Consider the following 53,286-nt stretch of genomic DNA (forward strand, 5'->3'; position numbering starts at 1 on the left):
GCCGCTGAGTTCCTGCTGCATGCACAGCATCAGGCCTTCGAGCGCGTGCTTGGAGGCCGCATAGGCGCCGCGAAAACGCACCGGCGCCAGCCCAAGGATGGAGGAGCAGTGGACGAGACGGCCATGGCCCTGGCGGCGCATCACCGGCACGAGGCGCTGGGTCAGGTCGTGCCAGCCGAAGAAATTGGCCTCGAACTGCTCCCGCAATGCCGCAACCGGCAGGTCTTCGACGGCGCCCGGCTGTGCATGGGCGCCATTGTTGAACAGGGCGTCGAGGCGCCCGCCTGTTCGTTCCAGCACCGATGCCACAAGGGCGGCGATCGACTCCGGCTCGCGGTAGTCGAGGTAAAAGGCCTCGATGCCGTCGGCCTCGAGCGCGGCGATGTCTTCAGGCTTCCGCGCCGTCGCGAACACCCGCCAGCCATCCGCCTTCAGCGCCCGGGCGCAATAAGCGCCTATTCCGGAAGAGGCACCGGTGACAATGATGGTGCGCAATTCTTTGATGGTGCGCAATTCTTTCGCCGGCGGGATCGTGGTTTGAGCAAGGGTTGCCATTTGCCACAATCCCTTCCCATATTCGCGGCGTCGAGACAATCGAAGGGAACGCGGCTCTTGATGCGGAATATCGTCGTGCTGCGCCGCGTGCTCTATGACGCGCTTGGCCATTTCAACACCGACGACGGCTGGGCGATGGCCAGCCATCTGGCGATCACTTCGCTGATGGCGCTGTTTCCGTTCCTGATCTTTGCCACCACGCTGGCGAGTTTCCTGGGCGCGCAGGCGTTCGCCGATACCGCCGTGCATCTGGTGTTCGATACCTGGCCCGAGCAGATTGCCAAGCCGATCGCGCGCGAGGTGCTCAACGTGCTGACCGTGCGGCGCACCGATCTTTTGACCTATGGCGTGCTCCTTGCCGCCTATTTCGCCTCCAACGGTATCGAGGCACTGCGCACCTCGCTAAACCGCGCCTACCGCGTCGCCGAAACACGCGGCATCATCTACCGCCGGGTGCAGAGCATCATCTTCGTGCTGATCGCCACGGCCGGCTTCCTCGCGATCAGCGTGCTTCTGGTGTTCGCGCCGCTGCTCGCGCGGCTGGCAGAAGCGCATATCGAATGGATCAAGCCCTATATGGGCACGATCACGCTGTGGCGTTTCATCATCGCCTCGACCGTCATTGTCGGCGGGCTGTTTGCCGTGCATTTCTGGCTGCCAGCGGGCAAGCGCCGCCTCGTCTCGATCGTACCGGGCATCCTGTTCACGCTTGCCGCATGGCTTGTCGGCTCAACCGTCTTTGCCACCTATCTCGATCACTTCTCGTCCTATGTCACGACCTATGCCGGGCTCGCCTCGATCATGATCGCGGTGGTTTTCCTGTACATGTTATCGGCGATCTTCATCCTCGGCGGCGAACTCAACGCCGCGATCAGCCGCTATCTTGAAGCGAGGGCGCGGGTCGGATGAGAGGAATTGAAGGACTGGAGAATTGAGGAATTGAGGAATTGACGAAGTGAGGAAGTGAGGAATTGAGGAATTGAGGAATTGAGGAATTGAGGAAAAAGGGGCCATATCTGGCGCCGTGTGCTTTTTTTCTCCAATTCTCCAATTCTCCAATTCTCCAATTCTCCAATTCTCCAATTCCTCAATTCCTCAGTTCCTCAGTTCCTCAATTCCCCAGTTTTTCCGTTGGCCGGCCGGGCCGTGGCCAGCCCAACGCCCAATGTCGCGATCGCCATGCCGACAATCTGCACGAGGCTGAGCTGTTCGCCGAACAGCGCCCAGGCAATGACAGCGGTGACGGCCGGCACCAGGTAGAACAGCGACGCGACCTTCGACATCTCGCCGTCGCGGATCATCACCATCAACAGGAAAATGGCGCCGATCGACAGCACCAGCACCAGCCAGGCCATGGCAAAGATCAGTTCGCCGTTAATGATGACCGTATGCGTCTCGAAGGTCAGCGAAGCCAGGATCATCAGCGCGCCGCCGCCGATATATTGCCACATCGTCGCCGCCACCAGGTCGCCGCCCGACGCATAGCGTTTCTGCCAGATGGTGCCGGCGCTCATGCCCAGCACCGAGACGAGCGAAGCGACCAGCGTTTCCGGCGTGACGCCGCCACCGAGCGCGCCGAGCTTCGGCCACAGCACGATGACGACACCTATGAGGCCAACCGCAAGGCCGGCCCAGTGGCGCGGCAGGATGGCCTCGCAAGCACCGCCGTGATCAGCGGCTGCAGGCCGACGATCAGCGCCGAAAGCCCGGCCGGCATGCCTCGGTGGATCGCCCAGAACACCGCGCCGAGATAGACGCCATGCATGAGGATGCCGGCGACGGTGGCGTGAAGCGCTTCGGCCCTTGTGGCGCGCTTCGAGCCAAGCACGAGCATCAGGCCGGCGAGCAGCAAGGCGGCAATGACAAAGCGGGCCGCCAGGAAGGTGAAGGGTTCCGCCCATGGCATGGCATAACGCGCACCGATGAAGCCGGTCGCCCACAGGACGACGAAGGAGGCGGGGATGAACCGCTTGAGACTGTGCATTTTTGGGGGGAAGCCGTTTTCGGTGGAGGCCGATTGAGTGAAGAGACAAATACGGCAATTGCTCTAATGCGGTTCAATCCGGCAAGCAAAGCGAAACAATTGATACATAAGCTCGATCTGATGTAGGGGTGGCCGAATTCAAAAGGCGGCGTCGGACAATCGACTTCTGTCGATCGATCCGGCGACATGGCGTTTCGGCTTCCACAGGGAGCGCGCATGCTGTTGCATCTCGACACAAGCTGGCTGCTGATGACGGTTGCCAGCGTGGCTGTGTTCGGCTTCTTCTTCGGCTCGGCGCTCGACGCCATCATGCAGGAGGATGGTTTCGGGTCGACCGGCAACACGCTGCTGTTCACGCTTGGCTTTTTCGTTGCGATCATGGTCGCGAACGAGCATGGCATCGTCCTTAGAGATCTGAAGCTCGCGGTTGCCTGGGGACTGGGCGGCGCCTTCGCGTTTATCGCCGCGTTGGCGCTGCTCAAGGCGGCGTTGGCTCGCCTGTAGCTAGAGTCCGACCAGCCGCCGGACATCGTCCGGTGAAGCGCCTGCCTGCCTGAGTGCGGCAAGGCCGGTATCGCCAAAACTCTTCGACAATTTGCGCCCATCCGGTCCAAGCACGAGACGGTGGTGGAAATAGTCCGGCTGGCCGAGGCCGAGCAGTTCCTGCAGCAGGCGCTGGATGCCGGTCGCGGAATAGAGGTCGCGGCCGCGCACGACATGGCTGACGCCTTGCAGCGCGTCGTCGACGACGACGGCCAGGTGATAGCTGGTCGGGATGTCGCGGCGCGCCAGGATGACGTCGCCCCAATCCTGCGGCCGGGCCTCGACAGCTCTTGTCGCCGACAGCGTCTCGTCGGTGAATTCGCGCCAGGACAAATCCGTGCCGAGGCGTGCCCGTGCCGCTTCGACGTCGAGGCGCCAGGCGAAGGGTGCATTGTCGGCGATCCGGCGGTTGCGTTCGCTGATCGGCAGCGCCTTGTCGGCGGCGGGATAGAGCGGCACGCCGTCGGGGTCGCGCGGCCAGTCGCGGCCGCGCTTTTCGCGGTCGGCGATGAAGGCCCTGATCTCGCCACGGCTCATGAAGGCGGGGTAGACGAGTTCTTCGCGGATCAGCCGGTCGAGTATGGCCTGATAGTCGGCGAAATGTGCGGCCTGGCGCCGCACCGGTCGTTGCCATTCGAGGCCGAGCCATGCGAGGTCGCGAAAAATGCCGGCCTCGAATTCCGGCGTGCAGCGCGTCGTGTCGATGTCCTCGATGCGCAGCAGCAGGCGGCCGCCGGCAGCGCGCGCCAGTTGCTGGTTGAGCAGCGCCGAATAGGCATGGCCGAGATGCAGTTCGCCATTCGGGCTCGGCGCGAAGCGAAATGTCAGGAGCGTCATGTCTAAGGCGGCTTGTCGGTTGTGCTGCGGTTTTGCCAATTGCTACTTTGCTGCTCATCGGCGGACAAGGATACCATGCAACGCATCGCGACACTGGACGACATAACGCGGGGGCTGGATGCGCTTTGCACTATCGATCCGCGGCTGGAAAAGGTGCGAGGCATGGCTGGCGAGGTGCCGTTGCGGCTGTCGGAGCCGGGGTTTCGTAGCCTCGCCTCGATCATCGTCTCGCAGCAGGTCTCTCGCGCGAGCGCCGATGCCATTTTCGGCCGGCTGGTGAAACTGGTCGATCCGCTGACGCCGCAGGCGATCCTTGCTTCCGGCGAGGACATGTGTCGCGAGGCCGGGCTGTCGCGGCCGAAGCAGCGCGGTCTGATCGCGATTGCCCAGGCCGTGGCCGACGGGCTCGACCTGCACCACCTCTGTTCGCTCGATGCCGAGGAGGCGATCGCGGCGATGACAGCGGTGCCGGGCATCGGCCCGTGGACGGCGGAGGTCTATCTTCTGTTCGCCGCCGGCCACCCCGATATTTTCCCCGCGCGCGATGTCGCGCTGCAGAGCGCGGTCGGCCATGCGCTCGGCATAAATCCACGTCCGCCGGAGAAAACACTCATCGCGCTGGCCGAATCATGGAGCCCGTGGCGAGGTGTCGCATCGCGGCTTTTCTGGTCCTATTATCGTGAAACCAGGGGCAGGGACGCCGCGCCACCGGCCTGAAACCGCAAAAAAGCATGAAAATCCTGCATTTTTGCCCCTTTCGGCGAGCGACAATCCGCTTCACATCCCTGTCATGTCGGGCTTACAGTATCCGCGCCGATCGGTTCTAGAACGAGGAGGTCAACAAGGTGACGGTTGCCGTGTCTCCGGATGGGCTTCCCGCGCTGGTGCTGAATGCGGATTACCGTCCGCTCAGCTATTACCCCTTGTCGCTCTGGTCCTGGCAGGACGCCATCAAGGCGGTGTTCCTCGACCGGGTCAACATCGTCGCCGAATACGAGCATGCGGTGTCTTCGCCGACCTTCTCGATGAAGCTGCCCAGCGTCGTCAGCCTGAAGGCCTATGTGAAGCCGTCCAGGCACCCGGCGTTCACCCGCTTCAACGTCTTCCTGCGCGACCGCTTCCAGTGCCAGTATTGCGGCACGCCCGAGGATTTGACCTTCGACCATGTCATCCCGCGCCATCGCGGCGGGGCGACAACATGGGAAAATGTCGTTGCCGCCTGCTCGCCCTGCAATCTCAGGAAGGGCGGCATGATGCCGGCGCACGCCAAGATGTGGCCGCTGCAAAAGCCCTATCAGCCGACCGTGCACGATCTGCACAACAATGGCCGGCTGTTCCCGCCCAACCATCTGCATGAAAGCTGGATGGATTATCTGTACTGGGATGTCGAACTGGAACCATAGAGTTCGGCACAAATCCGCCATGCTGGCCGCCTGACGCAGCTTTCTGCGCTTCCGGAGCTCACGTACTTAAGTACGCTCCGGTCCGGTTCTCGAAAGCCGCGCCATTCGACTCAGCCTGCCGAATTTCTGGACGAACTCTGCGTCGCGCTGAATTAATCGCGAACCATTGCGCCGCGGAAGGCGACGGCGGCGAGGATGAAGCTGGCGATGGCGTTCCAGCCGGCCAGCGACAGGCCGAGGATGCGAAGTGCCGCCTTGTCGCAGGACGGCGGCACGAATTTGTCAAGCGCGTCGAGCACGCCCTTGCCGCCGGTGTCGACCGGGCCGGCGCCGGCCGTGCAATCGGCCGGACCCTGCCACCAAGCCCATTCGACGCCCGAGTGATAGACGCCGAGATAGAGCCCGTAGAGCATCAGCATGCCGCCGATGGCGAGCAGGCCGCGCGTCAGCCAGGCCGGCGCGCTGAGCATCGAGGCGATCACCGCCAAAACCATCAGTGGCGCGCCGATGTAATAGGGCGTGCGCTGCTCCAGGCAGAGGTGGCAGGGGATGTAGCCGCCTATGTGCTGGAAGGCGAGCGCGGAGCCGACCGTGGCGGCCATGGCGACGGCGAGAAACAAAGCCGTGCGCGTCCGCTGGCGTTCGGTGTCGGCATTCATGGTCGCTGTCATGGGTCTTCGTCCGTTGAATTCGCCGTCCGCCGGCATAGTTCCTGGAACCACCGCCCGCCGTGGGCGGTCAGAAGGCGTATTTGACCACGATATAGAGCGAAATCAGGGCGGCGGCGCCGGCGCCGACGATCAATCCCAAACGCTTCTCGATGAATTCCTTGATCTCCTCGCCATAGCGGCGCAGCAGCCAGGCGAGAAGCAAGAAGCGAGCGCCGCGCGCCAGGATGGCCGAGACGATGAAGACGACGAGATTGACGTGAAGCGCCCCGGCCAGAATGGTGACCACCTTCATCGGCGGCAAGTGGGCGGCGCCGGATGTGACGAGCAGCACCAGCATCAGCCCGGTGCCCGACGACTGCCACCTCTCGAACGTGTCGAGGCCGCCGAAGTGCTCCAACATCGGCCGTGCTATCGTGTCGTAGGCATAGTAACCGATGAGCCAGCCGGCAATGCCGCCCAGAACGGACGCAACTGTGGCGGTCAGCGCGTAGCGATAGGCGCGTTCGGGCCGCGCCAATGCCATGGGCAGGTACAAGACGTCGGCAGGTATGAAAAACACCGAGCTTTCGACGAAGGCGATGAAGGCCAGCCACCATTCGGCGGATTTGCGGGCCGCCAGCGACAAGGTCCAGTCGTAAAGTCCGCGAAGCATCGGCTCTCCTGATGCAGGTCGCCCAAACTGCGCAGCGGCTTCGGGACAACGGCATGCACAAACAATGATCGAAGCGCGCCACGTCGATCTCTCAGGCCGGGGCGCGCTTTCACTCGCGGCCTGTCTAGAAAGATTTTCCGCGCCGCACAATGGCAGGAGCTACACGAAACCGAAAGGCGGGCTTTTGCCGCAAGCAGGGCAGGGCGGCGCATTTGGCCAGTTGACGAACAGGCCTCCAACCGTATAGTCCGCGCCAATCCAGGCTCTCAGGCCTGAGCCCCTATGGCGGAATTGGTAGACGCGCTCGACTCAAAATCGAGTTCCGCAAGGAGTGCTGGTTCGATTCCGGCTAGGGGCACCAAATCTCTCCAGGATGCTTTATTTCCAGTAGGATAAAGGAACACGGTGGATTTTGATCCGCCCAAAATCCACCTTGGAATGCCTCGTTGGCACCCTCTATGAGGGGTCGCGTCCAGCCTGTGCCTTGGCCGACAAGGCGAAGGCATCAGTCATCAGATTGACCAGTCCGGCTTGCCCCACTCGCCGACATCATCGCCTCCAAGCGCGAACGTCTGGTGTGATGTCCGATACAAAAGCACCGTCACGGTGGCGTCAACCGGTTACACAGGGCAGGAAATATCTCCGGCCTTCGGGGAGTGGCGTGTCAGCGTCCCCCGAGGCTGTGTGGGCGTGTCGTCGGTCGGCTGTTAGCGCGGCGACTAGAACGCTCCACGCCTCGCAAGCGGGATAGCGAAGTATTGTGAGGGCAAGGTCAGGCTGCGTTCTCCGTCCTGTATCGGCGACCGGCGGAGACTGGGAGAGATGGATACCATGCAGGTGAGGCGTCTGGAAGTTGGCCGGACATGGACGCGGGGCGGCCCGCGTGCAGTCGCTTTGCCGAGCGGTGCGATGACCACACAGCGTCACCTCGCAGCGATCATGGCTTGCGACGTGGTCGGTTATTCGCGACTGACGGAGCGCGACGAGCGCGGCACGCTCGAGCGGCTGAAGATCTACCGCAAGGACCTCCTCGAGCCGCTGGTCTCCGAGCACCAGGGTCGGATCGTCAAGCTTACCGGCGACGGCATGCTGTGCGAGTTCGCGAGCGTCGTTAACGCGGTGACCTCGGCGATGGCGATCCAGCAGGCCCTGGCAGAGCACGAGGCGGAGACGCCCGAGGAAGAGCGGATTCGCTTCCGCATCGGCGTCAATCTCGGCGACGTGGTCTGCGAGGAGGACGGCGACCTCTACGGCGACGGGGTCAACATCGCCGCCCGCCTCGAAAGCATCGCCGATCCCGGCACCGTGGTCGTCTCGGGCACCGCCTACGACCACCTTCAGGGCAAGCTCGACTGCGGCTTCACGCTGCTCGGCGACCTGCGCCTCAAGAACATCGAGCGGCCTGTGCGCGCCTATCGCGTCGAGACCGACGCCAGCGCCTCGGTGGCTGCGCCGCCTCCCCTGCCCGAGAAACCCTCGATCGCGGTTCTGCCTTTCACCAACATGAGCGGAGACCCCGACCAGGAATACTTCGCCGACGGGCTGGTGGAGGACATCATCACGGGATTGAGCCGGGTGAACTCCTTCTTCGTGATCGCCCGAAACTCGTCCTTCACCTACAAGGGCCGGGCGGTGGACCTGCGCCAGGTTGGGCGCGAGCTGGGCGTCCGCTACGTGCTCGAAGGCAGCATCCGCAGAGCAGGATCGCGGGTGCGCATCAGTGGGCAGCTGGTGGATGCGATCAGCGGACACCATGTCTGGGCCGACCGCTTCGAGGGCGACGTGGGCGACATCTTCGACCTGCAGGACAAGGTGACCGAGAGCGTCGTCGGCGCTGTCGAGCCGAGCATCCGGCTGGAGCAGATCAAGCAGGCGCGCATGAAGCCAACGGACTACATCAGCGCCTACGACCTCTATCTTCGCGCGCTGCCGCGCTTCTACAGCATGACGCGCGAAGGCTTTGCCGACGTGCGCCGGCTCACCAACGAGGCGCTCAGCATCGACCCTGGCTTCAACCTGGCAAAGGGGCTCGGCGCCTATATCCGCAGCGTATCCGTGAGCCAGTGCTGGCACGAGCCCGACGATGTCCGGGTCGCCGTGCGCATGGCGCGCGAGGTACTGACGGAAGCGCGCGACGACCCCACCAGCCTACGCTTCGCCGCGCAGGTGCTCGCCTACAGCGCGAAGGACTACGAGATGGCGTTGGGCACGATCGAACGATCCCTGTTGCTCAACCCCAATTCGGCGCAGGGCCATACGAGCAGCGGCTGGGTGAACGCACATTCCAGCCGCCCGCTCGTCGCAATCGAGCACTTTCACAGGGCAATGCGGCTGAGCCCGGTCGACCCAGAGAAGGGCATCGCGCTCTCCGGCATCGGGATGAGCTACCTGATGCTCGAGCGCTATGAGGAAGCGCTGGCATGGGGAGCACGCGCGCTACAGGAGATGCCGAACTACGGCACCTCCCACCGGGTGGTGATCATGGCGCTGGTCAAACTCAACCGGCTGGACGAGGCGCAGGCGGCGGCTCGGCGGCTGATGGAGGCGTTCCCGACCTTCACGCTCACCCTGCAGAGACAGATCAACCCGTGGCGGGACAAGGTGTTCGCCGAGCGTTACGTCGAGGCGCTGGGCATCGCCGGGGTGCCGGAGTGATCGTCGCGGTTGCAATGATGCCCCCTCCTGCGCGTCACTTGTTCCACTTTTTGTAGGTGCTCGATTTCATGTGTTTCTGGCTAAGAGCACTATTTTCCCCGTAGACGCACCCTACCGCATATTGCCCGTATGACCCTGCGAATACCGTCCCGGCTGCGGCCAGACCGTCAGCCCGTGCGGCTCTACGCCGACCCGAAACTTGGTCACGGCGCCTGATGTCGTGTCGATCATATAGGCGGCGCTGTCGAAGCGGCCGGAGAGCCATAGCTGTCTGCCGTCGGCGCTGACATTGCCCATGTCGGGGCTGCCGCCGTCGGGGATCGGCCATTGCGCGACAACCGCGCGGGTGGCGAAGTCGATCACGGTCACGCTGCCCGGTCCCTTTGCCTTGCCCTGCTCCATTTTGTGCGAGCCGCGATTCGAGACGTAGAGCCGCTTGCCGTCGCGGCTGACGACGAAGCCGTGAGCCCCGATGCCCGTCGGGATGAAGCCGATTTCCTTGAAACTGTCGCCGTCGACCAGGAAGACGCCGTCATTCATCATGTCGGCGACGTAAAACACCTTGCCGTCGGGCGATTCCTGCGGCATGCCCATTTTCGAGAAGTCGAGATGGCCGAGCACCTTCTGGTTCTTCAGGTCGATCTTGGTCACTCCGCCATTGCCGTATTCGCAGGTGAAGATCGCATAGGAGCCATCGACCGAGAAATCGGCGTGGTTGATACCGGAGCAGTTGGGCGTGGGCAGGGTCGACTTTAGCGCCATGGTGTGGGGATCGCGGAAATCGAGTTGCTCCAGGGCTTCGTCGACGACGATGGCAGCACGACCGTCCGGCATGAAATACAAATTGTAGGGATCGTCCACGGCAATCTGCGGGCCGGGCTTGCCGGTCATCGGGTCGATCGGCGTCAGGCTGCCATTCTTGCCGGTGACATTGTTGGCGACCCAGAGCGTCTTCATATCCCAGGATGGCACGACGTGTTGCGGTTTGCTGCCGACCGGAAATCTGTCGACTTCCTTCAGCGTCATGGTGTCGATCACCGTGACGCTGTTGGACGAGCGGTTCGGCACATAGACGCGCGGCAGTGCACCCAGCGTGGCCGGGCTGAGATGGCCGGCGCCGGTGTGGCTGTAGATGTTGACGGGCGGCGCAGGCTCGCTGCAATCCTCGGGACAGCTATCGGCCCAGGCGCGAACGGGCAGCAGCGCAAGCAGCAGGAAGGCCGCACGGGTACTGGCGTGACGCAAAAAGATTCTGATCATCAGGATGGCTTGTCGTGAAGGCCGGCCGAAATTGCCGACGCGACCCGTAGCTTGGGTTTTTGTCGTTGATCCAGTGGCTTTTCTCAAGGCTCCCGCAGGCACACGGCTCAGCGCCGTCCCAGCAAACTCTTCACGCGGTTGCGCAGCAGGCGGGCCATGTTGCGGGTCTCGCGGTAGAGGTGCAGCTGCGAGGCGGCCTGGCGGGCGAGGCGGTCGGCATCCGGCGTCAGCCCGATCACCAGCGAGCCCATCGGCTTGCGCTCGCTCCACAGCCGGCTCATCACCGGATGGTCGGGCACGGCGCAGGAATCGGTCATCATGACGTTGGGGTCGTCGAGATGCTGCTTGGTCACCTCGATCATCAACAGCGTGCCCGGCGAATAGGTCGCCAGCGTCTCGTCATAGGCGGTCTTCCAGGTATAGGCGACGCCGGCTTCGACGAAGACGACCAGGCAGGCGATGGTGCGGCCGCCCAGCGTCAGCGAATGGATGCGGCACATATCGTGTTCGGCCAGCCGGTGCACGGCCTCGCGGGCGAAGGCGGCGCGGTAACGGTCGATGGCCATGGCGGTGCGCTCGCGGCCCTTCCAGCCGGCGGCTTCCAGCGTCAGGAAGCTTTCGATGGCGTGGCGGATTTCGTCCGGGCCGCGCGCCACGATGTGTTCCAGTTTGCCGAGATCGCCCAGGCGCCGCTTCAGGCGGCGGAATTCGCGATGGTGATGCGCGCGCAGCGACGTCTTCAGATAGGCCTCGCCGTCGAGCGTACTTTCGAGCACCGGCCGGTCTGCCTTGCCGGTGGTGACCATTGTCAGGCCGCGTGTCTCGGCAACGGTGGCAAGCACGCTGGCCAACGGGCCGTCGAGCCGCATGTCGGGCAGCACGAAGACCTTCGGCAGCTTCAGGTGCGGCCGCGACAGCATGCCGAAGAAATCCTCGACGACGCCGATGGGGTCGTCGTGGTCGACCAGCGGCGTGCCGATCGGGCCGAACGGGCTCGACCAGGTGCGCATCACCGGAACGCCGAGCGGCACGGCCGGCCGCTCGACCGAGAACGGCACCAGCAGGCGCAGGCGGTTGCGGTATTCGTCGCCGTCGCGGATCACCGCCAGCTTGACCTCGCGATCCTCCAGCCGGGGCATGGCCGGCGCCAGGAAGCGTGGATTGAAGAAGACGTTGGGCTCGATCGTGCGGGTGCACAGATAATCGAGTTCCTCGACCAGTTCGAAACCGGCCGAGGCCGGATAGATCGCCAGCTTGCGCTGCGGCCGGTTGTTGGCGAGTATCTCGAGATGGGCCGGGTCGGCGTCGCGCGCCAGGCCGGCAAGACCCGACACCATGGCGCCGGCCGGACCGCCACTGGTTTCCTCGATCAACGGGGTGGCGGCCATCAGGCGGCTCCCCTGGCTGCGGGCATGAAGATCAGCATGACGATACCAAGCTTGCGCCAGACGGTGAAGGACAGCGCGCTCGCCTCGAAGACCATGGCAAGGCTGGTGGCGATTGCGGCCCCCCACAGGCCGAAGAGCGGGATCAGCACTATGTTGAGGCCGATGTTGAAGGCAAGCGTCATGGCGTAGACGGCGGCGCAGATGTTCTGGTTGCCGCTCATCGTCAAAAGGCTTTCGCAGGGGCCGACAGCGGCGCGCGCCACGACGCCGAACACCAGCAGGAACAGCAGCGGATAGCCGGCGGTGAATTCCGGGCCGAACAGCACCAGTATGGGCTCGCCGAGCAGCAGCACCAGCAGCGCCATCAACAGCGAGGGCCAGAAGGTCCACGATACGGTCTCGCGGGCAAAGGCGGCGAGCTTTTCCGGTTCGCCATGGGTGAACTGCGCATAGCGCTGGGCGACGCCGGCCTTGACGGAGAAATAGACGAAATGCACCAGCGCCAGCGTCTTGACGGTGGCGAAATAGACGGCGACGTCGTTGGGCTGGAGATAGGCGCCAACCATCAGCACATCGGCGTTGGTGAGCAGGAAGAAGAAGCTTTCGACCAGGAAGATCGGCAGCGAGACGATGAACCACTCGGAAAAATGCACCTTCATCGGCCCGGTCGGGATGTTCTTGCCCATGCGCGAGGTGACGCCGATGAGCTGGGCGAGCGTGGTGGCGTAGGTGGCGGCGATCGAGGCGAAGATCGCGGTCCTGGCGTCGGGCGCATAGCCCATCGCCAGCATCAGCGCCATCAGCGCCAGGATCAGCACCGGCCGCACCAGATAGGTCGGCGACAGCGCAAACAGCGCCCAGGAATTGGCGCGCGACTGGCCTTGCAGCAGGTCGCCCATGGCAATCATCGGCAGGCAGAACAGGCCGAGGATGAAGGGGATGACATAGTAGCTTTCGATCCAGTCCGCGCACAGCCAGACGCCCAGTGCGCCAAGTCCGGCGATCGCGGTTGAGGCAATCAGCACGAACAGGCGGCTGGCGACGACTATGCCGCGCAGCTCGGCCAGCATGTTGCGTTCGCGGTATTCGGGGATGAAGCGGATGACCGAGGTGTGGAAGCCGAGGCAGGCAAGGTTGCCGACGATCACCATCGTCACCCAGACAAGGACGAAGATGCCGTATTCGAACGAGCCCATCCAGCGCGCCATCAGCACCTGGCTGATGAAGGCGATGACGGCGCTGACGATGCGAATGGCAAAGGCGATCAGCGACATGCGCCCGGCTTCGCCGCGCTCGTCGGCGGTGAACAGCGCCGCATCGATGCGGCCAAGCAGCGGCCCCATGCGCAGCGCCAAGCGCTGCGGCAAGAACCGCCCGGCCGTCGTCGCCGCGGAAAAGCGCACCCCGATATCTCTCCGTTTTCCGCCTCTTTTCAAGGCTTCGGGTGTATCCGAAACACCTTAAGAAAGGGTGGGCAGGTGCGGGTGCACCGAGCGGCCGAGGACAGCCGCGTGTGCAAGGTACGTCAATCGTATGCCAGTCGCAGAACGAAAAGGCGAGCGAACGCCGGGGAAGCTTGGGGAGCCGGGTCGGCGTTGCGCTCGCCCCTCCCCCCGCCAAGGGGGAAGGCCAGGCACCGGGGTGTGTCCGGTGCCCGAGGTGTCACATGGGGAGGGTTACATTCCCTTCATTGCGTCGCACGACACGTTCGGGTTCATGTCGGCGAAGGCGCCGGTCGGGTTCTGCTTCCAGGCCCAGACATGCAGTTCGTAGAACGGCCCAAGGCCGTAGCGGTTGGGGGCGCTGTTGAAATTGAACAGCTGGCCCTCGAGCGAGGCCGGGCCCTTCGAGGTAATGTATTCGACCGCTATCAGCTTCAGGCTGCCGTCGGCCGTCGGCTCGTACATCACCGCCTCGGGCTTGGCGAGATCGACGGCATCGTCCTTGAGATAGGCGCCGTTGACATAATGGATGCCCATGGCGCCGCCGGTGATGCCGCTGGCGCAAGGGATCGGGGCGTAGCCCTCGGCTGTGGCGGCTGCCACATTCTCGAAGCGGCTGTTGGCGGCGCGCACCTTTTCGGCCAGCGGATTGGCGTCATGGGCCTGGGCGGCAGCACCGGCCGCGATCGAGATGGCGGCCAGGGCGGCGAAGCGTGTCGTCCAAAGAGTTGTGGTCATGATCTTCCGTCCGTTTGTTGACGCTCAAGGCGACGGCGGCCGATCAGGCCTGCCGAAACGCCAGGGGCGTTGGTTCAAGGATTTGGGGGAACGAGCTTGTCCGTCCCGGTTCATGTGATGGTTATGCAGCTCCGGTAGCCGAGCTTCCGGCCGCCGCTAAAACCCGTGCAAAATCAACGATCCCAAAAGTAGTATTGCCAATATTCCTGCGGAACTTCCCGCTCCGAGAGCCCGATGTCGCGCCTCAGATAGTCGCCTTCCGGAGGCAGGCGCCGCCTTTCAGACAGATACGCAGGCAGCTTCGTCGCGAACAGCCATAGACGGCCGAACAGGGAGGTTGGCCGGCCGGTCTTTCCCAGGACAGGCTCGGTTCCACCGACCGGCAGGCCATCAGGCAGTTCGCCATGGCCGCGAAGGGCAGTTTGATGCTCATCATTGTAGCGACCGAATGCAGGATCAGAGATAAAAGTAAGGGTCAAGAACCCGCACCTCCGTGATCTTGTCGACCGGCAGCGAATTTTTCTGGGCAGTGCTGCGGATCGCTTCGGGCGACGGCGCTTCGTAGATGCAGAAGCTGCGCTTCTTGTCGGGTGTGACGAAGGACTGGATCCAGGTGACGCCCTTTTCGGCATTGCGCATGACGACGCCGCCCACTGCCGTGGCGCCAATGTCGGTCATCGGTATGTTGAGGCCGTCCGGAAAAGTGCGTTCAATCAGATAGCGAGGCATGGAAGGCTTCCTTTTCCATTGAGTCACGCTCGATCGGAGCGCGGCTGGACGTTGACCACGCCGGCCCGGCCCGCGCATCGGAACGATTCCCCATATTTGGCGGGACGATTCCCTATATTGGCGTCGTTCTTTGTGGAAAGAGGCACGGGAATGTGTGCGAAGTCACATTGCCGCGCTCTCTTCACGGGCTATCGTGAGCGGCCCGCCATGGTGGGAAAACTCCGATCATATGAGACGACAATGATGCTTCTGGAACGGCAGACGCAGCTGCAGCAGCTGGAGACCTTGCTTGGCGATGCAATCAACGGCCATGGCCGTGTCGCGGTGCTGGTGGGCGAGGCAGGCGCCGGCAAGACGGCGCTCGTCGAGGCGTTGGTGGCCCGTGTCGGGCAGAGCGCGGCGACGTTGCGCAGCGCTTGCGAGGATCTGTCGATCCCCGATCCGCTGGGGCCGCTCTACGATCTGGCCCGTGAGGCGCAATGGGCGTTGCCGCGCGCGATCGACGCCCGGCATGGGCAGAGATTGCCGCTGTTTTCCGATGCGCTCGACGCATTTGCGGCGAAGGGACCGAGCCTGCTGGTGATCGAAGACCTGCACTGGGCCGACGATGCGACGCTCGACTTCGTGCGCTTCCTTGGCCGGCGTATCGCCAACACCCACATCCTGCTGTTGCTCACGGCGCGCACCGACCGCAGCGAAGGACAGATACGCGTGCGGCGCGCGCTGGGCGAAATCCCGGCAGGCAGCGTGGCGCGCATCGACGTGCCGCTGCTCAGCGAGGCGGCCGTGCTGTCGCTTGCCGATGCGGCCGGCCGCGACGGCGACGCCATCTACCGGGCGACCGCCGGCAATGCCTTCTTCGTCACCGAATTGCTGTCAGCCGAAAATGAAACGGCGCTGCCGGCAAGCGTGCGCGACGCCGTGCTGGCGCGGGCCGAGCGGCTCTCGGTTGGCGCCCGGGCGATGCTCGATGCGGTGTCGGTGTTTCCGCGGCGGGCCGACGCCTGGGCCTTGCAGGGCCTGTGTGGCGTTGCCAGCGCCGGCCAGCTTGCCGAGTGCGTCGCCAATGGCGTGCTCGATGATCTGGGCGATGGCTACGCCTTTCGCCACGACATTGCGCGGCGCGCCATCGAAATGATGCTGACGACATCACACAGGCGGCAATTCAACCAGCGTGCCCTGGCTGCGCTGCTCGAGAATGGCGACGTCTCCAGCGGTCGCCTGGTGCATCATGCGGTCGAGGCCCACAATCTGGCGGCGGTGCGCGAACTTGCGCCGATCGCCGCGCGCGAGGCGTCGCGCGTCGGCGCCCATCGCGATGCCGCCGGCTACTACGAGATCGCCTTGCAGCAGGCCGACAGCCTGCCGGCCACGGAACGTGCGGAACTCTACGAGAGACATGCCTTCGAATGCCACCTCATCGGCAAGATCGCCGACGCGCTCGCGTCGCAGGGACAGGCACGACGACTGCATCAGGCCAACGGCAACAGGCTGAAGGAAGGCGATAGCCTGAGATGGCTTTCCCGACTGAGCGAAATGGGCGACGACCGCGAGGCGGCGGCCGCTTTCGGGGCCGAGGCAGTGGCGATGCTGGAAGCTGCTCCCGCCGGTCCGGAACTCGCCATGGCCTATTCGAACCTTTCCCATCTGGCGATGCTGTCGGAAAGGGTGGAGGACACGCTGTTCTATGGCGAGAAGGCGGCGGCGCTGGCCGGGCGCATGAACCGGCCCGACATAGCCTCGCATGCCCTCAACAATGTCGGCTGCGTCGAGCAGTGGCTGGATCCGGCTGCTGGGCGCCAGCGCCTCGACCAAAGCCTTGAAATCGCGCTGCAGGGCAATTTCCAGGAGCACGCCGCGCGCGCCTTCACCAATCGCGCCTGCTTCGAGATCACCCAGATGAGCTACGACGCGGCGCGGCCGATGCTTGAGAGCGGCATCCACTATTGCACCGAAAACGACCTCGGCACATGGCGCGACTATCTCAGGGGCATGCTGGCCGATGTACAGCTGCGCCAGGGCCAATGGGACGAGGCCGCCACAACGGCGACCGACGTCATCGACAATGAGCGGACAACGACGGTGGGCCGGTTTCCGGCGCTGCTGGCGTTGGCGAAACTGCGCCTGAGGCGCGGTGATCCGTCGGCCGAGCCCTTGTTTGCCGAAATGGCGCGGTTCGTCGGAAGTGGTGCGGACCTGCAGATGCTGAGTTCATACGCAGCGCTGATGGCGGAGCAGGCATGGCTGGGGCTGACCGACAAAGAGGAGGCGCTGGCGCTGATCGCGCGCGCCGAAACGCCGGTGCGCTCGCGCGCCCATGTCGGCGAGCTGGCGCTGTGGCGAACATTGCTCGCTCCGGACATGCCGGCCGGCGATACTGCCGATATGGCCAAGCCATACCGACTGCTTTTGACCGGCGACTGGCGTTCGGCTTCGGCATTGTGGGCCGAATTGAATGCGCCGTACGAACGCGCTCTGGCGCTCATCCTTGGCGATGAAGAGGGGCAGCGGCTGGCGTTGGACATCTTTGATGGCCTGGGGGCAAGGCCGGCTGCCCAGCGCCTGCGCGATATCATGCGCAAGAACGGCATTGGCGGCATCGCCCGCGGCCCGCGCCGGTCGACACGCGCCAACGTGGCCGGCCTCACCTTGCGCCAGATGCAGGTGCTGCAGCTGATCGAACGCGGCTTGTCCAACAAGCGGATCGCCGAGCAGTTGACGATTTCGCCGAAGACGGTCGATCACCACGTCTCGGCGGTGCTGGGCAAGCTGGATGCGGTGTCGCGCGGCGAAGCGACCGCCGCGGCGCGCGATTCCGGGTTGTTGTGAGATCCCAACAGGTTTCGTTGTTTTAGCGAGGGGGACAAAGGCCAGCGCTGGCGCTGCCCCTCATCCGGCCCTGCGGGCCACCTTCTCCCCGTGGAACGGGGAGAAGGAAGACGACGTTACGCAAACGCGCCGTGGCAGTGCTTGTATTTCTTGCCGGAGCCGCAGGGGCAGGCTTCGTTGCGGCCGACCTTGCCCCAGGTCGCCTGGTTGTTCGGATCACGATCCTCGGGAGCGACGATGGCGTTGCTCTCCTGGCGGACCAGAAGTGCGGTCTCGCCGCCCTGGAAGTCGTCCTCGCCAGTGGTGCCGTCAATGTGGCTGCCGAACATGTCGGGCGCTTCGGGCGGCGGCGCTTCGGCGGCCTGGCGAACCAGTTCGACGCGCATCAATTGCGCGGTGACTGCCTGGCGCAGATTGCCGAGCAGTGCCTGGAACAGCTCAAACGCCTCGCCCTTGTATTCCTGCAGCGGATCGCGCTGGGCGTAGCCGCGGAAGCCAACGACCGAACGCAGATGGTCGAGATTGACGATATGCTCGCGCCACAGGTGGTCGAGCGTCTGCAGCACCACCGAACGTTCGACATAGCTCATCACGTCGGGGCCGAAGCGCTCGGCGCGCTCCTTGGCGGCGGCGTCGGCGGCCTCGGTCAGGCGCTCGCGGATGTCGTCCTCGGCAATGCCTTCTTCCTTGACCCAGTCCTCGACCGGCAGATCGAGATTGAGGAATTCGGCGACTTCGGCCTTGAGGCCGGCGACGTTCCACTGCTCGGCATAGGCATTTTCGGGGATGTTCTTGGTGACGATCTCCTCGATGACGCCTTCGCGCATCTCGGCGATCGTCTCGGACAGGCCTTCGCCGTCCATCAATTCGATGCGCTGCTCGAACACCACCTTGCGCTGGTCGTTCGACACGTCGTCGTATTTCAACAGGTTCTTGCGGATGTCGAAGTTGCGCGCCTCGACCTTCTTCTGCGCCTTTTCGAGCGCCTTGTTGATCCACGGATGGATGATGGCCTCATCTTCCTTGAGGCCGAGCTTCTGCAGCATGCCATCCATGCGCTCGGAACCGAAGATGCGCATCAGATCGTCCTGCAGCGACAGGAAGAATTTCGAACGGCCGGGGTCGCCCTGGCGGCCGGAACGGCCGCGAAGCTGGTTGTCGATGCGGCGCGATTCATGGCGCTCGGTGGCCAGCACGTAGAGGCCGCCGGCGGCCAGCGCCTTGTCCTTCAGGCGCTCGACATCGGCAATGATTTCCTTTTCGCGCGCCTCGCGCTCGGGGCCCGCAGGCATGTCGCCCAGTTCGTCCTCGATGCGCATCTCGGCGTTGCCGCCGAGCTTGATGTCGGTGCCGCGTCCCGCCATGTTGGTGGCGATGGTGATGGCACCGGGCTTGCCGGCCTGGGCGACGATGGCCGCCTCGCGCTCGTGATGGCGGGCGTTCAGCACCTCGAAATCCTTGAACCCTTCCTTGCGCAGGCGCTCGGCCAGCTGCTCGGATTTTTCAATGGAGGTGGTGCCGACCAGCGTCGGCTGGCCCTTGGCGCGCGCTTCCTTGATTTCCTTGACGATCGCCTTGTACTTCTCCTCGACCGTCCGGTAGACCTCGTCGTCCTCATCCTTGCGGATAACCGGCAGATTGGTCGGGATCTCGGTGACTTCGAGGCCGTAGATGTTGCCGAACTCCTCGGCCTCGGTCAGCGCCGTGCCGGTCATGCCGGACAGCTTCTTGTACAGGCGGAAATAGTTCTGGAAGGTGACGGAGGCCAGCGTCTGGTTTTCCGGCTGGATCGCCACATGCTCCTTGGCTTCGAGCGCCTGGTGCAGGCCTTCCGAATATCGGCGTCCCGGCATCATGCGGCCGGTGAACTCGTCGATGATGACGATCTCGCCGTTGCGGACGATGTAGTCCTTGTCCTTCTGGAACAGCCGGTGCGCCTTCAGCGCGTTGTTGACGTGGTGAACGATGGCGACGTTCTCGACGTCATAGAGCGACTCGCCCTTCAGCAGGCCGGCCGCGCGCAGCAGGTTTTCCAGCTTCTCGGTGCCTTCCTCGGTGAAGGTCGAGGTCTTCTGCTTCTCGTCGATCTCGTAGTCTGCCGGGTCGAGCTGCAGCATGAAGGCGTCGATGGTGTTGTACATTTCCGAACGGTCCTCGAGCGGACCGGAAATGATCAGCGGCGTGCGCGCCTCATCGACCAGGATGGAATCGACTTCGTCGACGATCGCGTAATTGTGGCCGCGCTGCACCATCTGGGCGCGCTCGTACTTCATGTTGTCGCGCAGATAGTCGAAACCGAGCTCGTTGTTGGTGGCGTAGGTAACATCGGCGGCGTAGGCGACGCGGCGCTCCTCATCGGAGAGACCATGGACGATGACGCCGACCGAAAGGCCGAGGAATTTGTAGACGCGGCCCATCCATTCGGAGTCGCGCGTGGCGAGGTAGTCGTTGACGGTGACGACGTGGACGCCCTTGCCGGCCAGCGCGTTGAGATAGACGGGTAGGGTGGCGACCAGCGTCTTGCCCTCGCCGGTGCGCATTTCGGCGATGCCGCCATTGTGCAGCACCATGCCGCCGATCAGCTGCACATCGAAGGGGCGCATGCCGAGCACGCGGCGCGCCGCCTCGCGGGCGGTGGCGAAGGCCGGTATCAGCAGGTCATCTAGGGTGGCGCCGTTGGCGATATCTTGGCGGAATTTTTCCGTGCGCGCCTGAAGTTCGGCGTCGGTCAACGCCCGCATCTCGTTTTCCATGGCGTTGATCGCCTCGACACGCGGCCGGGTCGCCTTGACGCGGCGATCATTTGAGGAGCCGAAAACCTTACGGGCGAGACCGCCGAGACTGACCATCCAATGGTCCTTTCGATAGAATTCTCAATCTTGAGATGAGCGCCGGCGGCCCCATCAATTCCGCGTGAAACGCAGACAAACGCAAAAAGCGCCCGGAAAACGGTTCTGGACGCAAAGTCGTTGGACAGATAAGAGGGGGCTCAACTGATGTCAACGCCGCGTTAGCCCTATGGGCAGCGCCAAATTCCGCCACAATCCGGCTGATCTGCAAGCCCGACCAATCCCCCTTGGAGTTAATCTTGATGTCCTTACTGTTTCGCCGTGCGTCGCTCGCCAGCCTTGGCCTGGTCTTCGGCCTGTCGGCTCTTTCGCTGTCGCCTGTCATGGCCCAGGAAGCCGCTCCCGCACCGGCCGATGCTGCAGCGCCCGCCGCCGCACCCGTCGATCCCAACGCGGTCGTCGCCACTGTCAATGGCGAGAAGCTGACCGAGGCGGACCTTGGGCTTGCCGAGGGTGAGCTGTCGCAGCAGTTCGCGCAGTTGCCGCCCGAGCAGCGCCGCGCCGCCGCCCTTTCCGCGGCCATCGAGATTCGCGTCATGGCCGCCCAGGCAGTCACCACCGGGCTCGACAAGGATCCCGAATTCCAGCGCCGCATGGCGTTCCTGCAGCAGCGCGCGCTGCATGGCGAGATGGTCGAAAAGGGCGTCGTCGACAAGGTTACCGACGCCGAGGTGCGTGCCCGCTACGACCAGGAAATCGCCAGCACGCCGCCGGTCAATGAGGTTCATGCCCGTCACATCCTCGTGAAGACGAAGGAAGAAGCCGAGGCGATCATCAAGCAGCTCGACGGCGGCGCCGATTTCCAGAAGCTCGCCAACGAGCACACCAGCGATCCCTCGGGTAAGACCAATGGCGGCGATCTCGGCTGGTTCGGCCCGGGCCAGATGGTGCCGGAATTCGACAAGGCGGCATTCGCGCTCGACGTCGGCAAATACACCAAGGAGCCGGTGCAGTCGCAGTTCGGCTGGCACGTCATCAAGCTCGAGGACAAGCGCACCAAACAGCCGCCGGCGTTCGACGACGTCAAGGACCAGGCCAAGCAGGCGGTCATCCGCGACAAGTATTTTGCGCTGGTCAAGCAGCTGCGCGGCGCCGCCAAGGTCGAAATCCCGGACGCCAATTTGAAGAAGGCCGTCGACACGATGGAAGCCGGCAAGTAGGCCAGCGTCGAAAAGCATACAAAAGGGCGCCGTTTGGCGCCCTTTTCGTTTCGATCCCTAGCTGGCGAAAGTCAGCGATAGTGGGTGGAGGCCTTGAACGCCGCCGGATCGCCTGCGGCAAGGGCACCGGTGAATTCGGGGATGCGCACCAGAAGCATCATCGCCCAGAACAGCGGCCAGTCCGTCCAGCGGCAAAACGACGTGCCGACGGCCTGCGCCGTCTGCCGGTTTTCCTTGAAGGATGTTTTCACCGCCCGCCAGGCGAGGCCCAGCCTCGAACGTCGGCCCTTCGTCAGCAGATCCATGCGCGCGTATTGGTAGCCCTTGTTGCGCCTGACATCCCAGATGAAGCCCAGGCCCTCATAGGCGTGGATCGAGACCGCCTCGGTGGCCACCTCCATGGCCACGCCATCCCTCAGCATCGCGTGCTGCCGCAGATGCGAGGAGACGAAAGGTCCGTGGTCGGCTTCGAAGCGATAGCGTTCGAGAACCGGCCGTCGGTACAGAGCGCCATTGTTGCTGACATGGATGATCTGGCCGTTGCGGTTGCGGCGCTCAATGAAGCCGCGGTCGAGCAGCGACATCACCCGCATCATCATGGTGTCCTTGCCGTAAGTGGTGCGGCCGGAAATCGCATCGATCTTCGGGTTTTTCACGACAGCTTCGTAAAGGATCGCCAGCCATCCGGGCCGCGTCAGGCAGTCGGCCTCGACGACGGCGACGAGGTCATGGCGGCAATAGGCGAGTGCTGCGTCCTTCAGTTGCGAGGACTCGTCGCTGTCATGCGTCGCGACGATCACCGAAGGGCGGGAAAAGGCCGGTTTCCCGTCGAACTCGGCTGCAATCTCGGCAGTATGGCCCTCGGGCAGCATGAGGATGATTTCAGCCGGAACGCCGCGTGCATCCTGCGCATAGGCGCGCACTGCCCGGCGCAGTTCCTCGTCGCCATCCGGCGTCAGATAGTCGGAAACGATGATCAGGCTGACGAGCAGCACAGGCGATGTAATTTCGGTCAAGTCGCCCCCCGGCGATTGTCAGGGATTGCGAGAGATCCCTCTCAGGACATAACCGACCGTGGTGTGTATTGCCATCTCATCTTCGTCAAGCCGGTTGGTCAGCAAATGCTTCCAGGCATAGGAAGCCACGAGGTCGGCGACCAGCGCCGCATCGATATCGGCGGCAACCTCGCCTCGCGCCTTGGCGCGCTCGATAATCCGGGCGGTGTGGGACCGACGTCCATCGGCATAGCCGTTCAGGGCCACGGCCGCTGCTTCATCGGACTGCGCTTCGGCCACCAAGGACCGAAATACGCTGCCCGAGGATGTGTCGCGCCAATGCGCGAAGAGATTCCTCAGGAACCCGACGAGATCGTCCTCGAGATCGCCGGTATCGGGGACGGCGACGCGCTTTTGCCGCTTGTAGACCTCCAGCAGCAAGGCGGCCTTGCTCGGCCACCAGCGATAGATCGTGGGTTTGCCGGCGCGTGCACGCCGCGCGACGGCTTCGATGGAAAAGCCGGCATAGCCGGCCTCGACCAGCACCGCTTCCGCGGCCTCGAGAATGGCCTCGGCACTGTCGGGATTGCGCCGCGCCCCGATCGATCTGCGCGCCGGATCCTCGCCCATGTCTGTCCTCGCCAACACTTTCGCCGGCAATATAGGTGAGCCGGCAGTCAAACGAAACGGCCCGTTTCAAGCGATATTGTCGAAGTCGGGAATCGCAGTGCAGCAGATATGCTTGGGGGCAGGGCGGCGCATGCCTGAAGCTCGCCCGCGGCGGCGATCAGTTCATCGCTTGCGAGGTTTCCGAGGCAATCCGCCATTGGCCGTCGCTCTTCACCAGCCCAAGGGTGACTCGTGCCTTGCCGGTCATACGCGCCACCGATTTGTCCTTCGGCTGATAGTCATAGCTCATCGCGAACACGGCTTCGGCGCGGTTCTCGCCCTGCGGCGTCACGTCGAGGCTGCCGGGCTCGAGACTGAACGACCAGGATGCAAATTGCGCGAACCAGCCGGTCTTGAGCTTGATGACGGCGTCGCTGTCGTAGCGCGTGCCGAAGATGGTGGCGGAAGGGGCATAGAGCCGCTTGACGGTCTCGCGGATCGCCGCCGCATCGGGCGCCAGATAATCGTCACGCAGGAATTTCTCGATGGCGGTCTTGTCGTCGCCGACGGAGCGTTCGAGTGCCGCGACCTTTGTCTCGGGCGCCGGAGCGGCGGCGGGCTTCGGCTGCGCGACCGTTTCACCGCCAGGCACGAACTCAAACCGCTCGAGCAGCGAACCCTGTTCCCAGGGGCGCTGTCCCTCGCGGGTTTCGGAAACCACGTCGCGGCGGACCGCGATCATCATGTCGTTGATGCCCTGGCCGGGTTCGGCCATGTGCCGCAGCAATGCGGCGGCAAACGGCGAATTGCGCCCCGTTCCGTCCATGGCGACAGCACCCGGCGCCGTCGAAAAGGCGATGAAGGAGCCGCGCGTCGAATCGAACTGCGCCAGGCCGGCAAGCGCCGTCGCCGAGCGGGTGGTGGCAGTGCGGCTCAGACTGCGGGCAAAGGGATTGTTGCGGCAGGCATCGAGGAACACCAGGCTGACCTTGGTCTGCTGTTCCATGATGTCGAGGACTTCGTCGATCGGCACGGCTTCGAGCTGCAGTTTGACCGGCATGTCGAGCCGGGCGTCGACCGGCACGATATAGTTGCGCCCTTCGACCTGCAGGCCATGGCCGGCATAATAGAACAGCCCGACGCCCGCACCTTGCAGCGCATCGGAAAATTCGCCGATCTTGCGCTCGAGCTCACGCTTGCCGAGATCGTTGCCCTCGATGACGTCGAAGCCGATCGAGCGCAGCTTGCCGGCAATGTCGAGCGCATCGTTGACCGGATTGGTGAGGGTGCCGGCCTCGGCATAGGTGCCGTTGCCGATGACCAGCGCCACGCGCCGTTCCGGCTGCGCATCGGCGCTCAGGAGCAAAAGCTCCATAAACGCCACCGCCAAGATAACCAGCCTGCCCATGGCCGATATCATAACGCCAGAGTCCCCGGCGGCGCCAACGGATTTGAAATGCAAGCTTAATCCAAGGTGGCTTGCCGGCGCCGACGGCCAAGAAAACGCCCTTGCGCCGGGCCGTGGTATCGGGCAAACCGGCCTTCCCCAGCGTTTTCCCGTCGCCCGAGGTCTCCAATGTCCGCAACGATTTCGCCGCTCGCGCCGAAGAAATATCCCAAAATGCCTGCCATTGAGGGCGTGCGCATCGCCACCGCCGAGGCCGGGATCAAATACAAGAACCGCACCGATTTGCTGGCCATGGTCTTCGATGCCGGCACCGCTGTCGCCGGCGTGTTCACGAAATCGAAATGCCCCTCGGCACCGGTCGATTTCTGCCGGCAGAACCTTGGCGCCGGCAAGGCGCGGGTGCTGGTCGTCAACTCCGGCAACGCCAACGCCTTCACCGGCAAGAAGGGCCGCGCCTCTACCCAACTGACCGGCGAGGCGGCGGCCAAGGCTGCAGGCTGCACCCCAGGCGAAGTGTTCCTCGCCTCCACCGGCGTCATCGGCGAGCCGCTCGACACCAGCAAATTCAGCCATCTGCTGGCCGGGCTGGTCAAGGACGGCAAGCCGGACCTTTGGACCGAAGCGGCCAAGGCCATCATGACCACCGACACCTATCCGAAAGTGGCGACCGCGACGGTCAAGCTCGGCGACGCCGACGTCATCATCAACGGCATTTCCAAGGGCGCCGGCATGATCGCGCCCGACATGGCGACGATGCTGTCCTTCATCGCCACCGACGCACCGATCGCCGCCCCCGTGCTGCAGGATTTATTGTCGCGCGGCACGGCCAAGACCTTCAATGCGGTCACCGTCGACAGCGACACCTCGACCAGCGACACGCTGCTGTTGTTCGCCACCGGTGCCGCCGCCAAGCGCGGCGCGCCCGCCATCAGCGATCCCAAGGATGCGCGCCTCGGCGCCTTCCGCCGTGCGCTTGGCAAGGTGCTGAAATCGCTGGCGCTGCAAGTGGTGCGCGACGGCGAGGGCGCCCGCAAGCAGGTCGAAGTCACCGTTACTGGCGCGAAATCGGCGCGCTCGGCCAAGCGCATCGCGCTGTCGATCGCCAATTCGCCACTGGTCAAGACGGCGGTTGCCGGCGAGGACGCCAATTGGGGGCGCGTCGTCATGGCCGTCGGCAAGGCCGGCGAACCGGCCGACCGCGACCTTCTGTCGATCTGGTTCGGCGACAACCGGCTGGCGCATGAAGGCGAACGCGATCCAGGCTACTCCGAGGAAGCGACCTCGGCCTATATGAAGCGCGACGACATCCGCATCCGCGCCGATATCGGTATCGGCCGTGGCAAGGCGACGGTGTGGACCTGCGACCTCACCAAGGAATATGTCGCCATCAATGGCGATTACCGGAGCTGATGGAATTGGCTTCCAGGCATCCGGCAAGCATGCTCGCCATCGTGCGCCGCTACGAGGCGGCGGGTTTTCGCGCCTGGCCGGCGGCGGCGGTCCACTATGACGGTACCTGGGTGGTGCGGCTGACGGCCGGCCATCCGGCCAAGCGGCTGAACTCGGTCAACCCGCTCGATCCCGGCGATACCCAGCACATTGCCGAGCGCATCGGCCGCGCCAGTCGGCGCTTCGATGCCTATGGCAGGCCGCTGACCTTCCGCATCTCGCCGCTGTCAGGGCCGGACCTGGCCAGGCATCTCGACGATGAGGGCTGGAGCACATTCGACGAATCGCTGGTGATGCGGCTGCCGCTGGCGGATGCGCAGCTGGCGCTGGCCATGGACCAGATACCGCTGAAGGATATCAGCCGCTTTCTTGGTGCGTCGCTCAAGGTCAGTGGCTCGGATCCATCGCTGCGGCCGGGGCTTTCGGAAATCATCGGCGCGATTCAACCCGAGGTCGGGCTGTTTGCACTTGAGGAAGGGGCCGACCCGCTGGCGGTGCTGATCTGCGTCCATGACGGCGATCTTGCCGGCCTGTTCGAGGTCGCTACCGACAAATCGGCGCGCAACAAGGGTCACGGCCGCAACCTGATCCTGTCGGCGCTGAAGTGGGCCAGGCTGCGCGGGGCGCGGGAAGCCTGGCTGCAGGTCGAGGCCGGCAATGCGCCGGCGCTGGCGCTCTATCGGTCGCTCGGCTTCGAGGAAGTCTATCGCTACCACTATCGCCGGCCGCCCGGCGCATGAGCGAGGTTGCTAAAGGTAAACGCCTGCTCCTGGTCGCCGCCTGCGCGCTGGTCGATACCGATGGCCGCGTGCTACTGGCGCAGCGGCCAGAAGGCAAGCAGCTTGCCGGCCTGTGGGAGTTCCCGGGCGGCAAGGTCGAGCCCGGCGAGACGCCGGAACAATGCCTGATCCGCGAACTGCAGGAAGAGATCGGCATCGAGACCGACATACCGTGCCTGGCGCCGCTGACCTTCGCCAGCCATTCCTACGATGATTTCCATCTCTTGATGCCGCTCTTCGTCTGCCGTCGTTTTCGCGGCATCGCGCAACCGAAAGAGGGGCAGGTGCTGAAATGGGTGCGGCCGAAGCAAATGCGGGACTATCCGATGCCGCCTGCCGACGCACCGCTGATCCAGTTCCTCATCGATCTGTTGTGAGCAGAAGCCATTTCGCCGGCCTGATTTAACCAGCGTTAATGGAAGATTTATCTCGTCGTGAAAAGTTGCGGCAAAGCGGATTCGCCGGGAGCGATTGCATGAGCCTCGACAGGGAATGGGACTCGATCCGGCCGGATCGCAGCTTTCGCGCCGCCAATGCCGGTATGAGCATATTGCGCATCACGCTGCTGTTCGGCTCGGCTGCGGTGGCGCTGGCCCTGATTGCGGTCCCCGTCCTCGACAAACAGACGCGATCGTCCAGCCGCGATCCCCTTACAAGCGGCCTGGACACGATGAACACCGGCTCGGTCGGCGCGCGCGCCACCTATACGCTGCGCAGAAGCGTGCTGCAGCCCTCACCCAGTTCGGTCTGCATCATCCGCGCCGACGGCCAGCGCAGCGGCGACTGCTGACGAAGAAGGTCAACAAAAGCTTATTGATTTCCTTAACGCGGGCCCCGTTTCATCGCCTGTTAAGCTTGTGCCGTTAACCTTTCTTAACAGGTCGGCGGTATGGTCGTGACAAGAGGGATCGACGATCATGAAGACATTGTTGCAACGATTTTTGGAGGACGAAACAGGCGCCACGGCCATTGAATATGGCCTGATCGTCGCCGTGCTGTCGCTTGCCATCGTCGGTGGCGTCGGCAAGGTCAGCAATGCGATCCAGTTTCTGTTCAGCGACACCAACAGCAAGCTTGCCAACGCCTTCGCCGAGCACTGATCCGGAGCAGCGTCAACGCCCGCCGGGATTTTCCAGTATGGTCTTCAGCGAGACCTTCGCCGAGCCCGGTTTCAAGGGCTTTTGCTGCGAGGCATCGGGTGCCCAGCCCGACATCCAGACAACAGAGAAACTTGCCCTGATCCGGCCATCGGCGTCTGAAAAGCGTTCGGCATAGATTTCGGCAGCACGGGCAAACAGCTTTCGCGCACCCGGCCGCCGGCTGCGATCGGTCAGCGCGCTGGTTTCGCCCATCGCCCTGAGATCGGCGGTGAGGTCGAAAAGAGTATCGTAGCGCACAGTCACTGTTTCGACGTCGGCCACCGGCAGCGCAAGGCCAGCGCGCTGCAGCAGTGCGCCGGCGTCGCGGACATCGGTGAAGGGGATGACACGCGGGCTAGCGCCGCCATAAAGCTCGGTCTCGGCGGCGAGCAGGCTTTCGCGAAGTTCGGAAAGTGTGCCGGCGCCGGCGAAGGCGCCAAGGAAAAGCCCGTCGGGCCGCAAAGCACGGCGGATCTGCACCAGCATGCCGGGAATGTCGTTCATCGCCTGCAAAGACAGAAGCGAGACGGCGAGGTCGAGGCTTTCGGGCTGGAACGGCACGGTCTCCAGGGGTGCCACCAGCCCTGGCCGACCGTCCAGAAACGCTGCGTCCGCTTCGACGCGCACAATTTCTGCTGCCTTGCCGCTTGCAGCAACCACATCCGCCGCGGCCGGCGTCTGGCAAAACAACACGGCGGCCTTGCCGAACCGGCGTTCGACCGCGCCGAGCCGGTCAGCGAGATCTTCCGCTGCCCGCCGCATCAGAAAATCGGCGCCGGCCACAGGATGGCACAATGCCCGGCGCTTGTGTGCCAGCCAGAGCTCTGTATCGATGATGGGCTGCAAGGCAAACAATCCCTGTCTGTCCGCCTTGTGATATCGTGGCGCGGACGACAAACCACGTGGCCGATCCGGTGATGGAGATCAAGAGCCTCGCTCAAACGATGTTGGACTGGCCAGCACGGGTGCTGTTCCCGCCGGTCTGCGCCGGCTGCCGCAGGCATGTCTCTCAGCCTGGCGTTTTATGTGGCGCCTGCTGGCCCAAGCTCAGGCTCCTGGAGCGGCCATGGTGCGCGGTGATGGGCACGCCATTCACCCACGACATGGGCGAGGGGTTCCTGTCGGCCGAAGCGATCGCCGATCCGCCGCCTTTCGAGCGGGCGCGGGCGGCCGTGGCCTATTCGGGGGTTGCCCGCCAGATGGTGCAAGGGCTGAAATACCAGGACCGCACTGATCTTGCGCCATGGATGGCGCGCTGGATGCTGCGCGCCGGCGCCGAACTGATCGCGGATGCCGATGTCGTCGTGCCGGTGCCGCTGCACTGGCGGCGCTTTTTCAGGCGACAGTTCAACCAGTCGGCGGAACTGGCGAGGGCTGTTTCGCAGCTCAGCGGGGTGTCTTTCTCGCCCTCGGCGATCCGGCGCGTCAAGCTCACGCGCCAGCAGGTCGGGCTGGAGCGGCAGGAGCGCGAGGACAATGTGCGCGCCGCCTTCCGTGTGCCCACGGAAGCAGAAATCGAGATCGCCGGCCGCCGCGTGCTTCTGGTCGACGATGTCTACACCACTGGCGCCACCGTGCGCTCGGTCGCCAAGGCATTGAAAAAGGGCGGCGCCGGAGCGGTCGACGTGCTGACCTTCGCGCGTGTCCTGCCGGGGGACTTTCGGGCAGACGAGTCCGCGACTATATAAGATCAAGGAAAGACAGGATTGCAGACTGATGCTCGATGTGACGATCTATACCCGCATGATGTGCGGCTATTGCGCGGCGGCCAAGCGGCTGCTCGACCGCAAGGGTGTCGCCTACACCGAGCATGACGCATCCTTCTCGCCGGAATTGCGCCAGGAAATGATTTCGCGGGCGCACGGGCGAGCCACCTTTCCGCAGATTTTCATTGGCGACACGCATGTCGGCGGCTCCGACGAACTCCACGAACTGGAGGCGCGGGGACAGCTGGACAGGTTGCTTGCCGACGGCTCGACGACACAGAGGGCATGACGATGGGTGTTTTCAAGGCGGCGGCGATCCAGATGCGTTCGGGCGAAAGCCCCGAGCGCAACGCGGTCGATCTGGAGCGGCTGGTGCGTGAGGCGGCAAGCCTGGGTGCTACCTACATCCAGACCCCGGAAATGACCGGCGCGCTGATCCGCGACAAGGAAGCCAGGTCCGCCTCCTTCACTTCGGAAGATAAGGACGTCATCGTTTCGACCGCGCGCAAGCTCGCCCGTGAACTCGGCGTCTTCCTGCATATTGGCTCGACCGCCATCCTGCGTGCCGACGGCAAGCTCGCCAACCGTGCGTTGCTGTTTGGACCGGACGGCGCCACGCTTGCCACCTACGACAAGATCCACATGTTCGATGTCGACCTCGACAATGGCGAGAGCTGGCGCGAATCCGCTGCCTATGAGCCGGGCACCGAGGCCGTCGTCACCGAGATCGATGGCGCGAGGCTCGGCTTTGCCGTCTGCTACGATCTGCGCTTTCCGCAGTTGTTCCGCGCCGAGGCGCTGGCCGGCGCCGATCTTTTGTCTGTTCCCGCCGCCTTCACCCGCCAGACCGGCGAGGCCCACTGGCACGTGCTGCTGCGGGCCCGCGCCATCGAGAACGGCGCTTATGTCGTTGCCGCGGCCCAGGGCGGATTGCATGAGGACGGCCGTGAGACGTTCGGCCATTCGCTGATCGTCGATCCGTGGGGCCGCATCATTGCCGAGGCGGCGCATGCCGAGCCTGGCGTGATCGTCGCCGAGATCGACACCGCGCAGTCGTCGGCCGCGCGCAAAAAAATCCCCAACCTCAAGAACGCGCGCGACTTTGCCGTCAATGCCGGCACGGCCGAGGCGCCCCGGCTCAGAGGCGCAGCTTCGTGATCCGCTTTGCCCTGATCTGCGAGCATGAGCACGAGTTCGAGGGCTGGTTTCGCAGCAATGACGATTTCGACACGCAGAAGAAGCGTGGCTTCGTCGACTGCCCGAGCTGCGGTTCGCACAAGGTGCAAAAGGCGCTGATGGCGCCGGCCGTCTCCACCGCCCGCAAGCAGGAAACAATCGCGCTGGCCATGGGCGAAGCGCAGAAGCAGGCGTTGGCGCAGCTGAAGGCGATGGCCGAGAAGGTGCGCGAGAATGCCGACTATGTCGGCGACAAATTCGCCGAGGAGGCGCGCAAGATCCATTTCGGCGAGAGCGACCCGCGCGGCATCTATGGCGAAGCGACGCTGGACGAAGCCAAGAGCCTGGCCGAGGACGGCATCGAGTTCATGCCGATCCCGAGTTTTCCCGACGAACGGAACTGAGTTCCATGACCAGGCCGCAACGGCTCCGGAAGGCTGAGCGGCGGTCTGGACGGAACGATGCCAAAGGGGCTTCCGGCCAGCCGAATTGACTGTTCCTTTCCCGGCTGCTGCCGATCTCCGCTTGGCTCGGCTGTTCAGCCTGCATTCGCTATCAATTTCTCGAGCAACTGAGCCAGCGTCTCCCGCTCGGCGCTGCTGAGGCCGGCGAGGATTTCGTGTTCGTTGGCGACGTGAGCGGTGAGGGCCTCGTCGATCAACGCGAGACCCTTTTCAGTCAGTTGCACGACAATGCCGCGCCGGTCGTTGGGGTGGGGGCCGCGCAGGATCAATCCTGCCTTTTCCAGCCGGTCGAGCCGGTTGGTCATGGCCCCCGATGTCACCATCGTCGCCTCGTAGAGCGCGGTCGGCGTCAGCGCATAGGGCTGGCCGGACCGGCGCAACGTCGCCAGCACGTCGAATTCGCCGGCTTGCAGACCGAAGCGGGCAAACAGCGGCGCGAGGCGTTCGCGGGCAATCAGCGACGAGGCTTCGTTCAATCGGCCGAGTACCAGCATCGGCGTAACATCCAGGTCCGGCCGCTCCCGCGCCCACTGCTCGACCGCCTTTGCCGCGCGATCCATTTGTCTTACCATTAAATATCTTGATGTTAAGAATCTTTGCGTTATGCTACCTCAAGATACAGGACCGGCGGACTGCCGCAAGTGCCAATTTCGCAAGTGAGTGGACGGGACCATCCGATGAAATTTCTCTGGGAATCGGCACCCGGCTTGCTGGTGGTCACCGGCGGCTTGCTCGGCCTGACCCTGCCGTTCGGCAAGCTGGCGACGGCTGCCGACGTTCCGGCCATGGTCTGGGCCTTCGTCATCTCGTTCGGCGCAGGCGGTGTCCTGCTGTGCGCGCTGCTCGCCAGCGGCCAGCGCATGCAGCTCACCCCGCACAGGCTCCGCTATTTCTTCATCACCGCGGCCGTGTCCTATGCCGGGCCAAATCTCTTGATGTTCTCGGCCATGCCGCATCTCGGCGCCGGCTACACCGGCATCATGTTCACGCTGTCGCCGGTCATCACGCTGGTGTTTTCGATCCTGCTCGGCGTCAGGCGGCCCAACATGCTCGGCGTCGCAGGCATTGCCGTCGGCTTCATCGGCGCAGTTATGGTGGCGGTGACGCGCGGCGAGGCGGGCCAGCCGGCCGACTTCTTCTGGGTGCTGGTCGGGCTCATGATCCCGGTCAGCCTTGCTGCCGGCAACATCTATCGCACCGTCGACTGGCCCGAAGGCACAGGTCCGATCGAGCTTGCCGTCGGCAGCCATCTGGCCTCGGCAACGCTGCTGTTGGTCGGGATTCTCGCGCTGTTCGGCGTCGGCGCATTCGCCCCGCTCGGCGCTGTGCCGCTGGTCGTTGTGGCGCAGGTTGCGTCAGCTTCGGCGATGTTTGCCTTCTTCTTCCGGCTGCAGGCGGTGGGCGGCCCGGTCTATCTCAGCCAGATCGGCTATGTCGCGGCGGCCGTCGGCCTGTTCGCCGGCACGATCTTCCTCGGCGAGCACTACCAACTGCTGACCTGGGCCGGAGCAGTCATCATCACCATCGGCGTGATCATCACCACCAAGGCCCAGAATCAGAAGGTGTGAGGGGTCAGACCGACCCCTTCTCGGCCAGCACCATGTAGTTGACGTCCATGTCCTTGGAGCGCTGCCAGCGGTCGGCGAGCGGGTGGTAGATGACGCCGGTGCGGTCGATGACGGTCATGGCGGCGTTGCCCAGCGCCTTTTCCAGCTCTTCGGGCCGCACCAGCTTGCCGAACTGGTGGGTGCCGCGCGGCAGCCAGCGCAGCACGTATTCGGCGCCGATGATGGCCAGACCGAGAGCCTTCAGCGTTCGGTTGATGGTGGCCACGAACATGATGCCGCCAGGCTTCACCATCTCGCCGCACTTGCCGATGAACAGGTCGATGTCGGCGACATGCTCGACCACTTCCATGTTGAGGATGACGTCGAATTTCTCGCCGGAATCGGCAAGGTCTTCCGCGGTCGTTGCGCGGTAATCCACCGTCACCCCGCCTTCGGCCGCGTGCAGCTTCGCCACCTCGATGTTGGTTGCCGATGCGTCGGCGCCGACCACTTCGGCGCCAAGCCTGGCCATCGGCTCGCACAACAGCCCGCCGCCGCAGCCTATGTCGAGGAAGCGCAGGCCTTCGAACGGCCGCGCCGCCCGCGGGTCACGACCGAAACGCGCCGCCACCTGGTCGCGGATATAGGCAAGCCGAACCGGGTTGAACTTGTGCAGCGGACGGAATTTGCCGTTCGGGTTCCACCATTCGGCGGCAAGGGCTGAGAAGCGTTCGACTTCTCCGGCATCGATCGTCGATCGACGGGGCTCTGGCATGGGGCGGGTCTCCTAGAGCTCTTTTATTCGGGCGCAATTTCGGACGGAAAACCGGTTCCCACTTTTCCTGGAATTGCTTGGGAGCGATAGGAAGTCGGGTGTGAGGCCGGGAATGTCAAGGCAACAATTTTCCGTGCTGACACGGCGGCACGCTCTGTCAGGGGCATGTCAGCTGCCGAACGCCGCGATGAAACACGGTTGGCCTTGCGGGCGAAAGAGGAGCATCGTTTTTGAATTCGAACTCGACGGAGTGGATTCCATGACATTAACGCCAGCGTCGATTCTCTGGCGTCGGCTGGATGTGGAGGGCCACGATTCCTGCCTGCTTTCACAGGTCAAGGACGGCTACTGCCTTAGGGGGCAGGCCATTTTCGTCCAGGACGACAAGCCCTGCTGCCTTGCCTATGAGGTGGTCTGCGATGCTGGCTGGCAGACAAGGGCGGCACGGGTCGATGGCTTTCTCGGCATGCGCGAGCTGCTCTATGCGATTGAGCGCGGCACCGACGGTCAGTGGACGCTGAACGGCGAAATCCAGCCGGACGTCGCCGGCCTGGTCGACGTCGATCTCGGTTTCACGCCGGCATCGAACCTTCTGGCGATCCGCCGGTTCGACCTCGGCGTCGGCCAGGCAAGGCCCGCGCCGGCCGCCTATCTGGCCTTCCCCGAGCTCAGGCTGACGCGTCTTGAGCAGAGCTACCAGCGGCTGGATGAAGGCCGCTATGCCTATGCCGCGCCGATGTTCGGTTACGACGATATCCTCGTCGTCTCACCGGCCGGCTTCGTCGTCAGTTATCCTGGCCTGTGGACAAGCACGGCTGCGTCGGCCTGAAGGCAGCCGAATCGCCCGCCTATTTCGCGTCCAGCACGTCGCGCAGTTTCGTTGCCAGTTGCTCGATGGTGAAGGGCTTGGCCAGGAAATGCACGTCGTGGTCGAGCACGCCGTTGTGGACCACGGCGTTCTTGGTGAAGCCGGTGGTGAAGATCACCTTCAACTGCGGCAGGCGCGCCAGCGCTTCCTCCGCGAGCTTGCGGCCGTTCATCACCGGCATCACGATGTCGGTGAACATAAGTGCCACGCCCGGATTGTCCGCCAGTTTCTGCAAGGCTTCCTGGCCGCTGCCGGCATGGATGACCGTGTAGCCGAGTTCGCGCAAGGCGTCCGTGGTTGATGCACGCACGCGGGCGTCGTCCTCGACAACGAGGACGGTCTCGGTGACTTCAGCGGGATTGTCGCCTCGGCCAGTGGGCAGGACAGCCTCTTCCGCACCGAAGAAACGCGGCAGATAGATCTTGATCGTCGTGCCTTCGCCCGGTTCGGAATAGATCTTGACGTGGCCGCCCGACTGTTTGACGAAGCCGAACACCTGGCTAAGGCCCAGGCCGGTGCCCTTGTTGACCGGCTTGGTGGTGAAGAACGGCTCGAAGGCCTTCTCCATGACGTCCGCCGGCATGCCGGCGCCGGTGTCGCTGACCGCGATCATCACATACTGGCCGGCTTTGACCTCGGGATGGGTGACGGCGTAGCTGTCGTCGAGATGGCTGTTGGCGGTCTCGATGGTCAGCTTGCCGTCCTCGTCCATGGCGTCGCGGGCGTTGACCGCCAGGTTGAGGATAGCGTTTTCGAGCTGGCTCGGATCGGCATGGGTCTTCCACAGGCCGCCGGCCAGCACGGTTTCGATGCGGATGGTTTCGCCCAACGCCCGCCGCAACAGGTCCGACATCCCTGTAACCCGACGATTGGTGTCGACCACTTGCGGCGCCAGCGGCTGCTGACGCGAGAAGGCGAGCAGCCTGGCAGTCAGATTGGCGGCCCGGGTCGCCGCGTCGACCGCCGCCTCGATGAATTTCTCGATGTCGTGCTCGCCGCGCGCGAGTTTGCGCTGGGCGAGGTTCATGGCACTGATGATCACCGCCAGCATATTGTTGAAATCGTGGGCGATGCCACCGGTCAGCTGGCCGACCGCTTCCATCTTCTGCATCTGGCGGATCTGCGATTCGGCCGTTTCGCGCGTCCGGATCTCGTTGCCGAGCTCGATGTTCTTACGCATCAGCTCCTCCTGGGCGACAGCGACCTCGCGAAACCGGCGGCGCGACAGGCGGATCGTGTAGGCGCCAAGCAGGAAAATCGCCAGCAGAGCTGCGAATGAGCCGATACGCAGCCAGCTTTCGACCCGGTCGGTATGTTCGTCGCGGGCAGCGATTGCCGCGCCGCTGATGCGCCGGATCGTGTCCATGCTGGCCCTGATCTGGTCCATGGCGGCCTTGCCCTGGCCGCTGCGAACCAGTTCCAGCGCTTTCGCCGCGTCGCCGTGATCGTAAAGCGCAATCGTCTGCGTCAGTTCAGCCTGCCTCAGCGAAAGCGCGTCCTTGATGCGATTGATCTGCTGGACGAGTTCGTCGTCCGGCGCGGTCATGCTATCGATGCGGGCAAGCTGGCCCGGAATGGCCTCGACCGCCTGCCGATAGGGCTGGAGGTAGGATTTATCCCCGGTCAGGAGATAGCCGCGCTGGCTGGTTTCGGCGTCCTGCGCCAGCGAAAGCAGGCCGGACAGCGATTCCTGGTACTCGATTGCCTCGCGCGCCGCTTCGCGATTGGCCCTCTGGCCCTCGACCAGCACCGCGCGCGTGCCGACGATCAACGCCAGCACGCCGAAGCCGACGAAAAGCGGCAGCGATTGCCATCGCATGGCACGTCGAAGACGAGCAATCATTTGATATGCTGGACCAAAAGGAGTTCCCCGCGGGCAGCATTTGGTAAGCGGCGGCGGGGCGGAACGCAATATGCCGTCGTCCTGAAGCCGGCAATCCGTGGCCAGCCTTGCGAAACGGTGATCATTTGGCTAAGGAGGCCGCGCATTCAGCGGTCGGCTTCTGTCGGGCGCTTTCTTCCCCTTTCGGCCCGGGCCGGCTTCAGTCAAAGGCATTTCGCTTCCATGGCGCGCATCGTGATGAAATTCGGCGGAACCTCCGTCGCCGACATCGCCCGCATCCGCAATGTGGCGCGTCACGTCAAACGCGAGGTCGATGCCGGCCATGAGGTGGCTGTCGTGGTTTCCGCTATGGCCGGCAAGACCAATGAACTGGTCGGCTGGACCCGCGAAGCCTCGCCGATGCACGATGCGCGCGAATATGACGCCGTCGTCGCCTCGGGCGAACAGGTCACCGCCGGCCTGCTGGCCATCACGCTGCAGAATATGGGCGTGCACGCCCGCTCCTGGCAGGGCTGGCAGATCCCGATCAAGACCGACAACGCACATGGCGCGGCGCGCATCCTAGACATTGACGGGGCGTTTTTGATCAAGCGTTTCGGCGAGGGTCAGGTGGCAGTCGTCGCCGGTTTCCAGGGCATCGGTCCGGACAACCGCATCGCCACGCTTGGCCGCGGCGGTTCAGACACCAGCGCGGTGGCCATTGCCGCCGCGGTCAAGGCCGATCGCTGCGACATCTACACCGATGTCGACGGCGTCTACACCACCGATCCGCGTATCGAACCCAAGGCGCGGCGGCTTAACAAGATTTCGTTCGAGGAAATGCTCGAAATGGCCTCGCTCGGCGCCAAGGTGCTGCAGGTGCGGTCGGTCGAGCTTGCCATGGTGCACAGGGTGCGTACTTTCGTGCGGTCGTCCTTCGACGATCCCGATGCGCCCGGAATGGGGGATTTGCTCAATCCTCCGGGAACGCTCATTTGCGACGAGGAAGAGATCGTGGAACAGCAGGTCGTCACCGGAATTGCCTACGCCAAGGACGAAGCGCAGATTTCGCTGCGCCGGGTCGGCGATCGCCCGGGCGTTGCCGCCGGCATTTTCGGCCCGCTGGCCGAGGCCAACATCAATGTCGACATGATCGTCCAGAACATCTCCGAGGACGGCAAGTTCACCGACATGACCTTTACCGTGCCATCCGGCGACGTCGACAAGGCTCTGGCCGTGCTCGAGCGCCTCAAGGCTCCGATCGGCTATGACGTCGTGCAGTCCGAGGCCGGCATGTCGAAGGTCTCGGTCATCGGCATTGGCATGCGCAGCCATGCCGGCGTGGCCGCCACGGCCTTCAAGGCGCTGGCCGACAAGGCCATCAATATCCGGGCCATCACCACCTCCGAGATCAAGATTTCGATACTGATCGACGGTCCCTACACGGAACTCGCGGTTCGCACTTTGCATTCCGTCTACGGTCTGGATAAGCAGTAGCGAGAACGATTTGAGTTGTTGCGTGTGCGCCGGTCGCAGTGGAAACTGCGGCGGGCAAAATGCCCATTGGAGAAGAAGCCGCGATGCGTGATACGGCCAGTGGCCCGCGCGTTCTGCTGAAACGGCTCCGCGAGCTCATGCAGGAGCCGCTGGAGCCGCAGGAGCGGCTTGACCGGATCGTGCGCGACATCGCCTCCAACATGGTCGCCGAAGTCTGCTCGCTCTATGTGCTGCGCGCCGATTCGGTGCTCGAACTCTACGCCACCGAAGGTCTGAACCCGAACGCCGTCCATTTGGCGCAATTGCGGCTGGGACAAGGCCTGGTCGGCACGATTGCCGCCAGTGCGCGACCGCTCAACCTCTCCAATGCGCAGGAACACCCGGCCTTCGCCTACCTGCCGGAGACGGGCGAAGAGATCTACAATTCCTTCCTCGGCGTGCCGGTGCTCAGGGCAGGGCGCACGCTGGGCGTGCTGGTCGTGCAGAACAAGACCATGCGCCACTACCGCGACGACGAGGTCGAGGCGTTGGAAACCACCGCCATGGTGATCGCCGAGATGATCGCCACCGGCGATCTTGCCCGGCTGACGCGGCCCGGCCTCGAACTCGACCTGCGCCGTCCCGTCAGCTTCACCGGCCTGTCGTTCAACGAAGGCGTCGGGCTTGGCCATGTCGTGCTGCACGAGCCGCGCATCGTCGTCACCAATCTGTTCAACGAGGACAGCGAGGAGGAGGTCCGCCGGCTGCAGTCCTCGCTCGGCTCGCTCAGGCTGTCCATCGACGACATGCTGGAGCGGCGCGAGGTCGCCTTCGAGGGCGAGCACCGTGAGGTGCTCGAGGCCTACCGCATGTTCGCCAATGACAGCGGTTGGGTGCGCCGGCTGGAAGAGGCGATCCGCAACGGCCTGACGGCGGAAGCTGCTGTCGAGAAGGTGCAGAGCGACATGCGCGCCCGCATGCTGCACATGACCGATCCCTATCTGCGCGAGCGGATGAGCGATTTCGACGATCTCGCCAACCGGCTGCTGCGCCAGCTGATGGGGCGCGGGCCGGACGATGTCGCGGCTTCGCTGCCGAAGGACGCCATCCTGGTCGCGCGTTCGATGGGCGCGGCAGAGCTGCTCGACTATCCCAGGGACAAGTTGCGCGGCGTGGTGCTGGAGGACGGCGCCGCCACCAGCCACGTCGTCATCGTCGCGCGCGCCATGGGCATCCCGGTCGCCGGCCAGATGAAGGGCGCCGTTTCCATGGCGGAAAACGGCGATGCCATCATCGTCGACGGCGAGGAAGGCACCATCCATCTGCGGCCGCAGCCGGACCTCGAAGCCGCCTATGCCGAAAAGGTCCGCTTCCGGGCGCGCCGGCAGGAGGTCTACCGCGAACTGCGCAAGAAGCCGTCTGTGACCAAGGATGGCGTCCAAGTCGATCTGTTGATGAATGCAGGTCTCGCCGTCGACCTGCCGCAGCTGGCCGAAGCGGGTGCGGCCGGCATCGGCCTGTTCCGCACCGAATTGCAGTTCATGGTCGCCTCGACCTTCCCCCGCGCCGAAGCGCAGGAGAAACTCTACCGCGACGTGCTCGACGCGGCGCGCGGCAAACCAGTCACCTTCCGCACCATCGACATTGGCGGCGACAAGGTGCTGCCCTACTTCAAGGGCGCCATCCAGGAAGAAAACCCGGCGCTGGGCTGGCGGGCGATCCGCCTGACGCTCGACCGGCCGGGCCTGCTCAGAACCCAGATCCGCGCTCTGCTGAAGGCCTGCGGCGGGCGCGAACTGAAGCTGATGCTGCCGATGGTGACGGAACTCGGCGAAATCGCCCAGGCGCGCGAAATCATCGACCGCGAGGTCAGGCATCTCTCGCGCTTTGCCCATCATCTGCCGACCAGTCTCAAGCTCGGCGCCATGCTGGAAGTGCCGTCGCTGCTGTTTCAGCTCGACGATCTGATGAAGGCAGTCGATTTCGTCTCGGTCGGCTCCAACGATCTGTTCCAGTTCGTCATGGCGGTCGATCGCGGCAACACGCAGCTGTCCAACCGCTTCGACACGCTGTCGGCGCCGTTCCTCAGGGTGCTGAAGCAGATTGCCGACGCCGGCGAGCGCAACCACACGCCGGTGACGCTCTGCGGCGAACTGGCGGGAAAACCCATCTCCGCCATGGCGCTGATCGGCCTTGGTTACCGCTCGATCTCGATGTCGCCGGCCTCGATCGGCCCGGTCAAGGCGATGCTGACCGAACTGCCGCTGGAGGAATTGCAGGCCTTCTTTTCCGACAATCTGATGGCGCCGGCGCATGGGCTGCCGATGCGGGCGCTGCTGCAGGCCTTTGCCGACGACCGCTCCATCCCGCTATAGCATCAACCATGGTCAATCTTCCCCGCGAGCGTATGGATCAGGTCGTGAAGCGTTTCGAGATGCTCGAAGCGCAGATGTCGGCCGGCCCGGCGGCCGATGTCTATGTGAAGATGGCCTCGGAATATTCCGAGCTGCAGGACATGGTGGCCAAGGTCAGGGAATTGCGCTCAGCCGAACATGAGCAGGCCGACCTCGAAGCGATGCTTGCCGATAAAAGCATCGATGCCGAGATGCGGGCGCTGGCCGAGGCCGATCTGCCCGGGGTCGAGGAGCGCATCGAGGAACTGCAGAAGGACATCCAGATTCTGCTGCTGCCCAGGGATGCCGCCGACGACAAGAACGCCATCCTCGAAATCCGCGCCGGCACCGGCGGCGATGAGGCAGCGCTTTTCGCCGGCGACCTGTTTCGCATGTATGAGCGCTATGCCGCCGAGCGCGGCTGGCGCTTCGAGACGGCTTCGGCCAGCGAAGGCGACGCCGGCGGCTTCAAGGAAATCATCGCCACCATTTCCGGCAAGGGGGTCTTTGCCCATCTGAAATTCGAATCCGGCGTGCACCGTGTGCAGCGCGTGCCGGCGACCGAGGCCAGCGGGCGCATTCATACCTCGGCGGCGACGGTGGCCGTACTGCCGGAAGCCGAAGAGGTCGATATCGACATTCGCGCCGAAGACATCCGCATCGACACGATGCGCGCCTCGGGTTCGGGCGGCCAGCACGTCAACACCACCGATTCGGCGGTGCGCATCACCCATCTGCCGACCGGCATCATGGTGGTGCAGGCTGAGAAGTCGCAGCACCAGAACCGGGCCAAAGCCATGCAGATCCTGCGCGCGCGGCTCTATGACATGGAGCGCAGCAAGGCGGACGAGGAGCGTTCCGAGGTGCGCAAATCACAGGTCGGGTCGGGCGACCGCTCGGAGCGCATCCGCACCTACAATTTCCCGCAGGGGCGCCTTACCGATCACCGCATCAACCTGACGCTCTACAAGCTCGATCGGGTGATGATGGGCGAGCTGGACGAGGTCATCAACGCGCTGATCGCCGACCACCAGTCGAAGCTGCTCGCCGATATCGGCCTCGATGGCTGATCATCTGCCCGGCACGCTCGGGCCGCTGCTGCGGGCAGTGCGGGAGCGGCTTGCCGCGGCCGGCGTCGCCGATCCGGCACTGGACGCCAGGCTGATCGTCGAACATTTTTCCGGTACGACCCGTACAGAGGCCATCGCCGAGCCGCAACGAGCGCTTGATGCCGATGCCGTTGCCGCGATCGATGCCGCCTTGCGGCGGCGCCTTGCCGGCGAACCGGTGCACCGCATCCTCGGCTATCGCGAATTCTATGGCCTGCGTCTTGGGCTGTCCCCGGAAACGCTGGAGCCGCGGCCGGACACCGAAACACTGGTCGAGGCGATCCTGCCCTTTGCCAGCGAAACGGCCGAAAGGCTGGGGGAATGCCGTATCCTCGATCTTGGCACCGGCACCGGCGCCATTGCGCTGGCCCTGCTCAGCGCCGTTCCCGCCGCGACCGCCACCGGCGTGGATATTTCACAAGACGCGCTCACGACCGCGACCCGCAATGCCGAGCAACTCGGGCTGATCGGCCGGTTTGAGGCGCTGCACTCCGACTGGTTCGCAAAAGTTTGCGGCCGCTACCATGTAATTGCCGCAAACCCTCCCTATATACCTTCTGAAGACATTGGAAATCTGCAGGACGAGGTCCGCGATTTCGATCCGTGCAGAGCCCTCGATGGCGGTGTGGACGGTCTTGGCCCCTACAGGATCATCGCCGCCGAAGCGGCAGGGTTTTTGGAAGCACAAGGCAAGATTGCGGTCGAGATCGGCCACACGCAGCGCAATGAGGTCAAAGACATATTCGCGGCAGCCGGCTACAGGCTGGCCGAGGCATTTGTCGATCTTGGCGGAAACGACAGGGTTCTTATGTTTGAACAGGGAAAGCCTTGACGCAGTGCAAAAAAGCGCTTGGCAATGCCGGGGAATGCGGCTAGGGTCCGCCTTAACCGGATGAGACGAAGCAGGCAGTGCTCTTAGCGATTCGGTTTTCCTTGGAAATAGCTGCCTTCTTGCGCAAACGACGCCCAAGCTTCGAGCGGGAATCGTCCGGCAAGTGATGTAACCGGAACAGGATGACACGTGGCGCCAACGCAATTGATGCGGGCGAACGCCGGTGAAGAGACGAAACGGCTGGCTGCATGAGCGCCTCCGTTCGTGAAAGTTTTTCGAAAATTTCAAAATGAAGAGAGTCTAATGAGGCCACAACAGCAGAACAGGCGCATGCGCGGTCGCAACAACAATGGCGGCGGCGGCAACAACAATAACAACAATAACAACCGCAAGGGCCCAAACCCCCTGACGCGCAACTATGAGAGCAACGGCCCGGACGTGAAGATCCGTGGATCGGCTCAGCAGATCGCCGAAAAATATGCCACTCTGGCGCGTGACGCGCAAAGCTCCGGCGACCGGGTGATGGCGGAGAATTACCTCCAGCACGCCGAGCACTACAACCGCATCATCGCTGCCGCGCAGGCCCAGTTGCCGATCCAGAACCAGCAGCAGAATCGCGACGATTTCGACGACGATGAAGATCGCGACGATTTCGACAATGCCGGCAACGGCAATGGCGGCGAGACGCAAGCTCCGCAGGCCAACCACGGCAACGGTCCGCAGCCGACGATCGAAGGCACACCGGCCGAACTGGCATATGGCCAGGAAAACAGCCGCGAGAACAACAATGGCCGTGACAATAATGGCCGCAACAATAACGGGCGTGACCGCAACCGTGATCGTCGCCCCAATGGCGGTTATGGCCAGAACGACCAGCGTGGCGACTATGCCCAACGCGGCGAGCACCAGCGCGGCGACCAGCAGCGCTTCACCGAAACCCCGGTGCAGGCGGAGGCCGTTTCCGCGGTTGAACCCGAAGCCGAGACCGGGTTCTCCGAGCCGGCGCCGCTATACGAAAACCTGTCCCCGGCGGCTCTTGCCGCCCGTGCCGAACTCAATGAGGCCGCCGCCGAGAACGGCACTGCCCGCCGTCCGCGGCGTCCGCGGCGTCCGCGCACCAATGCCGATCCTGTCGGTGACGACCAGTCCGGTGGTGAACAGGTCGATGGCGCCAGCGAGACCGTTGCAGCCACCGAGGTGGATGCGGCGCCGGCTGAAAGCCCTACCGTCGACCCGTTCGTCGTCGACGCCAACAACTGACCGGACAAGACGGCAATCCTTGAAACGGCGGAGAGAAATCTCCGCCGTTTTCGTTTGCTCAGGTATGCAATATCCTGTGCCGGACGTCTTGAGCGGCAAGGGTTTGCGCCCCATATCTGGCGGGAACTGGACCCGGCTCCGATGAGCGGGTCCGTCACCGCAATCTGATCCGGTGCCGCAAAGCGGGCCGGTGATGGAAGGAGACAGATATGAACCTCGAGAAATACTCCGAGCGCGTTCGCGGATTCATCCAATCCGCCCAGACCATGGCGCTCTCGCGCAACCACCAGCAATTCACTCCCGAACATATGCTGAAAGTCCTCGTCGATGACGATGAGGGTCTGGCCGCCTCGCTGATCGAGCGCGCCGGCGGCAATGTCCGCGACGTCAAGCTCGGCGTCGAGACCGCACTCGAAGCCATGCCCAAGGTGGAAGGCGGCAATGGCCAGCTCTACCTGGCGCAGCCGTTGGCCAAGGTGTTTTCGACGGCCGAGGAATTGGCCAAGAAGGCCGGCGACAGCTTTGTCACCGTCGAGCGGCTGCTGCAGGCGCTGGCGATGGAGAAATCGGCCAAGACGGCCGATATCCTGGCCAAGGCCGGCGTCACCGCGCAGGCGCTGAACCAGGTCATCAACGATGTCCGCAAGGGCCGCACCGCCGATTCGGCGAGTGCCGAGCAGAGCTACGACGCACTGAAGAAGTACGCGCGCGACCTGACTGCCGACGCCCGCGCCGGCAAGTTGGACCCGGTGATTGGTCGCGACGACGAGATCCGCCGCACCATCCAGGTGCTGTCGCGGCGCACCAAGAACAACCCGGTGCTGATCGGTGAACCCGGCGTCGGCAAGACGGCGATCGCCGAAGGCCTGGCGCTGCGCATCGTCAATGGCGACGTGCCGGAATCGCTGAAGGACAAGCAATTGATGGCGCTCGACATGGGCGCGCTGATTGCCGGCGCCAAATATCGCGGCGAATTCGAAGAGCGGCTGAAGGCCGTGCTCAATGAAGTCACCGCTGCCGCTGGCGGCATCATCCTGTTCATCGACGAGATGCACACGCTGGTCGGCGCCGGCAAGGCCGATGGCGCCATGGACGCTTCGAACCTGTTGAAGCCGGCATTGGCGCGCGGCGAACTGCACTGCGTCGGCGCGACCACGCTCGACGAGTACCGCAAGCATGTCGAGAAGGACGCCGCCCTTGCCCGCCGTTTCCAGCCGGTTTTCGTCGACGAACCGACCGTGGAAGACACGGTTTCGATCCTTCGCGGCCTGAAGGAGAAATACGAGCAGCACCACAAGGTGCGCATCTCGGATTCGGCGCTGGTGGCGGCGGCAACCTTGTCCAACCGCTACATCGCCGACCGTTTCCTGCCGGACAAGGCGATCGACCTCGTCGACGAAGCCGCGTCGCGGCTGAGGATGCAGGTCGATTCCAAGCCGGAGGCGCTGGACGAGATCGACCGCCGCATCATGCAGCTCAAGATCGAGCGCGAGGCGCTGAAGGTCGAGACCGACGACGCCTCGAAGGACCGGCTCGCCCGTCTGGAAAAGGAACTCGTCGGCCTCGAGGAGGAATCGACCGAGATCACAACCAAATGGCAGGCCGAGAAACAGAAGCTTGGGCTCGCCGCCGATCTTAAGAAGCAGCTCGACGAGGCCCGCAACGAGCTTGCCATTGCTCAGCGCAAGGGTGAATTCCAGCGCGCCGGCGAGCTTGCCTATGGCAAGATCCCTGAGCTGGAAAAGAAGCTCCGGGAAGCCGAAGCCCAGGACGGCAAGGCCGGCATGGTCGAAGAGGTGGTCACACCCGATCACGTTGCCCATATCGTGTCGCGCTGGACCGGTATTCCGGTCGACAAGATGCTGCAGGGCGAACGCGAAAAGCTCCTGCGCATGGAAGACGAGATCGGCAAGCGTGTCGTCGGCCAGGGCGAGGCGGTGCAGGCGGTGTCGAAAGCTGTGCGGCGCGCCCGTGCCGGCCTGCAAGATCCGAACCGGCCGATCGGCTCGTTCATGTTCCTCGGGCCGACCGGCGTCGGCAAGACGGAGCTGACCAAGGCGCTGGCGAGCTTCCTGTTTGACGATGAGAGCGCGATGGTGCGCATCGATATGTCGGAGTTCATGGAGAAGCACTCGGTCGCCCGGCTGATCGGCGCACCTCCTGGCTATGTCGGCTATGAGGAAGGCGGCGCGCTGACCGAAGCGGTGCGGCGCCGGCCCTATCAGGTCGTGCTGTTCGACGAGATCGAGAAGGCGCATCCCGATGTCTTCAACGTGCTGCTGCAAGTGCTCGACGACGGGCGGCTGACCGACGGCCAAGGCCGTACGGTCGACTTCCGCAACACGCTGATCATCATGACGTCGAACCTCGGCGCCGAATATCTGGTCAATCTCGGCGAAGACCAGGATGTCGATGCCGTGCGTGACGAGGTGATGAGCGTGGTGAGAGCCTCGTTCCGGCCGGAGTTCCTCAACCGCGTCGACGAGGTGATCCTGTTCCATCGGCTGCGCCGGCAGGATATGGGCCGCATTGTCGAGATCCAGCTCAAGCGGCTGGAAAGCCTGCTTGTCGACCGCAAGATCACGCTATCGCTCGACCAGGATTCGATCGACTGGCTGGCGGCCAAGGGCTACGACCCGGCCTATGGCGCACGGCCGCTGAAGCGGGTGATGCAGAAGGACCTGCAGGATCCGCTGGCGGAAAAGATCCTGCTCGGCGAGATCCTCGACGGTTCGACCGTCAAAGTCACCGCTGGGTCCGACCGGTTGAATTTCCGGTCGAAGCCCACTGTGGTGGCGACTGAAGCCGCAGCCTGATCAATACGCCGCGCGTCCCGAACGGACGCGCGGCGTTTTCTTGTGAATTCGCGGGGGGCGCACATGACGCTGGACGACTACAACAGCCTCTGCGCCTCGCTGCCGCAAACGACTCATGTCGTGCAGTGGGGTGGCGCGCATGTCTGGAAAGTCGGCGGCAAGGTCTTTGCCATCGGCGGCTGGAATGATGGCGGCCAGCTTTTCGTCACCTTCAAATGTTCCGAAATGGCCTATGACATTCTGAAGGACCAGCCCGGCTGCCGGCCGGCGCCGTACCTCGCTTCGCGCGGCATGAAATGGATCCAGCGTCAGACAAGCCAGAGCATGGATGATGATGCGCTGAAGGACTATCTCGGCGAAAGCCATCGCCTCGTTGTCCTCAAGCTGACGAAACAGACGCGCAAGGAATTGGGCCTGTAGCGACCTTGAAATCCGCCATCTTCATGCCCGGTTCATGTTGGAAAGCTTATGTTCTGGTTTGCTGGCGAAGGGGTTTGCCTGCAGGCTTTTGACGGTCAGGGCGTTGCTTGCGCATCCAAACGGTGGCGAGAGCGTTCTGAAGGGATACTGCCGGGGCGGCGGCAATTACGGACCGGAGAGTTTGACCATCATGTTCCGCACGATCTTTGCCTTTTCGGTGCTCGCCGCCGGGCTGCTTGCGTCGAGCGCCATGGCATCGCCGACGGTGGATAGTGCACTGCCGGTTGTTCGCGCTGCCGATAGCGGCGGCATCGTGCTTGCCCAGGACGGCAATCTCGACATCTATTACGACGCCAGGGGCAACCGCGTCATCGTCGATGCCGACACCGGCAAGGTCATCGCCATCCAGCCGCCGCAGACCAGGCTCGACCGCCGTGCGCTGCGCCGCCAGATGCGGGCGCGCGAACTCGGACGCGCACCGGTCGAGGATGACGACCGTTACTATCTCGATGATCCCGAGGACATGGCGCGTTTCCGCCGCAGGCAATTGGAAGAGCAAGGCAGGGTCATCATCCCACCGGCCTTCGACTACGATCCTGAAAGTGACAATTCGGTGGACGCCTATCCGGCGGCGCCACAGGATGACGCCAATGATGGCGACATTTATCCGGAAGCACCGAAGTCTGCCGAGCCGCGCCCCGTCAAGCGCCAGCCGCTGAACGAAGCCTCGATCGACCCCGCCGAACCGGCTGCACCCGGCGACGAGGCCGCTCTGCCGCCCAAGACCGATGGCGGCAAGACTGTCGTCGATCCCTCGCTTTCACTCGGTGCGCGCCAGGATGTGGCTGCCTTGCAGGTGCTGCTCGACCGCGCCGGCGCCTCGCCCGGCGTCATCGACGGGCGGTTCGGCTCCAATGTCGACAAGGCGCTGGCCGCCTATAACCAGATCACCGGCAGTAATCTGCGCTCGACCGATGCGGTCGGCATCCAGGCCGCGCTGGCGCAAACCGGCGGCGATGCTTTCGCCAACTACACGATCACGCCCGAGGACGCGGCCGGTCCTTATGTCGCCTCGATACCGGAAGATTACAGCCAGAAGGCGCAGCTCGACCGTATGGCCTACACCTCCGTCACCGAAGCCTTGGCCGAGCGCTTCCATATGGACGAGAACTACCTGAAGGGGCTCAATCCCGAGGCCGACTTCAATCGCCCCGGCACCATCATCAAGGTCGCCAATTTCGGCAGGCTGGTGGCAACGCCGGTTGCCCGCATCGTCGCCGACAAGGACAAGAAGCAGGTGTTTGCCTATGATGCCGCCGGCAAGCTGGTCGCAGCCTATCCCGCCACCATCGGTTCAGCCGACACGCCGTCGCCAACCGGCACCCATACGGTGTCGCGGGTCGCGCTCGATCCGAACTACACCTACAACCCCAGCATCAATTTCAAGCAGGGCCAGAACGACAAGATCCTGACCATTCCGCCCGGCCCCAACGGTCCGGTCGGCTCGGTGTGGATCGCGCTGGACAAGCCGACCTACGGCATTCATGGCACGCCCGATCCCTCCAAGATCGGCAAGACCGAAAGCCATGGCTGCGTGCGCCTAACCAACTGGGATGCGCGAGAACTGGCCAAGCTCGTCTCGCCGGGCGTCACGGTGGAATTCGTCGGCGGACCAACAATCGCGGATGTCGGCGGGATCTCAACCGACGAGTTTACGCAGCAGTGAGGCGCGCGGCGCGGCGGCATAGATGAGCTGTACGAGCAGGATGAAACCGATGCTGAGCAGCGGCGTGATCAGGCACAGCGCCGCGCCGGCCGCCCACAGCGCCTGTGCCTTGACGATACGATTGTAGACCGTGCGCCGCGTTTCAGCGTCCACATCCTCGGCGATCATGCCGTTCCCGTCCGCATACCACCAGCTGGCGAACAGCGTCACGCCCAGCATCAACAGGTTGAGCCAATAGACGATCACCGCGGTTCGGAACTCGAGGAAATCGGCCAACAGGTCGGTCGAGAACGGCAGCAAGGCGATGAAGGCGAGAAAACACAGGTTCAGCGTGGCCAGCCGCCGATCGGACCTGGCGATCAGCCCGTGCTGCGCCTGCTGGCCGAACCAGAAGATGGTCAGCGTCAGGAAGCTCAGCGCATAGGTCAGGAAGCGTGGCGCAAGTCCGGCGATTGCCGAAAGCAGCTCGCCCTCGGATTGGACCATTTCGTGCGTAGGCACGCGAATCTCAAGCACGATCAGGGTAAGCGCAATGGCAAAGACGCCATCGGTGATGCCGACAACGCGCCCGCGCGTCTCTACCGATGGTTCGAGCGGTCGTTTCATGCGGCTTCCCCTTGCTTTGCGCGTTGCAAGAAACTTAACACGCGCTATGTGCCGGTTGCATCCATTGAGGCGTGGTTCCTACCCATGCGGTCAGGTCGATCTGGTTTTAAGGACTGCGAAGCCCTGGCTGGTTGTTGCCAGGGCATCGGAAGTCTAAGCAGGCTCTCATGAAGTCTCCGAGCGAAGCTGCAGCAATCCCCCTGACCGGCTCTCTTGCCAATGGTTCGTTTTGTCCGCCGGCGCAGCGCAAATTCGTGCTGGTCGCGGCGATCCTGGCATCCGCGCTCGGCTTCATCGACGGGTCGATCCTAGCCATCGCCACGCCGGCGATCCGCGTCGACCCCGGCGCCGGCCTGGCCGAGGCGCAGTGGATTTCCAATGCCTATGCGCTGACGTTGTCGGCGCTGATCCTCGCCGGGGGAGCAGCGGGCGATCGATTCGGCTTGCGGCGGGCATTCGTCGCCGGCATCGCCCTGTTCATTGTCGCCTCGCTCGCTTGCGCGGTAGCGCCGAATGCGCTGGTGCTCATCGCCTTTCGCGCCATTCAGGGCATCGGCGCGGCGATCATGGTGCCGGGCAGCCTCGCCATCATCGCCAAGGCCTATCCGAAGAAGGAGCGCGGTCGCGCGATCGGAATCTGGGCTGCCGCCTCGGCGCTGACGACGGCGCTCGGCCCGGTGCTGGGCGGCTTTGTCCTGGCTGCCTTTGGCGGCGGCATCTGGCGGGCGATCTTCGCCGTCAACCTGCCGTTCGGGCTGATCTCAATCTATCTGCTGCTGGCCAAGATTCCCGCCGACGCGCCGACGGAGAAGCGAAGCCTCGATCTCGGCGGCGCCGCTCTCGCCACGCTTGCCTTCGGGGCGCTGGCCTACGGGCTGACTGCGATGAGCGCCGAAGGCGGCGGGCTGATGTCGGGACCGAGCATCGCCGCCGGTGCTGTGCTGCTCGGGATCTTCATTGTCTACGAGCTTCGGCAACGCGAGCCGATGATCGATTTTAAGCTGTTTCGGATCGGCGCCTTTGCCGGCGCCAACGTCGCCACGTTCTTCCTCTATTTCGCGCTGTCGGCCAATTTGTTCTACCTGCCGATGCTCTTGATCGCGGGCTGGGGGCTGAGCACCAAAGAGGTCGGCTTCATCTTCCTGCCGCTGTCGGCGTTGATTGCCTTGCTGTCGGGTCCTGTCGGCCAGTGGTCTGACCGGATAGGTCCGCGATTCCCGATCGCCAGCGGCTGCCTGGTCGTCGCCGTCGCTTTTGCCGGGCTCGCCTTGCTCACCCATGCCGGCATCCACAATTTCTGGACCGGCACCTTTCCGATGATGGCGGTGATGGGGCTCGGCATGGCGCTGGTGGTTTCTCCGCTTTCGACGGCGATCATGACGGCGGTCGAGGACAAGAATACCGGTGCTGCCTCCGGCATCAACAACGCGGTTTCGCGAGTTGGCGGGCTGATCGCCGTGGCAGCGATGGGATCGCTGGCGGCCTGGGTCTATTCGACGATGCTGGACGCCGGCGTCAGACCTGGCATCCCAGGGTTCGGCGAACCGGTCTCGACAGCGCTCGCGCCGGAACTTGAAGCGACACGGCTCGCCGCCAGTGATGCGGCGTTCGCAGCCGTGTCGACGGTGACGGCTCTGCTTTGCCTGCTTGCCGCTGTCATCGCCTGGATAACCATTTCCGGGCAGAAGCTGCCCTGGTCGCAAACCGCCGAGAATCAGCAATCCTGATTCGGAGCGGACTTATTCGTAGGCCTAGCCTTCGATCTTGGCGCTCGCGACTTTCAGCGGATTGCTGTCTTCCTGCTTGAGCAGTTCATCGATGCGCTCGCGCTCGCGCTTGAAGGCGACAAGGTCGTCGCCCTTCAGCACTTTACCGACCGGCAGGCGCACGCGCATCGGGTCGACCTTGGTGCCGTTGACGATCAGCTCGTAGTGAAGATGCGGACCGGTGGAGAGGCCGGTCTGGCCGAGGAAGCCGATGATCTGGCCCTGGCGGACATGAACGCCCGGCTCGATGCCTTTGGCAAAGGCACTCTGGTGATTGTAGGAGGTCTCGTAGCCATTGGCATGGCGGATGATGATCTGCTTGCCGTAACCGCCGGCCCAGCCGGCCTTTTCGACGGTGCCGTTGCCGGCGGCGATGATCGGCGTTCCGATCGGCGCTGCCCAGTCGACGCCGGTATGCATGCGGACATAGCCGAGGATCGGATGCCTGCGGGCGCCGAAGCCGGAGCGGAATTTCCCGGCGGGCAGGGGATTGCGCAGCAGGAACTGCTCGGCGCTCGATCCATCCTCGTCGAAATAGTCGGTCGAGCCGTCCTGCATCTGGAAGCGGTAGAAGTTGCGTGTCTGGCCGCCGAAGGTCGACGAGACATAGAGAAGTTCCGATTTGTCGGAGGCCTGGTCGTCGCCGTCCGGCTGCGAGAACAGGACGTCGATGCGGTCCGACGGATTGAGCCTGGATTGGAAGTCGACGCCGGAGGCCAGGAGCTTGACCAGTTGCTGGGTCAGCTTCTTCGACATGCCATAGGAATAGGCGGCGCGGTAAATGCCGTCATAGACGTTCGGCAGATTGCCGCGCACCACCACCGGCGCGGAGGAATCGTCAAACGCCGTCAGCAATTCGGGATTCGGTTCGGGTTCCTGCGCCGGCACATACTGGCCGTGATCGTCGAGCGCGATGGTGACGATGTGCGTGGTCTTGTCATAGACGCTGGTGCGGACCACCTTGGCGGCGTCACCATGCACTTCGAGCCCGACGCGCAGCACGGTTCCGGCCTTCAGCGCCGGTGCGTTGAGCAGCTTGCCGATCGCCTCGGCCATGCCGGTGGCGTCATCGCCGGTATAGCCCGAATCGGCAAAGGCCTCGGCAATGTCGCGGTCCCTGGTAAAGGGGATGATTTCCTCGGCGAAAGCCGGGGTCTGGTCGTCGATGGCGACGCGTGGCGCCACCGAGACGTTTTCCGGCACGATCTTGACGTCGTAAGAGCCGGCCATCGATTCGGCGAAGGCATCGCCGAATCGCTGCGGGTCGACATAATGCAGCGAGGCGACCTGCACAGCGCCGTCGCTGAGGTCGGTGCCGGCCTCGCGCACCACTTTTTCCACCTCGTCGGCGGACAGGTCGCTTTTTTCGTCGAAGGAGGCCGTCTCGACCGGGAAATCGACCGTCTTCAGGCTCATTTCGCTTTCGACCTTGGCGCCATAAATCTGGCCGGCAACCGCGGAAGCCGTGGCCGGCTGCGCGGGCGTTGAGTCGCCATCGTCGCCGAACACCTGCATCGGGTCGAAAGGCGGATAGGCGCGGTTGGTGGTGTGGCCGGCGGCCAGCGCCATCTTGATCTGTACGAACGGCATGGTGTGGATAACGTCGCGGTCACCGACCTTGGTCACCATCGACACTTCCATGCGCCGGCGGTCCTTAGCCTTGGCGATCTGGCGCGGCGCCACCAGCCTGGTGGTCTTGGCGACCTCGCCGGAATCGCCGCCGCTTTCGAGCTGGGCCAACTCGGCGATTTCGGGCGGGGTTGCCAGCTGTTGGCGGCCGTCAAGGGCGGCGAACAGCGCCACGCCCATCAGCACGCTCGAGGTCACGCCGGTAAGGAAGGTGCCCGACAGCCAGCGCGCCGAAACCTCGCGCCGGTCGGGCGGGCCGCTGCGGCCATCCGCGATCAGCGGCGGCTCATTGCCGAGTTCGGCTATGACATCTTGCGTGTCTGGCATCCAGAAAGGCTGCTTCTTCCCCGGGCGGAACGGCTTTTCGCTTCTGTTGGGCCATGACATTTGCCTGTCACGGCGGGTGAAGTCAACGAAGCGGCGAAATCCCCACTCAACGCTCTGTTTACAGCCCCTTATAAAGAGGCGTCTCTATGCTCTTATAAGAGGCTCCCAACCGGTGATGCGCAGGCCTCGCTTTGGTCTTTTGGAGGAAGGCGCTGCGCGGGTCGCGCGGCACCTTCTTGTTGGCTTGGTGTCGAACGGCAATGCGGCGGCAATAGGGCTCCTTCTGGGCAACGCCAATGTTCCCCTGGGGCAGTCCGCTGGCTCCAAAACTTCTGTCGCAAAAAGTTCAAAAACATGAGTGATCGGTGTTGACAGTTTGAGTGGGTGGCGACTATATACGCCTCACGAACGAGGGCGGTGCGCCGCTGGCGGCGAAGCAGTTTGCTTCTGAATAAGCCCTTGTGAAATTCAAGAGAGCCGCGTAAGCGACACTC

General features: G+C 63.8%; 47 protein-coding genes, 1 tRNA gene and 1 pseudogene (1 of these 49 cut by a window edge). 28 read left to right on the forward strand and 21 right to left on the reverse strand.

Going from position 1 to position 53,286, the window contains the following annotated elements:
- Nucleotides 1–555, reverse strand: the 5' portion of a protein-coding gene (locus JQK88_RS19765; protein WP_192258268.1) for an SDR family oxidoreductase. Its footprint begins 330 nt before the window's first position; the window shows 555 of its 885 coding nt (coding positions 1–555); the start codon lies at nt 553–555; the stop codon falls past the left edge of the window.
- A 60-nt stretch (nt 556–615) separates the two neighbouring features.
- Here JQK88_RS19765 and JQK88_RS19770 point away from each other — a divergent pair, with 60 nt between their 5' ends.
- A complete protein-coding gene (locus JQK88_RS19770; RefSeq protein WP_192258267.1) occupies nt 616–1,464 on the forward strand; it encodes a YihY/virulence factor BrkB family protein in 849 nt (282 codons plus the stop codon).
- Nucleotides 1,465–1,658: 194 nt separating this feature from the next.
- Here the strand turns inward: JQK88_RS19770 and JQK88_RS19775 are convergent.
- A pseudogene (locus tag JQK88_RS19775) lies at nt 1,659–2,539 on the reverse strand (DMT family transporter).
- A 216-nt stretch (nt 2,540–2,755) separates the two neighbouring features.
- On the opposite strand from JQK88_RS19775, the gene JQK88_RS19780 reads away from it, so the two are divergent.
- On the forward strand, nt 2,756–3,043 hold the full coding sequence (locus tag JQK88_RS19780) for a hypothetical protein (protein ID WP_192258265.1): 288 nt from the start codon (nt 2,756–2,758) through the stop codon (nt 3,041–3,043).
- On the opposite strand, the gene gluQRS is transcribed toward JQK88_RS19780, so the two are convergent.
- Entirely contained in the window at nt 3,044–3,919 is an 876-nt protein-coding gene (gene gluQRS, locus JQK88_RS19785) for a tRNA glutamyl-Q(34) synthetase GluQRS (protein WP_192258264.1), read from the reverse strand.
- A gap of 75 nt (nt 3,920–3,994) precedes the next feature.
- Here gluQRS and JQK88_RS19790 point away from each other — a divergent pair, with 75 nt between their 5' ends.
- Together JQK88_RS19790 and JQK88_RS19795 are read left to right on the forward strand one after the other, a co-directional pair.
- Entirely contained in the window at nt 3,995–4,636 is a 642-nt protein-coding gene (locus tag JQK88_RS19790; RefSeq protein WP_203279170.1) for a DNA-3-methyladenine glycosylase family protein, read from the forward strand.
- A 128-nt stretch (nt 4,637–4,764) separates the two neighbouring features.
- Complete coding sequence (locus tag JQK88_RS19795; RefSeq protein ID WP_008874122.1) at nt 4,765–5,322, forward strand: HNH endonuclease; 558 nt, start codon at nt 4,765–4,767, stop codon at nt 5,320–5,322.
- A gap of 152 nt (nt 5,323–5,474) precedes the next feature.
- Here JQK88_RS19795 and JQK88_RS19800 read toward each other — a convergent pair whose 3' ends face one another.
- Both JQK88_RS19800 and JQK88_RS19805 read right to left on the reverse strand, forming a co-directional pair.
- A complete protein-coding gene (locus JQK88_RS19800) occupies nt 5,475–5,993 on the reverse strand; it encodes a disulfide bond formation protein B (RefSeq protein ID WP_203279171.1) in 519 nt (172 codons plus the stop codon).
- Nucleotides 5,994–6,060: 67 nt separating this feature from the next.
- On the reverse strand, nt 6,061–6,645 hold the full coding sequence (locus JQK88_RS19805; protein ID WP_203279172.1) for a YqaA family protein: 585 nt from the start codon (nt 6,643–6,645) through the stop codon (nt 6,061–6,063).
- A gap of 276 nt (nt 6,646–6,921) precedes the next feature.
- On the opposite strand from JQK88_RS19805, the gene JQK88_RS19810 reads away from it, so the two are divergent.
- Both JQK88_RS19810 and JQK88_RS19815 read left to right on the forward strand, forming a co-directional pair.
- A tRNA-Leu gene (locus JQK88_RS19810) sits at nt 6,922–7,006 on the forward strand.
- 461 nt (nt 7,007–7,467) lie between these two features.
- Nucleotides 7,468–9,300, forward strand: a complete 1,833-nt coding sequence (locus tag JQK88_RS19815; protein WP_246749927.1) for an adenylate/guanylate cyclase domain-containing protein — start codon at nt 7,468–7,470, stop codon at nt 9,298–9,300.
- Nucleotides 9,301–9,411: 111 nt separating this feature from the next.
- Here the strand turns inward: JQK88_RS19815 and JQK88_RS19820 are convergent, their stop codons facing one another.
- The 6 genes from JQK88_RS19820 to JQK88_RS19845 all read right to left on the reverse strand — a co-directional run bounded on the left by JQK88_RS19820 (nt 9,412) and on the right by JQK88_RS19845 (nt 14,857).
- A complete protein-coding gene (locus JQK88_RS19820) occupies nt 9,412–10,560 on the reverse strand; it encodes a YncE family protein (RefSeq protein ID WP_203279173.1) in 1,149 nt (382 codons plus the stop codon).
- A gap of 107 nt (nt 10,561–10,667) precedes the next feature.
- Nucleotides 10,668–11,948: a GNAT family N-acetyltransferase gene (locus JQK88_RS19825; RefSeq protein WP_203279174.1), complete on the reverse strand. Its 1,281-nt coding sequence runs from the start codon at nt 11,946–11,948 to the stop codon at nt 10,668–10,670.
- Nucleotides 11,948–13,351: a lipopolysaccharide biosynthesis protein gene (locus tag JQK88_RS19830; RefSeq protein WP_203279175.1), complete on the reverse strand. Its 1,404-nt coding sequence runs from the start codon at nt 13,349–13,351 to the stop codon at nt 11,948–11,950. Before JQK88_RS19830 ends, JQK88_RS19825 begins: the two co-directional genes overlap by 1 nt.
- Before the next feature lie 273 nt (nt 13,352–13,624).
- On the reverse strand, nt 13,625–14,128 hold the full coding sequence (locus tag JQK88_RS19835) for a hypothetical protein (RefSeq protein WP_203279176.1): 504 nt from the start codon (nt 14,126–14,128) through the stop codon (nt 13,625–13,627).
- A 173-nt stretch (nt 14,129–14,301) separates the two neighbouring features.
- Nucleotides 14,302–14,607, reverse strand: a complete 306-nt coding sequence (locus JQK88_RS19840; protein ID WP_210388345.1) for a hypothetical protein — start codon at nt 14,605–14,607, stop codon at nt 14,302–14,304.
- Nucleotides 14,585–14,857, reverse strand: coding sequence for a DUF4242 domain-containing protein (locus tag JQK88_RS19845; protein ID WP_142866399.1), 273 nt, complete (start codon nt 14,855–14,857; stop codon nt 14,585–14,587). Before JQK88_RS19845 ends, JQK88_RS19840 begins: the two co-directional genes overlap by 23 nt.
- Before the next feature lie 240 nt (nt 14,858–15,097).
- Between JQK88_RS19845 and JQK88_RS19850 the strand changes: the two genes are divergently transcribed.
- Nucleotides 15,098–17,686, forward strand: a complete 2,589-nt coding sequence (locus JQK88_RS19850; RefSeq protein ID WP_246749928.1) for an ATP-binding protein — start codon at nt 15,098–15,100, stop codon at nt 17,684–17,686.
- 116 nt (nt 17,687–17,802) lie between these two features.
- Here the strand turns inward: JQK88_RS19850 and secA are convergent, their stop codons facing one another.
- Nucleotides 17,803–20,535 carry a preprotein translocase subunit SecA gene (secA, locus tag JQK88_RS19855; protein ID WP_203279177.1) on the reverse strand — a complete coding sequence of 911 codons (2,733 nt, stop codon included), beginning with the start codon at nt 20,533–20,535 and terminating at the stop codon, nt 17,803–17,805.
- Between the two features lie 242 nt (nt 20,536–20,777).
- On the opposite strand from secA, the gene JQK88_RS19860 reads away from it, so the two are divergent.
- The gene (locus JQK88_RS19860; RefSeq protein WP_112562277.1) at nt 20,778–21,695 is read left to right on the forward strand and encodes a peptidylprolyl isomerase; all 918 of its coding nucleotides are present in this window, start codon (nt 20,778–20,780) and stop codon (nt 21,693–21,695) included.
- Between the two features lie 71 nt (nt 21,696–21,766).
- Here the strand turns inward: JQK88_RS19860 and JQK88_RS19865 are convergent, their stop codons facing one another.
- From JQK88_RS19865 to JQK88_RS19875, 3 genes are all read right to left on the reverse strand, one after another.
- Nucleotides 21,767–22,711: a glycosyltransferase gene (locus JQK88_RS19865; RefSeq protein WP_210328392.1), complete on the reverse strand. Its 945-nt coding sequence runs from the start codon at nt 22,709–22,711 to the stop codon at nt 21,767–21,769.
- An 18-nt stretch (nt 22,712–22,729) separates the two neighbouring features.
- On the reverse strand, nt 22,730–23,320 hold the full coding sequence (locus JQK88_RS19870) for a TetR/AcrR family transcriptional regulator (protein ID WP_203279194.1): 591 nt from the start codon (nt 23,318–23,320) through the stop codon (nt 22,730–22,732).
- Nucleotides 23,321–23,477: 157 nt separating this feature from the next.
- Complete coding sequence (locus JQK88_RS19875; RefSeq protein ID WP_192258645.1) at nt 23,478–24,707, reverse strand: caspase family protein; 1,230 nt, start codon at nt 24,705–24,707, stop codon at nt 23,478–23,480.
- A gap of 168 nt (nt 24,708–24,875) precedes the next feature.
- Here JQK88_RS19875 and argJ point away from each other — a divergent pair, with 168 nt between their 5' ends.
- The 5 genes from argJ (at nt 24,876) to JQK88_RS19900 (ending at nt 28,035) form a co-directional block, all read left to right on the forward strand.
- Nucleotides 24,876–26,117, forward strand: a complete 1,242-nt coding sequence (gene argJ / locus JQK88_RS19880; RefSeq protein ID WP_112562280.1) for a bifunctional glutamate N-acetyltransferase/amino-acid acetyltransferase ArgJ — start codon at nt 24,876–24,878, stop codon at nt 26,115–26,117.
- Nucleotides 26,118–26,146: 29 nt separating this feature from the next.
- Nucleotides 26,147–26,896, forward strand: coding sequence for a GNAT family N-acetyltransferase (locus JQK88_RS19885; RefSeq protein WP_203279195.1), 750 nt, complete (start codon nt 26,147–26,149; stop codon nt 26,894–26,896).
- Entirely contained in the window at nt 26,893–27,312 is a 420-nt protein-coding gene (gene mutT / locus JQK88_RS19890) for an 8-oxo-dGTP diphosphatase MutT (RefSeq protein ID WP_112562281.1), read from the forward strand. Before JQK88_RS19885 ends, mutT begins: the two co-directional genes overlap by 4 nt.
- Before the next feature lie 98 nt (nt 27,313–27,410).
- Complete coding sequence (locus JQK88_RS19895) at nt 27,411–27,725, forward strand: hypothetical protein (protein ID WP_203279178.1); 315 nt, start codon at nt 27,411–27,413, stop codon at nt 27,723–27,725.
- Nucleotides 27,726–27,852: 127 nt separating this feature from the next.
- Nucleotides 27,853–28,035 carry a Flp family type IVb pilin gene (locus JQK88_RS19900; protein WP_142866391.1) on the forward strand — a complete coding sequence of 61 codons (183 nt, stop codon included), beginning with the start codon at nt 27,853–27,855 and terminating at the stop codon, nt 28,033–28,035.
- Nucleotides 28,036–28,047: 12 nt separating this feature from the next.
- Here JQK88_RS19900 and JQK88_RS19905 read toward each other — a convergent pair whose 3' ends face one another.
- The gene (locus JQK88_RS19905; protein ID WP_203279179.1) at nt 28,048–28,920 is read right to left on the reverse strand and encodes a class I SAM-dependent methyltransferase; all 873 of its coding nucleotides are present in this window, start codon (nt 28,918–28,920) and stop codon (nt 28,048–28,050) included.
- A gap of 56 nt (nt 28,921–28,976) precedes the next feature.
- On the opposite strand from JQK88_RS19905, the gene JQK88_RS19910 reads away from it, so the two are divergent.
- The 4 genes from JQK88_RS19910 to JQK88_RS19925 are packed head-to-tail and all read left to right on the forward strand — an operon-like array spanning nt 28,977 to nt 31,360.
- Entirely contained in the window at nt 28,977–29,762 is a 786-nt protein-coding gene (locus JQK88_RS19910; protein WP_203279196.1) for a ComF family protein, read from the forward strand.
- A gap of 28 nt (nt 29,763–29,790) precedes the next feature.
- Nucleotides 29,791–30,069, forward strand: coding sequence for a glutaredoxin 3 (gene grxC, locus JQK88_RS19915; RefSeq protein WP_112562285.1), 279 nt, complete (start codon nt 29,791–29,793; stop codon nt 30,067–30,069).
- A gap of 2 nt (nt 30,070–30,071) precedes the next feature.
- Entirely contained in the window at nt 30,072–30,938 is an 867-nt protein-coding gene (locus JQK88_RS19920) for a carbon-nitrogen hydrolase family protein (RefSeq protein ID WP_192258669.1), read from the forward strand.
- Complete coding sequence (locus tag JQK88_RS19925; protein WP_192258650.1) at nt 30,935–31,360, forward strand: DUF1178 family protein; 426 nt, start codon at nt 30,935–30,937, stop codon at nt 31,358–31,360. Before JQK88_RS19920 ends, JQK88_RS19925 begins: the two co-directional genes overlap by 4 nt.
- Before the next feature lie 134 nt (nt 31,361–31,494).
- On the opposite strand, the gene JQK88_RS19930 is transcribed toward JQK88_RS19925, so the two are convergent.
- On the reverse strand, nt 31,495–31,980 hold the full coding sequence (locus JQK88_RS19930; protein ID WP_192258651.1) for a MarR family winged helix-turn-helix transcriptional regulator: 486 nt from the start codon (nt 31,978–31,980) through the stop codon (nt 31,495–31,497).
- A 117-nt stretch (nt 31,981–32,097) separates the two neighbouring features.
- Here JQK88_RS19930 and JQK88_RS19935 point away from each other — a divergent pair, with 117 nt between their 5' ends.
- The gene (locus JQK88_RS19935) at nt 32,098–32,988 is read left to right on the forward strand and encodes a DMT family transporter (RefSeq protein WP_192258652.1); all 891 of its coding nucleotides are present in this window, start codon (nt 32,098–32,100) and stop codon (nt 32,986–32,988) included.
- A 4-nt stretch (nt 32,989–32,992) separates the two neighbouring features.
- On the opposite strand, the gene ubiG is transcribed toward JQK88_RS19935, so the two are convergent.
- The gene (gene ubiG / locus JQK88_RS19940; protein WP_142866386.1) at nt 32,993–33,742 is read right to left on the reverse strand and encodes a bifunctional 2-polyprenyl-6-hydroxyphenol methylase/3-demethylubiquinol 3-O-methyltransferase UbiG; all 750 of its coding nucleotides are present in this window, start codon (nt 33,740–33,742) and stop codon (nt 32,993–32,995) included.
- Nucleotides 33,743–34,001: 259 nt separating this feature from the next.
- On the opposite strand from ubiG, the gene JQK88_RS19945 reads away from it, so the two are divergent.
- Nucleotides 34,002–34,571 (forward strand): putative glycolipid-binding domain-containing protein, encoded by a 570-nt coding sequence (locus JQK88_RS19945; RefSeq protein WP_192258653.1) that lies wholly within the window; start codon nt 34,002–34,004, stop codon nt 34,569–34,571.
- 19 nt (nt 34,572–34,590) lie between these two features.
- Here the strand turns inward: JQK88_RS19945 and JQK88_RS19950 are convergent, their stop codons facing one another.
- On the reverse strand, nt 34,591–36,429 hold the full coding sequence (locus tag JQK88_RS19950) for a CHASE3 domain-containing protein (protein WP_203279180.1): 1,839 nt from the start codon (nt 36,427–36,429) through the stop codon (nt 34,591–34,593).
- Between the two features lie 246 nt (nt 36,430–36,675).
- Here JQK88_RS19950 and JQK88_RS19955 point away from each other — a divergent pair, with 246 nt between their 5' ends.
- The 8 genes from JQK88_RS19955 to JQK88_RS19990 all read left to right on the forward strand — a co-directional run bounded on the left by JQK88_RS19955 (nt 36,676) and on the right by JQK88_RS19990 (nt 48,464).
- Nucleotides 36,676–37,929, forward strand: a complete 1,254-nt coding sequence (locus tag JQK88_RS19955) for an aspartate kinase (RefSeq protein WP_203279181.1) — start codon at nt 36,676–36,678, stop codon at nt 37,927–37,929.
- Nucleotides 37,930–38,012: 83 nt separating this feature from the next.
- Entirely contained in the window at nt 38,013–40,283 is a 2,271-nt protein-coding gene (gene ptsP / locus JQK88_RS19960) for a phosphoenolpyruvate--protein phosphotransferase (RefSeq protein ID WP_203279182.1), read from the forward strand.
- An 8-nt stretch (nt 40,284–40,291) separates the two neighbouring features.
- A complete protein-coding gene (gene prfA / locus JQK88_RS19965; RefSeq protein ID WP_192258657.1) occupies nt 40,292–41,371 on the forward strand; it encodes a peptide chain release factor 1 in 1,080 nt (359 codons plus the stop codon).
- A complete protein-coding gene (prmC, locus tag JQK88_RS19970; RefSeq protein ID WP_203279183.1) occupies nt 41,364–42,242 on the forward strand; it encodes a peptide chain release factor N(5)-glutamine methyltransferase in 879 nt (292 codons plus the stop codon). Before prfA ends, prmC begins: the two co-directional genes overlap by 8 nt.
- A 330-nt stretch (nt 42,243–42,572) precedes the next feature.
- Nucleotides 42,573–43,502: a DUF4167 domain-containing protein gene (locus tag JQK88_RS19975; protein WP_446669879.1), complete on the forward strand. Its 930-nt coding sequence runs from the start codon at nt 42,573–42,575 to the stop codon at nt 43,500–43,502.
- A 209-nt stretch (nt 43,503–43,711) separates the two neighbouring features.
- Nucleotides 43,712–46,318, forward strand: coding sequence for an ATP-dependent chaperone ClpB (gene clpB, locus JQK88_RS19980; protein WP_192258660.1), 2,607 nt, complete (start codon nt 43,712–43,714; stop codon nt 46,316–46,318).
- Nucleotides 46,319–46,381: 63 nt separating this feature from the next.
- Entirely contained in the window at nt 46,382–46,738 is a 357-nt protein-coding gene (locus JQK88_RS19985; protein ID WP_112562297.1) for an MmcQ/YjbR family DNA-binding protein, read from the forward strand.
- A 190-nt stretch (nt 46,739–46,928) separates the two neighbouring features.
- Nucleotides 46,929–48,464 carry a L,D-transpeptidase family protein gene (locus tag JQK88_RS19990; RefSeq protein ID WP_203279185.1) on the forward strand — a complete coding sequence of 512 codons (1,536 nt, stop codon included), beginning with the start codon at nt 46,929–46,931 and terminating at the stop codon, nt 48,462–48,464.
- Here JQK88_RS19990 and JQK88_RS19995 read toward each other — a convergent pair.
- Nucleotides 48,438–49,070, reverse strand: coding sequence for a TMEM175 family protein (locus tag JQK88_RS19995; RefSeq protein ID WP_203279186.1), 633 nt, complete (start codon nt 49,068–49,070; stop codon nt 48,438–48,440). The genes JQK88_RS19990 and JQK88_RS19995 overlap by 27 nt on opposite strands.
- A gap of 167 nt (nt 49,071–49,237) precedes the next feature.
- Here JQK88_RS19995 and JQK88_RS20000 point away from each other — a divergent pair, with 167 nt between their 5' ends.
- On the forward strand, nt 49,238–50,797 hold the full coding sequence (locus tag JQK88_RS20000) for an MFS transporter (protein ID WP_203279187.1): 1,560 nt from the start codon (nt 49,238–49,240) through the stop codon (nt 50,795–50,797).
- Between the two features lie 24 nt (nt 50,798–50,821).
- Here the strand turns inward: JQK88_RS20000 and JQK88_RS20005 are convergent, their stop codons facing one another.
- Nucleotides 50,822–52,792: a M23 family metallopeptidase gene (locus JQK88_RS20005; RefSeq protein WP_192258664.1), complete on the reverse strand. Its 1,971-nt coding sequence runs from the start codon at nt 52,790–52,792 to the stop codon at nt 50,822–50,824.
- Nucleotides 52,793–53,286: the final 494 nt, after the last annotated feature.

Source organism: Mesorhizobium caraganae (assembly GCF_016836705.1).
GTDB lineage: Bacteria > Pseudomonadota > Alphaproteobacteria > Rhizobiales > Rhizobiaceae > Mesorhizobium > Mesorhizobium caraganae.

What these genes read in the sequence shown, in the direction of transcription:
- JQK88_RS19885 (WP_203279195.1), top strand. Translation starts at nt 26,147, where the DNA reads ATGCTCGCCATCGTGCGCCGCTACGAGGCGGCGGGTTTTCGCGCCTGG.
- JQK88_RS19820 (WP_203279173.1), bottom strand. Translation starts at nt 10,560, where the DNA reads ATGATCAGAATCTTTTTGCGTCACGCCAGTACCCGTGCGGCCTTCCTG.
- argJ (WP_112562280.1), top strand. Translation starts at nt 24,876, where the DNA reads ATGTCCGCAACGATTTCGCCGCTCGCGCCGAAGAAATATCCCAAAATG.
- JQK88_RS19985 (WP_112562297.1), top strand. Translation starts at nt 46,382, where the DNA reads ATGACGCTGGACGACTACAACAGCCTCTGCGCCTCGCTGCCGCAAACG.
- secA (WP_203279177.1), bottom strand. Translation starts at nt 20,535, where the DNA reads ATGGTCAGTCTCGGCGGTCTCGCCCGTAAGGTTTTCGGCTCCTCAAAT.
- clpB (WP_192258660.1), top strand. Translation starts at nt 43,712, where the DNA reads ATGAACCTCGAGAAATACTCCGAGCGCGTTCGCGGATTCATCCAATCC.
- prmC (WP_203279183.1), top strand. Translation starts at nt 41,364, where the DNA reads ATGGCTGATCATCTGCCCGGCACGCTCGGGCCGCTGCTGCGGGCAGTG.
- grxC (WP_112562285.1), top strand. Translation starts at nt 29,791, where the DNA reads ATGCTCGATGTGACGATCTATACCCGCATGATGTGCGGCTATTGCGCG.
- ptsP (WP_203279182.1), top strand. Translation starts at nt 38,013, where the DNA reads ATGCGTGATACGGCCAGTGGCCCGCGCGTTCTGCTGAAACGGCTCCGC.
- JQK88_RS19930 (WP_192258651.1), bottom strand. Translation starts at nt 31,980, where the DNA reads ATGGATCGCGCGGCAAAGGCGGTCGAGCAGTGGGCGCGGGAGCGGCCG.
- JQK88_RS19870 (WP_203279194.1), bottom strand. Translation starts at nt 23,320, where the DNA reads ATGGGCGAGGATCCGGCGCGCAGATCGATCGGGGCGCGGCGCAATCCC.
- JQK88_RS19790 (WP_203279170.1), top strand. Translation starts at nt 3,995, where the DNA reads ATGCAACGCATCGCGACACTGGACGACATAACGCGGGGGCTGGATGCG.
- JQK88_RS19845 (WP_142866399.1), bottom strand. Translation starts at nt 14,857, where the DNA reads ATGCCTCGCTATCTGATTGAACGCACTTTTCCGGACGGCCTCAACATA.
- ubiG (WP_142866386.1), bottom strand. Translation starts at nt 33,742, where the DNA reads ATGCCAGAGCCCCGTCGATCGACGATCGATGCCGGAGAAGTCGAACGC.
- JQK88_RS19770 (WP_192258267.1), top strand. Translation starts at nt 616, where the DNA reads ATGCGGAATATCGTCGTGCTGCGCCGCGTGCTCTATGACGCGCTTGGC.
- JQK88_RS19805 (WP_203279172.1), bottom strand. Translation starts at nt 6,645, where the DNA reads ATGCTTCGCGGACTTTACGACTGGACCTTGTCGCTGGCGGCCCGCAAA.
- JQK88_RS19860 (WP_112562277.1), top strand. Translation starts at nt 20,778, where the DNA reads ATGTCCTTACTGTTTCGCCGTGCGTCGCTCGCCAGCCTTGGCCTGGTC.
- JQK88_RS19920 (WP_192258669.1), top strand. Translation starts at nt 30,072, where the DNA reads ATGGGTGTTTTCAAGGCGGCGGCGATCCAGATGCGTTCGGGCGAAAGC.
- prfA (WP_192258657.1), top strand. Translation starts at nt 40,292, where the DNA reads ATGGTCAATCTTCCCCGCGAGCGTATGGATCAGGTCGTGAAGCGTTTC.
- JQK88_RS19900 (WP_142866391.1), top strand. Translation starts at nt 27,853, where the DNA reads ATGAAGACATTGTTGCAACGATTTTTGGAGGACGAAACAGGCGCCACG.
- JQK88_RS19895 (WP_203279178.1), top strand. Translation starts at nt 27,411, where the DNA reads ATGAGCCTCGACAGGGAATGGGACTCGATCCGGCCGGATCGCAGCTTT.
- JQK88_RS19875 (WP_192258645.1), bottom strand. Translation starts at nt 24,707, where the DNA reads ATGGGCAGGCTGGTTATCTTGGCGGTGGCGTTTATGGAGCTTTTGCTC.
- gluQRS (WP_192258264.1), bottom strand. Translation starts at nt 3,919, where the DNA reads ATGACGCTCCTGACATTTCGCTTCGCGCCGAGCCCGAATGGCGAACTG.
- JQK88_RS19975 (WP_446669879.1), top strand. Translation starts at nt 42,573, where the DNA reads ATGCGCGGTCGCAACAACAATGGCGGCGGCGGCAACAACAATAACAAC.
- mutT (WP_112562281.1), top strand. Translation starts at nt 26,893, where the DNA reads ATGAGCGAGGTTGCTAAAGGTAAACGCCTGCTCCTGGTCGCCGCCTGC.
- JQK88_RS19935 (WP_192258652.1), top strand. Translation starts at nt 32,098, where the DNA reads ATGAAATTTCTCTGGGAATCGGCACCCGGCTTGCTGGTGGTCACCGGC.
- JQK88_RS19850 (WP_246749928.1), top strand. Translation starts at nt 15,098, where the DNA reads ATGATGCTTCTGGAACGGCAGACGCAGCTGCAGCAGCTGGAGACCTTG.
- JQK88_RS19835 (WP_203279176.1), bottom strand. Translation starts at nt 14,128, where the DNA reads ATGACCACAACTCTTTGGACGACACGCTTCGCCGCCCTGGCCGCCATC.
- JQK88_RS19815 (WP_246749927.1), top strand. Translation starts at nt 7,468, where the DNA reads ATGGATACCATGCAGGTGAGGCGTCTGGAAGTTGGCCGGACATGGACG.
- JQK88_RS19950 (WP_203279180.1), bottom strand. Translation starts at nt 36,429, where the DNA reads ATGCGATGGCAATCGCTGCCGCTTTTCGTCGGCTTCGGCGTGCTGGCG.
- JQK88_RS19945 (WP_192258653.1), top strand. Translation starts at nt 34,002, where the DNA reads ATGACATTAACGCCAGCGTCGATTCTCTGGCGTCGGCTGGATGTGGAG.
- JQK88_RS19825 (WP_203279174.1), bottom strand. Translation starts at nt 11,948, where the DNA reads ATGGCCGCCACCCCGTTGATCGAGGAAACCAGTGGCGGTCCGGCCGGC.
- JQK88_RS19800 (WP_203279171.1), bottom strand. Translation starts at nt 5,993, where the DNA reads ATGACAGCGACCATGAATGCCGACACCGAACGCCAGCGGACGCGCACG.
- JQK88_RS19780 (WP_192258265.1), top strand. Translation starts at nt 2,756, where the DNA reads ATGCTGTTGCATCTCGACACAAGCTGGCTGCTGATGACGGTTGCCAGC.
- JQK88_RS20000 (WP_203279187.1), top strand. Translation starts at nt 49,238, where the DNA reads ATGAAGTCTCCGAGCGAAGCTGCAGCAATCCCCCTGACCGGCTCTCTT.
- JQK88_RS19990 (WP_203279185.1), top strand. Translation starts at nt 46,929, where the DNA reads ATGTTCCGCACGATCTTTGCCTTTTCGGTGCTCGCCGCCGGGCTGCTT.
- JQK88_RS19995 (WP_203279186.1), bottom strand. Translation starts at nt 49,070, where the DNA reads ATGAAACGACCGCTCGAACCATCGGTAGAGACGCGCGGGCGCGTTGTC.
- JQK88_RS19955 (WP_203279181.1), top strand. Translation starts at nt 36,676, where the DNA reads ATGGCGCGCATCGTGATGAAATTCGGCGGAACCTCCGTCGCCGACATC.
- JQK88_RS20005 (WP_192258664.1), bottom strand. Translation starts at nt 52,792, where the DNA reads ATGCCAGACACGCAAGATGTCATAGCCGAACTCGGCAATGAGCCGCCG.